Source organism: Parcubacteria group bacterium (genome assembly GCA_016204045.1).
In the GTDB taxonomy this organism is placed as follows: Bacteria; Patescibacteriota; Minisyncoccia; order Phycocordibacterales; family UBA2135; genus JACQLQ01.
In genome coordinates this window covers 57,672-112,716 of sequence record JACQLQ010000004.1, presented here as the reverse complement: position 1 = coordinate 112,716, position 55,045 = coordinate 57,672, and the positions used below count along the sequence as shown (strand labels likewise).

The window sequence follows — 55,045 nt, the reverse complement described above, 5'->3', positions numbered from 1 at the left end:
AGATTTGTTAACTCCGTCTTAGAGAAGCATTCGGACATACACACAGTTGTCGATATCGGCTGTGGCGACTGGCAGATTGGGCAAAATCTTGAGTTGGGGAATAAGGACTATGTGGGGTGTGATATCTCTCGGTTTATTCTCGAAAAAACTAAGCAGAAGTTTGCTTCTCCCAGGCGACGCTTCATACATCTCGATGCGGTAACGGACGAGCTTCCCCAAGGAGACCTTGTCATCGTGCGTGATGTGCTTCAGCATCTCTCGAACAAGGAAGTAGCACGCGTCTTGTCGAAGCTCGGGAAATACAAATATGCGATTATCCAGAACGATATCCGAAGTGGGGGTACTCGAAATAGAGATATTAGAACGGGCGATTTTCGCCAGCTCGATATTACCGCGCCGCCTTTTAATGCCACGAGGTACCACCTCTCATTTGTATACACGAGCGGGTGGCTTAACCTTGCGAATCCGCTACTCACGCTCGCCCGTGCACCCTTGTTTAAAAAAGGTATTTTCACAAACTTGCCGGAATATTTGTCGAAACAAAGAAGTTGACTCCAATTCATTTCAAATATAGTATCTTTGTGGGTATTATCGGCTGACAAAAACCGTCAGGCCGATATCTCGTCCCTTCACACGAAAGAGGAGACACATACGCCATGGTAAAGAGAAGGGCTCTTTTTGCTATTGCAGTAGCGGTTGCCTTGGGTGGTGTTGCTCTGCCCGCAGAGGCGCGTGACCAGATCCGTGTCGTCGGGTCTTCGACGGTATTTCCGTTTATGACCGCCGTCGCTGAGTCATTTGGGCGCGTAGCGGGGGCAAAAACACCCGTCGTCGAAAGCACTGGAACGGGCGGAGGTTTCCGCCTCTTCTGTGCCGGCGTTGGCGAGGCGCACCCCGATGTCACGGGCGCCTCCCGAGCCATCACCGCTTCCGAGAAAACGTCCTGCAAGAACAATGGAGTCACCGACGTGGTTGAGGTCAAGATTGGGTTCGACGGTATCGTCCTTGCAAACTCTCGCCAAGCACCCATGATGGCCGTGAGTATTCCGCAATTGTGGCTTGCGCTCGCGCGCGAAGTTCCCAATGCGGCTGGACAACTGGTACCCAATCCGCACCGTATGTGGTCCGACATCGACCGCTCGTTGCCGAACAAGCGTATCGAAGTTATGGGTCCGCCGCCGACATCGGGCACTCGTGATGCGTTCGTGGAGCTCGTGATGACACCCGGCTGTGCTGCGAATCCAGCAATGCGGGTCGTCCAGCAAGCTAATGCGGCGCGCTACATGGCCGCATGCGCAACCCTTCGCGAAGACGGCGCATGGATTGACGCGGGCGAGAACGATATCTTGATCGTCCGTCGACTCCAGGCGAACCGAGACGCCTTCGGTGTCTTCGGGTACAGCTTCTTGGCGCAGAACCTCGATCAGGTGCAGGGGAGTATCGTCGGAGGAGTCGCCCCGACGTTTGCGTCCATCGCTACGGGGGCGTATCCTGTCTCGCGGCCGCTCTACTTCTACGTGAAGAAGCAGCACGCGAACGGAATCGTTCCGGGTATCGAAGTGTTCGTCCGTGAATGGACCGAGGAGCGTACATGGGGGCCCGACGGTTACTTGGCCGACCGTGGCCTGATTCCGCTCCCCGATGCCGATCGAAATGCGGAGCGCACTTCCGCTCGCGCACTACGAACTATCGGTATGTAGGTGATATACGCAGCGCTCTTTTTAGGCCCCACCGGATTATCCGGTGGTTTTTTGTTGCGATAATTGGGGTTGACACCGGTTATCGCAAAGTGCTACAAGAATGGCAGATCATAGGGTAGGAGGCCAAAGCTCAATGAAAGCAAAGACGAAGGCCGACGCACGGATAGTCATCACGGCGCTTGATCTAAGCTCCTATATTGCTAAAGCAAAACGCCATGGCACGTTGGTCGAAGTCGATGTCGGTCCGGCCATCGATGAGTATCGCCAATTTCTGCTGCTCGTGTGGATCAACAAGACTGCAGGCAATAAGGAGTTTGTTGTACCCACGGAACGTGCCGATGCGATTTGGCACGAGCATATCCTCGACAGCTCCAAGTATCGCACGTTCTGCATGAACCTTGTCGGTGAGTATATTGATCATTTCCCCGGACTCACGAAGGGTTCCCCGGCATTCATGCGTGCTATGGAGCACACGAAGCAGGTGCACCGCAATGATGGCATGGATGGATTCCTCGTCGTGTATCTCGGTATGAGCCTCATCGGTGACTCGACTGCGGAGCGCCTTCAGGCTTATCGGGAACGTGATCCGGAGTTCCAGGAATCGATTGGAGCTGTGGCAGCGGCGGAGGGTAGAGCGGCTGGTGCAGACCCCGCCGAAGGTGTGCGTATAAGCACAAGTAAAGGCAATGTTGGTCGCAAGACGCGTCCGGAGGACGTTGATGAAGCCGTGACCGATGTTGCAGGAAAAGTGGCAGATGCGATTGGTGGAGATACTGATGTCGGCTCGGGTGGAGGCGGCGGAGGTCATGACAGCGGTGGCGGAGGTGGTGGAGGCGGCAGCAGCTGCGGCGGCGGTTGCGGTGGAGGTTGTGGCGGTTAATCAAACAATGTGAAGCGACCCAGCGATGACATCAACGGGTTTTTTGTTTGCAGAACCGGAAATTGACTTTTCTTATATAAAATGTACAATGTTTTTGGAACGAACTCTGAGAAAGAGGGGAACAGGCCATGCCGTTCTTCATTGAACGTCCAAGAGACCAACACGGTAATCGTGGGTATACCAATTCTAAGCCTCGTGTCATAGAGGCTGATCGTCCAAATGGTCGCGATGGAGGCACGCTTCGTGTTCTTACTCCAGCCGACTTCCTTTGGCCGACCGTAGACGAGCACTACTTTATCGAGGTCAACGGACCAGCTCGTGAGCTGTCCGAAGGGGAATGGGCAACGCTTGTTCAAGCAAGAGGAAATGCCCAAGACTCTGCCGCAGCGAAGGCGCGCCTAGGATGAAGACCCAGACCAGGAGAAGCTGAACTATGCGAAAGCGGACATTAGCCGACGCAATTGCGCTTTGTGTACGACTTCACGGTAATCAGAAAGACAAAGCGGGGGACATTTATTATTTGCACCCCCTACGAGTGATGTTGAATCCTCTCTTAAAGACAAAGAAGGAACGCATGACCGCGGCGCTTCACGACACGTGGGAAGATTGTGGTCTCACTGCGGAGTTGATGCGTGGTCTGGGCTATGACGAAGACGTGATAGAAGCGCTTGAGTACCTAACGAAGCGCCCTGAAGAAAAGGGCAGCGACGAGGGGTATTTCGCCTTCATTGAAAGAATTCGGAAAGGTCCGATCCTTGCCCGGAAGGTCAAGATTGCGGACTTGGAAGACAATTCAGATCTTTCGAGGTTCACCAATCCGACTGAAGAAGATATTACGCGCCGTCTCAAGTACCATCGCGCGCGGCGGATCCTCAAGGATTCATTGCCAGCTTAGCTATAGTGCGCCGCAGGTTCCTCCTGCGGCTTTTTAATTAAAAAACTGCTCCAATTTCGGAGCAGTTATGATGTTGCGTCCTCACTGTGATTGTTATCCTTGGGAGCAGCTTTGTTCTGAAGTTTTGTATACGCAATAATTGCAAGCGCATGTGCCCACGCAAGGGGCACATGGTCGTTTGGGGTATCGTCCGTGTACAGCTTGGGAATACCCGCGGGCGTTATTTGCGCCGCGCCGCGCTCAAACCATAGACGCGCGTCCTTCGTGTCGCCGAGTTCACTTTTGATTATGGAAAGCCAGAAGAAGCCGAGTGGCCATTGGGCAGAGATGCCGGTTGCTCTAGAGCGATAGTATTCGTCTCCGAAGTAACGATTTAGACCATGTTTCTCTACCAATTTTTTCGACACTTTGGAGAGAATTTCATTACGGACAGCAGGGGTGACGATATCATACGGCCAAATAAGCGAAAGTTGTGCTAGTCCGGGAGGCTCTTCCAAAACAAGAGCGTCAAGCGCGGTTATCCCATTTGCAATAAGCGGATTCCGAACTTTTACAAGTTTTGCTGCCTTCAACTCCACAAGGCCAGAGAGAACGGCCCCGACAGAAGACGAATGGAGCGCCATCTCCCCCTGCCACATACCGTTATCTCCACGTTTGCAATACTCTACTGCGCGGACATAGAGCACCAGGAGATTAAGCATTGCCTTGTCCGCATTTTTCCTGACGAGAGGAAGACCATTTTGCTCCGCGAAACCAACAATAAAGAGAAAAAGCCCTAACGCATCTAACTGGTGATGTCCAAAAAACGGCTCAATCTCCCCAAGTGTTTCTGGATCATATTTCGCATGGAGGAATTCATGTCCATTTTTGGGAGGGTGTTCTATAATCCGCTTAATCCTTTGGCGGTGTTTATGAAAGATGTCAAAGGTGAGCCACATGCCTTGCCTAAACTTGTCATGCTCCTCAAGGAAGAAGTATGCAAAGGTAGCGTACAGATGGTCTCGAAGATAGCATGTGTGGTAATCCTTGTGCAGCGCGGCAATGAACGCGCCGTTCTCACCACGAAGTGCCTCAAATGGTTCTTTGAGACGCGCAAGCATGCCGACCCTCCTTATGAGGAAGAACGCGGTCTTTTCTATTTAAAAGTATACGCTTCTAGCGCGTACTTTTGGAGTGGACAGCGAGCCGAGAAAGTTTTTGTGTTATACTGGCACCATCTGGTTATGTATATACACGTGACGGTTACGTCAAATGCAAGAAGAGAGGAAATCAAAGAAGTAAAGAAGCTTCATTTTACTGTTAAGGTCAAGGAGCCAGCAGAAGAGAACCAGGCAAATATACGCGTCCGTGAACTCGTTGCCGCGCATCTGGGAGTGCCACGCGCGAAAATCAGAATCGTAAATGGTCACCACCGTTCTAAAAAAGTACTAAGTATTATCAATAGCAATTAACACGTACCCATGTCTTCGACATACAAAATCAACTATCTTGTTACCGGCATTGATGATACCCCAGCACTTCGCGCTTATGTTGATACGAAAATAGCAATGCTCGAGAAATACTTGACGCATTATGCGGGGGAGACAAAAGAAATGCTTTTTGACGTCGAGGTGGGGAAGACCACCGATCATCACCGGAAGGGAATGGTCTATCGTGCTGAAATTAATTTTACTGCTGGATCAGTGCACTTACGGTCCGAGTCTGTGCAAGACGCTTTGTTTCCCGCCATTGACGAAGCGAAGGATGAAATGGACCACGAACTACGAAAGACAAAAACAAAAAGTATTGATACTGCCCGCCGCGGTGCGCGCAAGCTCAAAGATAATCTGCGAAATTAAAACCACCCGGTATGGGTGGTTCGTCGTATCTATATATTAGAGAATGATACCGAAGCCTTTTAGGACATCAGTAGTGCCCTTGGCATGCTCATGCTTGCTAATAAGCCCGAATTTCTCCGTGACCAATTGCTTGACTGCGGGAGTAGCGTTGGCTGGGCATCCGATACGTCCAGCAACGCGAAGCGCCGGCAAGTCGCCACCCGAGTCGCCGATTGCGACGATACTCTTTGGAGAAATACCCAGGTGCTCGCAAAGGAAAAGAACACCCGCACCCTTGTCGATGCCCTTCGGTGTAATGTCCACCGCCGAGTTGCTGTGGGCGATAAAAATGTCATTCTCAAAATCTCCCATTTTGGTCCAAACTCGTTCGAACAGACTCTCTACAGAAACTCCATTTGGAGGACCAAGCGATAGGCAAAGTTCCTTGCCCGGCTCAATCCGTGCTTCAGGGAAGTGTTCCTCGAGGAATTCCCTTATGCCTCTGAATGTGCGTCGAACCCCAGCGTCTATCTTTGGGTGGGGGATGAGGCGGTCAGTCTTCGGGTCGTAGAGAAAGCAACCATTTTCAACAATCGAAGGCACGTGGAATGCTTTATCGCCGAGAAGCTGAATCATGCATTCGGCATAAGGTTGTGATCTTCCTGTGCAAAGTGCGAGCGGAACAAACGGAATTGAATCGATGAGGTACCAAAGCCAGTCAAGAGGGATGGGCACCCCTTTCTTGACCGTGAGGCATCCCTCAATATCAAGCAGGGCAACTTCAGTGCCAATACCCCCGAGTGTAAGAAGAGCCCCGTCGCCCGGAGCGAGTCTCATTGTTCGGAACCTCTGTCGACAGCGGCCTTACTCAAGAGTACACACAATAAGAGGTGCGTCAAGGTTCCTACTGGATTGATTCGAGGAGTGAGTACTGTTATTCTCTGTACAGATTTGTTGTCGGTGCCCCTAATGTCAGCTCCCAATGAGCATCTCGAAAGAGAACTCTTGGCGCTGACAGATGCCAAGAGTGTGCCTGGAGCCCTCGTTACACTTGGGTTGCTACCATCTACTGAGACACCTTACCATTTTGATTCTGTATCCGAGTGGGCACGTGGCGGAGCTGAAACATACGTTCTCTATTTCTCCCTTTGCATTGGCGATCAACCGCCACGCGGGCTCCTTTTCAAGGCGTGCGCACCTTTTGCCATGCGTCCCATCTCGGAAATTTTCGTCGAGTGGCTTCGGCGCCGAGAGATTCTCTCTCGCGCAGGCGTTTCAACGCCCAAGCTATACGGGAGCGGGCCAGCCGTTCTTCTTGAGGAGTATATTCCACTCACTTTCACTGAGGCGCTTCAGAATGAAGAATTGCGCCCCACGCTCATGGAGAGATATGGGGCATATGCTGCTGGGCTCGTAGTGCTTGGCTTTAAACCAATATCTGTCCACGATCTGCGTTCCCGCGGTGCCGACGTAGTCGCGATCGATTTTGGTGAGGATTTGGGTGGAGAAAGAAATCATCTTTGGCGTCCACAAGAAGACGGACCCAAGATGTTGTTCGTAAGGTTGCTCGAAGATCTTGGGGTGTTAGTTACCCCCGAGGATAAAGATGCTCTTTACACAGGGTTTAGTAATTTCATGGCCGCTCACACATAAGCGGCTTTTTCTTTAGAGTATGTCGACGTGATCATGTTGACGTAAGGCAATTCGCATGCTACAGTCCCTGCAGAATTGAGAACGGAAGGTATTGCTGTGACCGAGCGCACACTGGTTATCTTGAAGCCTGATGCAGTGCAACGGAAACTCGAATATGAAATCTTGAAGCGATTTGCGCGCAAAGGTCTCGCGGTTGTCGTCTCAAAGAGACTTATGGCAAAGGAGGACCATCTTGATCGTCATTTCCCAAACACGGAAGAATGGATGATGAATATGGGAGAGCGAGCGGTAGGGCGCTGGCGAGCGCAGGGTGAAGATCCCAAAAAGATTTATGGAGCAGACGATCCGCTCGAGATTGGGAAAATGATCGCGGCGGAGTGCCGCCTCTATTATCAAGAAGGGCCGCTTGAGGCCGTTGTGCTGGAGGGTGAAAATGCTATCGCGCTCGTACGGAAGATGCTCGGCAGTCCACTACCGTCTCAAGCGGCAAAGGAGACGATTCGCGGTTATTTTGCCGCGCCCCCAGGCCCACGAGATCACCTTGCGGCGAGAAATCTCATCCACGCGTCGGATTCCCCGAAAGAGGCAGAACGTGAAATGGCCGTTTGGTTCACTCCCGAGGAAATGGCCAAGGGTGGGCGCATAGTTGCTGAGTAAGTTTTTGTAAACGCCGTGATATACCACGGCTTTTTTATTGGGGCAATGGGAGCGCGAGAAACGTGCATGGTACACTGCGGACAGATGAGTCTGTGAGGGTGCTCAATGACTAGGGAATCTGCAGAATCTGTTCCTGAATACGTTGTGGTTACCACTACCGTAGTGCTTCGTAGAGACTCCGATGGCGTTTTGGAGTCGTTGGTGTTTAGGCGAAGGGATGAGGATGCCGAAGGCCCAGGTTTGTGGACAATTGCCGGCGGCAAAATGTCCAGAAAAGACTGGGGTCGTCAGAGGAAGACCAAAAGTCATCCGATTTGGGAAGGTGGCCTCCGTCGTGCGGCGGCTCGAGAAATCAAAGAAGAGGGCGGATTTGATGTTCCACCCGATACCCTTCGTTTGCTTGAAGATGGCGATGTTATCTTCATCCGCAAGAGCGGTACACCTACCCTCGTCCTGACGTATTGGACGCTTCTCGCCGCAGAATCAACCGTTCAGTTGGGGAGAGAGATGACCGACTATGCATGGCTCAAGGAGAAAGATTTGGGCAAGTACGCCTTCATCGGAGATGTTGCCGATCATGTGAGAAGGGCGATGAGCGCCTGCGATGAGGAGTTGAGGGTTAATTCAGAGAAAGCCGAAGCGCATATGGCCAGAGCTCGCTAGCTCTGGCTTTTTTATTTCGTCGAGCGAGTGGGCAAAATGAAAATGTTTCAATTTTCATTTTCTTCGGGGGAAGACGAAATATAGTCCTCTGCGGCAAGCTGCGGGGGACTATATTATGAAGTACGGAGGAAATCGTCATAGGACATTTCCCGTTTTCCTTCAGGAGTAACGTGCCTTACGACGAACACTCCATCTTCGAGCACCGCGTCGGTGATTTTGACTCGAGTGTCTCCAGAGAAAAAATATGTTCCTGGCCAGGGATTGTACGCAAGAAATTTTCTGTAGTTTGTTTCTGAATCATCAGTAAGACGTATAAGGCCGTCTTCCTTTGTAAGCAGTTTCGTATACGTCGCGTTTGTGTGGTCTTGTTCTCGTGGTTCTATGTTTCCAAGCGTCCATTCGGGAAGTACTTCGGTAAGCAATGTGCCAGCGAGTGCCGAGAGCTCCCTTCGCAAGTCTTTGTATTGTATGTAGGGCGTTTCCAAGGTGTATTCTTTTTTCCCAACGATTGGCCCATGGTCCATTTTGTTATCGGCGAGAATAATCGTCACGCCCGTCTTTGTGACTCCGTCCAATATTTGTGACTGTTCAGGGGATGGCCCACGATATGCCGGCAAAAGTGAGGGGTGCACGTTCAAGGTTCCGCGTTTCGGAATGTCTAAAGCTTCTTGAGGAAGAATCTTTCCATAGAAAGCGATAACAAAAAGCTCGCAACCCCCATCCTTAAGTTTTTGAAGCACCGATGTATCGAATGTTTCTGGTTGGAGGAGAGGAATCTTGTTTTTCTCGGCCCACACTTTAGCGGGTGGGGGAGTAAGCTTCATGCCGCGGCCAGCTCTTCGATCGGGGGCCGTGACGATAAGTGAGGGCACGAAACCGGCCTTCGTAAGCTTGTCTAAAATAATGACCGAAAAATTGTCGGTACCAAAGAAGGCAAAAGGAATGTTTGTGTCGCGTTCCGTATCCATAGTATACTCTCTACATTAGTAGACAACGCGCTTTTTCGCAATCAACATGGACTTCTTCACACTCGCTTTTCTCCTCGGCCGCCTTTTTCTCGGCGGGTACTTTCTTTTCAACGGAGTCATGCACTTTGTGCAGATTAAGCAGATGATTGGGTATGCCGCATCTAAAAGTGTTCCGATCGCACCAGTATCTGTTCCTCTCGCATCATTCCTTATTGTGGTGGGCGGAGCGGGAGTTCTCCTCGGGGTGTACCCGGAGTGGTCGCTCCTTGCGCTCGCTGTCTTCATGATTCCAGTGACGTTGTATATGCACCCATTTTGGAAGGTTACCGATCCGAACGAACGGCGCATTTCGCGCATACAATTCCTGAAGAACGTGGCTCTTCTCGGTGCAATCTTGATGCTCCTCTCGGTTCCGGCACCTTGGTCATTTTCGCTTCTTCCATAACAAAAAACGACTCCGTACACCGGAGTCTTTTTGTTATGGGCTACTTCTCTTCTGTTGGCGGGAGGTCACGCACACTATGTGCCTTGTCGATAAAGAGAATGCCGTCCAAGTGGTCTATTTCGTGTTGAAAGATTTGCGCAAGCAAGCCTGATGCGCCCCGGGTGAATTTCTCACCCTTTTCATCGTAGGCTTCGACAGTAATCTTGTCCGCTCGCTTCACGAAACCGTACTTCCATCGGACCGAAAGACAGCCTTCTTCGAGCTCTTGCTGTTTGCGCGAGCGCTTCTTGACCTTGGGGTTCACGAAGACTTTGTCGTACTGGCGGACGAGTGCCCCATCCTCTCGTTCTTCAACCTCTGTGAACATCTTGCCCGAGACGACAAAGAGTCGAAGCGGAACACCAATCTGTGGCGCCGCAATCGCGATTGCGTCTTCTTCCTTATGCATGGCGTCTTGCATGTCGGAAATCACCCCCATCATTTTCTTGCTACCAATGTCGGCAAGGGGCACGTTTTCGGCGGTCCCGCGTAGTATAGGATGTTCCTTTTGTAGAATCTTAGCCATAACATTAACCTACCACTGAATATAAAAAATCTAAAGGATTGATTCTGGATTGACTTGGATTTTAAATCCGGGCGGGAGCGCCCCGAGCATGGAGACAAGATGCCGGTCCGGCCAGTTTTCTCTTGGCATGCGAATCAACATATGTAGAATATGCTTTCCTTTTACTTTGGCAATAAATCCGGGGAAAATCGTCGGTTCATACAGTGAGAACAACTCCTTGAGCTTCTCCGCGTTTCGCTCCATGGCATCCTTTGTGCCTAGAGAAGAGACCTTGATGAGAACCGTAAATGGAGGGAGGTTAAACTCTTTTCGGTCCGCAAGCTCCTCGCGGTAGAACTCGAGGAAGTTTCCCAGAAGCACATGACGGAAGAGGGGGGTGTCGGGGAGTCTTGTTTGTATGAGGAAGCGTCTACTCGTCCGCGCGTTAAGCACCGCGAGCATGCGGAAGACGCGCTCGTTTATCTTGAAGTCAGGAAGTGTAAACAACGAATCAATAGATACCACTGCCACATTACTAAGTTCTTCTCGAAGATAGGGTATGACCATCTGTGTCGCAACAAGTACGGCACTCGGAGCGCTAAAAAATTGCTTCATAATCTCTCGCGCCTTCTTCTTTGTTGATGCCGAATCCTTGCTCAAGAGAAGAACCGACGCATCTCCCGCGTGTTTCTTCGCCTCTTCGAAGACATTCTCGGCGCCTATGCCAATAGGGACCAAGCGCCAACTTGCGCAGGTAGGGCAACGGTCTTGCGCCTTTACACTTTTCCCACATGAGTGGCATACATGGTAACGCTCTTTCTCGCCCTTGCCCTGTGTGTGCAGAACGAGGGGGGCTTCGCAGTGCTGGCACTCGACAACAGTGTTGCAGTCGGAGCATGTAGTTATCGGATATAGTCCGCGCCGAGAGACAAAGAGGAGTAGTCGCTCGTTCTTCTCTCGTAGTCGCCCAAGAAGGTGCAGTACTTCGTCGCTTAAGATTCTGAATTTCTCTCCTCCCGCCTCGGTTTGGTAGCGGTTCATGTCAATTAATGTATTCTCGGCCCGAGAGACGGAACGGAATTTGAGCGGGGCAAACGCTTCAAGCACACCCTCCTCTTTTTTGTAAATAGTCTCGGTTTGTAAGAGCATGTCGCCCAGGATTAATTTTGCTCCCGATGCTTCGGCCAAAAACTCTGCGACCGTGCGAATATCGACATATGGTCGTGTCAAAAGCTTATACGCTGATGAGCTCTCTTTTTCGAGCACAATGACTTTTACGTCTTCTCTGGGGAGTGAGAGGAAAAGGCCGGTGGCGATAATCAGTACCGGGTGCTTTTCCCGAAGAGTCGCCTGCCAGCGGGCGATTGTTTCCTTCTTTGACAATTCTCCATGAAGTACAAACGTGTATTGTTCTATTCCTCGTTCTAGAGTTGCGCGACTTCCTTCTATGTCTTCAATCGTTGGGAGACAAAAGAAGACAGATTGATTTTTTGCAAATGATTCGCGAATCAGACTCTTGTATGCGGCAAAACGCTCGTCGTCTGCCGCCTGGAAAGCGAGCTTTTCGTATTTTCGAGGCGCGGCAACAGATGTTGGTTCGCCGGTTCTGTGGCCAAGGGCTCTAGGGGCAATACCGAACACCTCTGGGTTCTGAAGCGCAACCTTCGGCACAAATGCGCTTAATACCGATCCGGGAGTCGAAGCAAAATAGGTGGCACTACGGTGTGCCGCTTCTAAAAAAGAGGGGAGAAAGAGCGCCGATTCCCCAACACTCGTGAGCTTCTTCAGGCCATATGTTGCACTTTTCAAGTCACCCTTTGTTAGAGCGACCTCTGTTGAAGAAATGACAAGAGCGGGGATTAGTTGGTTGCGAAGGGGAATCGTTACCAGGGCGCCGGGTTCTACGAGTTTTGTCGTGTAATACGTGAGGGAGTTCCTATATATGCTCCGTGTTATGGGTATTACCTCGACGGTCCTCATGATATTTCCATTGTCGCAGAAGGCACAGGGGTTTGTCGAGAAAGCAAAAAACCCGTACTATGGGATTAATGACAAAAGGCGGTAGGTTTCTTATAAAGGGCTTGGCGGGCAAACGCGTCCTTGAGGGTACGCTTAATGTTCGCGGGGCGAAAAATGCGGCGCCCAAAGCGGCTGCGGCAGCTCTTTTGTTCAGCGACACCCTTCACATCACCAACACACCCGATATTGAAGATTTCCATAGATTGCTCGAACTTCTCCTAAAGATTGGCGTGCGCGTTAAGAAGACAGGGTCCGATTCGTTTTCGCTTTTAGCAAAGGGTAAGATCAAGACATCTTTGCCGCGAGCGCTCGCGAAGCGAATGCGAATGTCAGTCATTTTGACGGGTCCACTCCTCGCGCGTTTTGGACGCGTCTCGCTTCCTCACCCCGGGGGTTGTCTTATTGGGGCTCGCCCGATAGACCTTTTTCTCGATGGATTTAAAAAAATGGGAGCGGTAGTAAAAATGAAAGAGGAAGGGTATGAACTCTCTGCCCCCAGAGAAGGGCTTCATGGCGCAGAAATATTTTTCCCAACGATAAGTGTCACGGGTACTGAGACGTTGATGATGGCGGCAGTCCTCGCGCGAGGTACCACGATTCTCCGAAATGCGGCGCTTGAACCAGAAATACCTGCTCTCGCAAAGTTTCTCAACACGTGTGGCGCCGACATTAGAGGAGCGGGGACATCCACGATTACTATCAAGGGAGGAAAGCTGCTCGTATCTAAAGGGAAACCCTATGTGACACCACCAGACCGAATTGAGGCGGGGAGTTTCCTTATTCTCGCGGCACTCCTTGCGCGTGATGTGACCATTGCGTCGTGTGAACCTTCCCACCTTGAGTCGCTTATCACACTCCTCACACGTGCGGGAGTACATATAGATGTCGGCAAGCATTCGGTCCGAGTAAGGGGCGACCACAAACTCCCATATCATTCTTTTGGCCTCAAAACCCACGAGTACCCTGGTTTCCCGACAGACTTGCAGGCACCGATGGCCGTTTTCCTCACCCAAGCTCTTGGCGAAGCATTGGTATTTGAGACCATTTTTGAGAGCAGGCTCCGTTATGTTGACGAGCTCGTGCGCATGGGAGCGGATATTATGCTTCTGGATCCACACCGCTTATTGGTGCGCGGACCAAGGCCGCTTCGCGGCAAGGAACTCGAAAGCCCAGACCTTCGTGCGGGGTTGGCATACATTATCGCCGCTCTTGTTGCGGAAGGAAACTCCATCATCCATAATGTCTACATTATTGATAGGGGGTATGAGAGGATAGAGGAGCGACTGAAAGGTGTGGGGGCGGACATCCGACGAGCGTAAATTCTAACTGTAATAAATGGGTATCTTTTCAAAAAAGCTGGGAATTGATCTTGGCACTGCAAATACGCTTGTGTACGTACCTCGAAAAGGGGTGGTCTTGAACGAGCCGTCTGTCGTTGCTGTTGCCATACCCGAGAACAAAATCCTTGCCGTAGGGCTTGAGGCAAAGAGCATGGTAGGCAAGACTCCCGAAAACATTATCGCGTATCGCCCCATGAAGGACGGCGTTATCGCAGACTATCGCGTTACAGAAGCGATGCTTCGATATTTCATCAATAAAGCACTTGGGCCGTGGAGTGTGTTCAAGCCAGAAGTGTTGGTATCCGTACCTGCGGGTGTTTCTTCGACCGAACGCCGCGCAGTTGTCGAAGCGGCTATTAAGGCTGGGGCAAAGGCGGCGTATATCGTCAAAGAACCCGTTCTCGCCGCCATCGGGGCGGGGATTCCAATTCATGAAGCGCGTGGGCACATGGTCGTCGACATCGGCGGCGGCACTACTGACATCGCGGTTATTTCTTTGGGCGGCATTGTCGCGTCGAAATCAGTGAAATGTGCCGGCGACAAACTCGATAATGCGATTATCGATTATGTAAAGAAGACGTTCAATCTTGCTGTGGGTGACAAGACGGCGGAAGAAATCAAAGTGAAGGTCGCTTCAGCAATTCCTCTCGAGGAAGAACTTGTGATCACGGTGAAGGGGCGCGATTTTGTCGCGGGACTCCCAAGATCTGTTCAAGTCACGACAAACGAGATAGTGAAAGCAATCGAACCCCAGCTCCGAGAGATCATCAAAGCGATAAAAGACGTTCTTCAGGAAACACCCCCAGAGTTGGCCGCCGACATTATTGATCATGGGATTACCATGACCGGGGGCTCATCGCTTCTGCGCAACCTTCCAGAGCTTGTGTATCGTCGAACCGGGGTTAGGGCGTATCTCGCCGAAGATCCTCTCTTTTGTGTGGCAAAGGGGACGGGTATTGCCTTAGAGCACCTCGAGACATACAAAAAGAGCATCATCGCGAAACGGTAAACTGGAATCTAGAATTTTGAATGTAGCGACGACAAATCGTCTTTATATGTCCAAACAAATTCTAAATTCTAACAATTTGCACCACGCCTACTGTCTCACAGGAGAACGTACAGCCGTGTGCCAGGACGTATTTCGTTTTTTGGAGGAAGAGCTCAAGTTTCCGACGCACGGGAATCCCAATTTTTGGTACGAAGAATCCGATACATTCGGAATCGAAGAGAGCAGACGCCTGAAGGATATGCAGTCACGGACTGCAGCGGGTGGGGGGTACAAGCTTTTCGTCATTGCGACGAATGTCGTGACGCGCGAAGCACAGAATGCGCTTCTCAAAGTTTTTGAAGAGCCGACAGCTGGAACGCATTTTTTTCTCATCCTACCGAGTGCCGCAACGTTACTTCCCACACTTCGCTCGCGACTCCATATTGTCGACATGAATACATACGGAGAGGGCGAAGACGGTGTAGCCAAGCAATTCCTTGCGGCGTCATTTCCGGAACGTGTAGCGCTCTTGAAAGACATCATTGAGGAGAAAGACAAGTTTAGAGCCCTAACGTTTTTGAACCACCTTGAAGAGGTCATCCATAAACAAACTAAGGAGCGTGCATTTGAGGAGGTGCTTACAGAAATAGAGAAATGTCGCCGATATCTAGACAGCCGCTCGCCGTCTGTCAAAATGATTTTGGAGCATTTGGCCCTCGCGATTAACAGACAACCTTAATGTAAAAGAAAGTGATATAATAGAAACGCATATGGCCTACGACTTTTCTAAACTAAAGAGTGACGTTAAAAAAACCGAGGAATGGCTTGCTCGCGAGCTTTCGACGATCCGTACGGGTCGCGCAACCTCGGCCATACTCGACAGTGTTCGTATCGAGTCTTTTGGTACAAAAGTGCCTATAAACCACGTTGCTGGAGTTTCGACGGAAGATGCGCGGACGATTCGAGTCACGCCATGGGACAAGGGACAGATTGGGGACATACGCAAGGGAATCGAGGATGCGAATCTAGGCCTCTCGCTTGCCGCGGATGACCAGGGGCTTCGTGTCATTTTTCCTGATCTTACTGTTGAGCGGAGAGAAGCTTTGAAGCGGCTCGTAAACACCAAACTCGAGGAAGCGCGTGTTACGCTTCGCGGTCACCGCGACGAGGCATGGGGTGACATTCAGGAGAAGGAAAAGGTTAAGGCTATTTCAAAAGATGTGAAATTCCGTCTGAAGGAGGAAATGGAAAAAGTCGTTAAAGACGGGAATGAGGCATTGGAGGCGATGGTAGAGAAGAAGGAAAAAGAGATATCTCAGTAACATAGCAATATCACACTCATCGCATGTCCATTGTACTCTTTATCGCGATACTGATCGTTTTAATTCTCGTTCACGAGTTCGGGCATTTTGTTGTTGCCAAACGCGCGGGTATTCGTGTCGATGAATTTGGTATCGGATTTCCGCCCAAGCTTTTTGGCAAGAAATACGGAGAGACGGAATACACGGTGAACGCCCTCCCCTTTGGAGGTTTTGTGCGCATCTTTGGAGAAAATCCTGATGAAGAGTCACTTCATGGAGAAGATAAAGGACGAAGCTTCGTCAATAAACCAAAGTGGATACAGGCTGTTGTTATCACCGCAGGTGTTTTCTCCAACGTCCTTTTGGCTTGGGTGCTCATCTCCTTTGGCCTTATGGCGGGGCTCCCGGTCTCAGAAGGTACCATTCCGCGCGGGGGAGTCTTAGAAAATGCGCAGCTAACAGTTATCTCCGTGTTAGACAATTCTCCTGCGGCCAAAGCGGGTCTTTTGCCGGGCGATCGCATTCTTTCCCTCATCGTCGGCGGAGAGACCGTCACCAAGCCGGATGCGAAGACAATGCAGTCGTTTATTCAGGCACACGATAGTGCCCCGATTACTGTTGCGTATGTGCGAAACGGAGATATTTCTCTAGAGGCACTCGTGACACCCGAGCGTGGTGTCGTAGGCGATCTTCCCGGAGTCGGCATAACTATGGATGTGATAGGCACCGTACACCTCCCGTTTCTCCAGGCGCTGTGGGAGGGGGCAAGGATGACTGGCATGCTTCTTCTCGCAATTGTGACTTCTTTTGCCAGCCTCATCGCTTCTATGTTTAACGGCACCGCAGACTTCTCGGGCCTCGCGGGGCCAGTCGGCATAGCGGGCATCGTTGGAGATGCCGCGGATTTTGGTTTCGTCTATCTCCTCTCACTTACGGCCTTCATCTCATTAAACCTCGCAGTCATTAACCTAGTCCCTTTTCCGGCTCTCGACGGTGGGCGGCTCTTCTTTCTTGGAATCGAAGCGCTTAAAGGTTCACCAATCTCGCCCCGTATCACAAACGTCGCGCATTTCTTTGGGTTCGTCATTCTCATAGGACTTATGCTCGCGGTAACCTACAACGATCTCGTCAGATTGTTCTCCTAAAGATCGCCGGAATATATTTGTGCACAGACATTTTATGGGCTATGATACTACCATGCGGTTTTCTCAATTGTTCACAAAAACAAGGCACGAAGCCCCCAAAGACGAAGTCTCCAAAAACGCTGAATTGCTTTTGCGCGCAGGGTTTATTCACAAAGAAATGGCGGGTGTCTACTCGTACCTCCCGCTCGGTTTTCGGGTTTTGAAAAACATCGAGCGTATCATCCGACGAGAGATGAATGCCATCGGGGCGAGTGAGCTTATTTTGACAGCACTGCAGGCGGAGTCCGTGTGGCAGAAAACGGGACGGTGGGACGATGAGGCGGTTCAAGTATGGTTCAAATCGAGACTCAAGAATGATGTCGAGGTTGGTCTAGGATTTACCCATGATGAGCAGTTGGTCAATCTGCTGACGGAGTACGTTCATTCGTACCGCGATCTACCGCTCTATCTGTATCAAATTCAGACCAAATTCAGGAACGAGCTTCGGGCAAAAAGCGGCATCATGCGCGGTCGCGAGTTTGTCATGAAAGATCTATACTCCTTCAATCGAACCGAAGAGGAGCAGGATGAGTATTACGCGAAAGTACAGGAGGCCTATTGGAATATTTTTGAGGCCTGCGGCATAGCGGACAAGACGTATCTCACCTTTGCGAGCGGCGGGACGTTTTCGAAATATTCTCATGAGTTTCAGGCGCTTTCGGAAGCGGGCGAAGACACTATTTACATTGACGAAGAACGTGGTATTGCGGTAAACAAGGAAGTGTACACCGACGAAGTACTTTCCGACTTAGGGCTTACGGGAAAAGATTTAGTCGAGAAAAAAGCAATAGAAGTCGCGAACATATTTAAACAAGGCACGAAGTTTACCGATCCGTATGGCATGTCGTTCATCGACGAGCAGGGGAGCAAGAGATCCGTCATTATGGGTGGGTACGGCATCGGTGTAACGCGACTCATGGGAACAGTAGTTGAGCTTCTGTCTGATGATCAAGGTATCGTCTGGCCGGAAGAGATAGCCCCGTTCCGATACCACCTACTTTCATTGGGGAGGAATGAAGAAGTGAAGAAGAGAGCGGAGAAGGTCTATCAACTGCTTGAAGGTGCGGGGGTAGAGGTGTTGTATGACGACCGCGACGAGAGCACAGGAGTAAAGTTTGCCGACGCCGACCTTATAGGAATCCCAAACCACGTCATCGTTGGAGAAAGGGCACTTGAAGGTGGAGAGGGGATTGTCGAGTTGAAAGATCGACGCACCAGAGAGGGTGGGTATATACACGTAGATGAGCTTTTGAAAGTTTAAGAAGGGGGGTCACATTGATTTCACTATGTCATTTCGTTCATATCACGAACGCCTTTATCGTTTGTTGTCAAACGATGTCGGCATAGATCTTGGCACAGCAAACACGCTTCTCACCGTGCGCGGATTTGGTATTGTCATCAACGAGCCATCAGTTGTTGCGGTAAACGAAAAGACAGGGCAGGTTGTCGCAATCGGTTCTCAGGCAAAACAAATGCTTGGGCGCACTCCCGCCCACATCACCGCAGTGCGACCATTGGTAGACGGTGTGGTTTCCAATTTTGAAGTTACCGAAGAAATGCTCTCGTACTTTTTGAACCGAGTCCAAAAACTTTCCCCCAAGTTTATTCGACCTCGTGTTGTCGTCGGCGTACCTTCGGGAATTACTAACGTAGAGACTCGCGCAGTACGAGACGCCGCACTGAATGCTGGAGCACGCGAAGTGTATATTATAGAAGAACCCATGGCCGCCGCCATCGGTGTTGGCTTGCCCGTAAAGGATCCGATTGGCACCATGATTATCGATATCGGTGGCGGGACTACCGACATCGCCGTCATTTCCCTCGGAGGCATTGTTCGAGCAAAGAACCTCCATATTGCGGGAGATAGATTCAACGAAGACATCATTTCCTACATACGAAACGAGTTTAAGATTCTTATTGGCGACCGAACGGCAGAAAACATTAAAATTGTTATTGGGTCGGTCATCCCCGGGGCGGCTCCTGTTGAAGCGGAGGTACGAGGACGAGACCTTGTGACTGGCCTCCCACGCGAAGTAGTCATTACCGACTCCGATATTCGAGAGGCCATCTCGGCTTCCCTCGCCGTATTGATCGAATCGGTCAAAGAAGTTCTCGAATCGACTCCGCCCGAGGTTCTTTCTGATGTTATGGTGCGAGGCATCGTCTTGGTTGGTGGCGGTGCCGCCATTAGCGGGCTTGCCGATTTGCTAAATGAAGAGCTCTCGCTCCCCATCCACGTGGCGCACGATCCGATGACGGCGGTTGTGCGCGGAACAGGCGTCGTCTTGGAAGACATGGATTCATTTCAGGAAATGCTTTTAACACAAGAAGAAGCATTCCCCCCAACAGAGTAAAAGAATTGGCTCGCTGTTTCTGCCCTCCCGCGGGAGACCAGAAACAGCGATTGCCAAACTTTTACCAGAGCACATAAAATCAAGGATTTTATGTGCTCGGTGCGCAAATTTTGTACTCGTTTTCACTCGTTAAAATTTGGCATGCCAAAATCCTTTCTCATCACCGTTCTAGTACTCGTCGCTCTTGTTGGAGCTTTTGCGTCTTTTTCTGTGTTGAAAGATCAGTTTTCTCGGGTTGCGTATGCCGTTGCAGTTCCTCTGTGGAAAGGGGAGGGCATGTTTACAGCAAAGGCGAAGAGTATCCTCTCTGTTGTGCAAAGCAAGCAACTTCTCCTCAAAGAAAATGCACGCCTAGAAGACGAGATGCGCCGCCTAAAGGCAGAAATGCTCTCGCTCTTTCTGCTCAAGAAGGAAAATGACGAACTGCGCCACTATCTCGGGGCCACAAAGGTAGATGCTACCGCCATACTCGCGTTTGTACTTGTGCGCCCGAACCGTTCTCCGTATGACACCCTCATTGTTGATCGGGGGGGAGAAGATGGGCTTCACGTCGGTGATCTCGTAAGCGCACCGGGAGGTGTTGCGATTGGTACCGTTACTTTCGTTTCAGGAAAGACGGCGAAGGTCACGCTCTTTTCTTCTCCGGGGGAAAAAGCTGTCGTTGAGATTGGCGCGTCGGCCTTGAGGGTCGATGCGGTGGGCCAAGGGGGTGGCAACTTCGAAGCAAAATTGCCGCGCGGCATTGAGGTCAAAAAGGGTGATCTCGTTTCGCTTATAGAGAAGAGAAGAATTGTACTCGGCATAGTCGAGAGTATTAAGGCTGAACCGGCCGACTCATTCCAGATCCTCCTTTTTAAACTACCAGTAAACATATATGAACTCGAGTGGGTGGAGATCACAAAAAAACAGTCTCTCGATTAATTCCGGGGGTCTGCAACAGCCTCTCTTTCGTTTTGCGACAAGCGCAGGGCTTTTTGCGGCTGTCCTTTTTGCCCCCTGGTGGGTTAGTGCCATTCTGGGGATTATTGCCACGCTCTACTTCCCAAAGTTTTACGAAGCCGTCGCCATGGCCCTTCTCTTTGACATACTGTACGGGACGAGTATCGAATGGCTCAATGGTTTTCAATTTATTTTTTCCGCAGTAGTAATTGTCATTCTTGTTATAAGCGAGTGGGCCAGGGGGTATCTTCGGTGGTATTAAACTCGAGAACGTAGCGATATGAACTACAATAAACGAGCCAAAGCAATAATTGAAAACGTGATGTATGCGACCGTCGCAAGTGTTTCTGCAGAAGGAATGCCGTGGAATTCTCCTGTCTTTGCCGCATACGACGAGCACTTTAACTTTTATTGGGGCACATATCGCCACAGCCAAAAAGCAGAAAATATTAGGGCGAACGGTAATGTTTTTCTTGTTATTTATGATTCGACGGTGCCTCCTGGGGTGGGAGAGGGGGTCTATATTAAAGCCACGGCAAAGGAGTTGGAAAATCCCGAGGAAATAGCGTTTGCCCACAAGCTGTTGTGGGATCGGCGTCATGTCTATTGGAAATTAGAACATGTACAGGGCAATGCGCCCATACGGCTCTATAAGGCGGTTCCGGAAAAGATTTGGATGAACGGGGAGGGGGAAGAAGGCGGAATGTATATTGATACGAGAGTGGAGGTGTATTTGAAGGATTAGCGTTATCAAATTCGTCATTTTGCAATGGTTTGGAACCAAAGAAAATACAAGGACCACGAAATTCATCCAGATGAGATTTTTTTGGATTCCCACAATCTCCCGGAATTCGATCAACATCAATTTGAGGGCAGGTTTGAGCAGGCAATCTCGAAAAAGACGCTCTTTGCGCTTGGGGGTTTTTTCTTCCTCATCCTCTTTATTTTTCTGGGACGTGTCGCATTTTTAGAGATCGGACGCGGAGATCATTACGCAGCAGTTTCGGAAAACAATCATCTACGACACACGCCGCTTTTTGCCGAACGAGGCGTCATCTTCGACAGGAATGGAGTAGAGCTTGTTTGGAACGAGCCCTTCGAAGATGCCGAGAGTACTTTTGTAGAGCGTAACTATATTAAAAAAAACGGCTTCGCTCACATCTTGGGATTCGTGCGGTATCCTCTGAAAGATAAGTCCGGGTTTTATTATAGTGAAGCGATTGAGGGTAAAGATGGTGTGGAAAAGGCATACGATAAGGCGCTTCGTGGGGAGAACGGCCTCGTCATTGTGGAGGTCAATGCCCAAGGAGAACGCTCGTCAGAGAGCACGGCCCGTGCGCCCAAGGACGGTGAGAGTTTAACCCTCTCAATCGATTCACGGTTACAAGAAAGGCTCTACCAAGAGATTGCACTTAGAGCGAGCGAAGCGGGATTTACGGGCGGCGCGGGGGTCCTTATGGATGTACGTTCCGGGGAGCTTCTCGCCGTAACAAGCTTTCCAGAATACAACTCACAAGTGCTTTCTTTGGGGGGCAACAACGGAGCAATTGGGCAGTTTATTAAAGATCCAAGAAAGCCCTTCTTAAACCGTGCCGTCTCCGGTCTCTACACGCCCGGCTCCATTGTGAAGCCATTTGTCGCATTGGCCGCATTGGTTGAAGACATTATTGCGCCAGAGAAAGAGATTTTAAGCACGGGTTCAATCGCAATCCAAAACCCGTATTCTCCGGATGAACGCTCTGTCTTCACCGACTGGAAGGCGCATGGATGGGTCTCTATGCGGGATGCCATAGCCGTCTCATCAAACGTATATTTCTATACAATCGCTGGCGGTTTCGAGAGTCAAAAGGGGTTGGGCATTGAACGCTTAGCGAACTATATGGGGCTATTCGGGTTTGGAAAGAAAACGGGGTTCTCGCTTCTAGGCGAGGAGTCAGGGATTGTACCGACGCCCGCGTGGAAAGAAAAAACATTCGGTGATCCTTGGAGAATCGGAGATACGTATAACACGGCGATTGGGCAGTATGGCTTTCAGCTCACCCCGCTTCAGGCAGTACGAGCGACTGCTGCATTAGCAAGTGATGGGATCTTGCAGACGCCGCAATTACTCAAAGAAGGCGAGCAGGCTAATGGACCATGGGGGGCAGATCGAGAGGTCACAATGCTCGGATTTTCTCCTGAATACTTCCACATTGTGAGAGAAGGAATGAAACAGGCTGTCAGCGAGGGAACAGGAAGCGGGCTCTCCCTTCCCCAAGTTTCTGTTGCCGCAAAGACGGGCACAGCGGAGGTCGGCGTACAAAAGCATTTTGTGAATTCGTGGGTTATTGGTTTTTTCCCATATGAAAAGCCCAGATTTGCTTTTGCGGTGGTCATGGAACATGGTCCCAAGGAGAACACTGTGGGTGCGCTGTACGTTATGCGTCAACTGCTTTTATGGATGGCCGAACATACGCCGGAGTATCTTGCTCCAAAACCCGCGATTGACACCCAATGATAATTCTGGTTAATTTAGGAGAGCAGATGAGGAGGACAATGATGGGAACAATTGGGAGCGGTCGCTTGGACGAGATGGGGGAGCTCTTTGAAGACCAACTAAAGACACTACAAGCGCAAGGCACAACTCGAACGATTCTCGCGACTCTTCGCGCAAAGAAAGAGTGGGTGCTTCAGGAGGCGTTGCGCATCTGGGGTCGCTGGCATAATCGCTCACTTAAGGAGTTGAGGGACGAGGGTGTCTACCTATTTGTGCCAGTCATTCCGCTTACGCGTGAGAACATCGGGGATCTCATGGAAATGGTGTGCCACGGTGGAGAGCGGGGGATTGTCCGCACCGAGCCAAGTGCATTTTCGCAAACAGAGTGGACCCCAGGTATCCCGTACTATATCTTGGGGGTCGAGGATGGTAGGACAACCCTCGGCATGACTCCCACGGATGCCCGAAATGAAATAGTGGACGTCAAACGTGCCCATCCACATGTACTTGCAGAAGATATCGCGCTTGCGGTGCATACTCCCGTGCTCAATCATCACGGATTGTGGTCGGTGGGTTCTTGGAGACGCCAAGTGAGTGGTGCTGTGCCGTTCACTACCCTTGACGGCGAGGGGAGGCCAGTCCTTAACTTGGGCGACAAGAACACAGTAAGCAGCAACTTGGGTTCGGCGTTTTGCCGCGGTAGGCACTAATGCCCAGGGGAGCCGAAGCGCTTGCATCATTTTTGATTGCATTGCGCTTTTTTCATTTTTCTAGTAAAGTAATACGTATCATTTCACACAACAGTCATTATTTATGGAAGACAAAAACTATCTCACAAAAGAAAAATACGAAGAGCTTGAGAAAGAGCTCTTGGAGTTAAAGACTGTACGTCGAAAAGAGATTGCCGAAAAACTTGAATACGCAAAGTCACTCGGTGATCTTTCGGAGAACTCTGAATATCAGGAAGCACGTGAATCGCAAAATGCGACCGAAGAACGAATCGCGGTTCTTGAGAATCTCCTTAAGTCCGCAGAAATTGTTTCGACCCACGCGGGAGACACCATTGGCATTGGAAGTACGATTTCCATCAGAAAGAACGGCAGTGAGCAAACCTTTACACTTGTTGGTGCAGAAGAAGCAAATATACGAGAAGGCAAGATTTCCAACCGTTCCCCCTTGGGCGATGCATTGTTAGGAAAGAAAAAGGGCGATGTTGTAGTGTACGAGGCGCCGAGCGGGACAATGGAGTGTGTGGTGTTGAGCGTGAAGTAATATGCCCCTAGACGACATACGAAACGAGCGTCTTAAGAAATTGCATCTTCTCAAAGAGCGCGGGTTCAATCCATACCCGATATCTACGCGAAGGAATCTTTCTGTCGAAAAGGCGACGAGCGATTTTGACCGTTTGACGGGGGGAAAAGAGGTCGTCATGGCCGGGCGCGTTTACTCCATACGCGGGCAAGGCGGACTCCTCTTTTTGCATTTTGATGACGGCACGGGCCGCTTCCAGGGCGCAATAAAAAAAGATGAAGTTGGCGAAGCGCCCTTTTCACTTTTTACTGACACCGTAGACGTTGGTGACTTCATTGAAATTCGAGGCCTGCTGTCGAAGACAATGCGTGGCGAGAAGACGCTCTTTGTACGGGAGTGGAAGATGCTCGCAAAAAGTCTGCGCCCCTTGCCGGAGAAGTGGCACGGCCTCAAAGACAGTGAAGAGCGCTTTAGGCGGCGGTATCTCGATCTCGTAGCAAACGAAGAATCCGGCGCACGCTTCAAGGCGAGGACAAGGGTCGTCAGCGCCATTCGGTCATTTTTAGACAAGAGCGGGTATTTGGAAGTCGAAACGCCGATTTTGCAAACACTCTACGGAGGTGCTTCCGCGGAGCCGTTTATAACACATCACGACGCGCTTGATGTTGACCTGTATCTCCGTATCTCGGACGAACTCTATCTCAAGCGTCTTCTCATCGGAGGCTTCCCTAAGGTATACGAAGTCAGCAAGAACTTTCGGAACGAGGGAATTGACGTAACGCACTATCCCGAGTTCACCATGCTCGAGTTTTATGAAGCGTACTCGGATGCAAAAAAGCAAATGGCATTTACCGAGAAGCTTTTAAAGATGCTGGTAAAGAAAGTAACCGGGGGGACGACACTGCCATTCGGAGAAGCATCCATAGACTTTTCAAAAAAGTTTAAACGCGAGACATACGCAGATGTGTTGGCGCGCCATGCTCTCATTACCAATGTCTTCAAACGCTCCCTCGAAGACCTTAAAGAGAAAGGTAGGGCGCTTGGGGCGAATATTGAGGAGGGCGACAACAAGGCGAAAATCCTCGATAAGATTTTTAAACGTTCGTGTCGCCCAAAACTCATTGAGCCGACCTTTGTAACGGACTATCCGGCAGAGAACTTGCCGCTTGCAAAAAGGAATCCAAAAGACGAAACAAAAGTCGATGCATTTCAGCTGTATGGAGGTGGTATTGAGTTGGTAAAGGCGTTTTCTGAACTGAACGATCCCTTGGATCAAGATCAGCGCCTTAGGGCGCAAGAGGAATTCAGGAAAGAGGGAGACGAAGAGGCCCAACCACTCGACCTCGACTTTATTGAAGCGATGGAGTACGGCATGCCGCCCGCGGGTGGTGTGGGAATCGGCATTGATCGGCTCGTTATGTTTTTGACTAATACGACAAACATCAAAGAAACGATTCTCTTCCCGACAATGAGGCCCAAAAAATAATACCTTGACGAAGGGTTCTTTGTATCTTAAAATCAACCCTAGCTTTGCATAGACCGGGCATGTCCCGGTTTTAAAGACAAAAAGAAAGGAGAGGGCTGTGGACCGGGTCGAGGCTTCAGAAGAAGCAAGGAAGAAATTAATTGAAGCGCTGACCGATGCTGAGCTCCTAACAATTCATCGTTGGGTGTGTAGTGAACAAAGTTTTCTCTTTCCCATTCGTCGCACCCTGCACAAGAAACAAGTAAGAGCGTATTTTGAGAATCGCGTGGGAGAAAAGACTCTCACTGGCGTCCTGTCCTTTCTCTTTTTTAGAATATTTGGGGACCACGAGTGGACAGAGGTTTATGAAAAAATTCTCGTCTTCCTGCCGCGGTTTAAAGAAGCACTCCGCTCAAGTTCCCATTTCAAAGAAATTGAGACGGACACAGCAATAGAAGACACAAGTGAGCCCGTAGCCAGGGCGTCTGAAGCTCCTTCGGATTTACCCGCACTAAGTGCGTGGAATGTAACGTGCGGTGTTGTTTTTATTAGCAAGCACGCCCTCGAGCGATTTAATGAGCGAGTGTGCGGGAAGTCCGAACCCCTTTCTAATCCGATTCCGGATCGGCTTCTCCGCTCATTCAAGAGGGCATTTGAAAGAGCAGTCCCTGTTACCCTCGATTCTCGCTGGAATACGGCTCGAATCATCAATAATAACCTTCGTAGAGCAAGCTATTTAGTGGACCGGAGTTCGGGAATTCGCTTTGTTCTCCCGGAGGTGAGCGGAAGGAGAAAACCCTTTATTGCAACCGCAGAACGACCGAAATAATCGGTCGTTTTTGTTAGCTCTGTAAGGATGCTTAGGGGCTGTATCCCTTGGGTTTTTAGTCTTGAGTACGAAGGGTGTGGATAACGGGTTTTGGAGAGTGGGATGAAATGGTATAAAATGTGAGATAAGTGGTATGAAGTGGAAAATATGCTTATTGGCGAATACCGACACTCAATAGACGCAAAAAAACGGTTATCCGTGCCGGTAAAGTTTCGCAAGGAACTGGGAAAAAAAATCATCGTCACTCGCGGCTTTGACGCATGCCTCTATGTATATCCGGAAAAAGAATGGCAGGGAGTGCTCAACAAGCTTCGCACACTTTCGATGGGGCAGAGGGATCAACGGGGAGTGAACCGATTTATGTTAGGTGGCGCGGTAGATGTTGAAGTGGATACACTTGGACGCGTTCTGGTTCCCGATTTCCTGAAAGAATTTGCGCGGCTTCAGAGTAAGGTTGTTTTGGTGGGCGTGAACGACCACGTTGAAATCTGGGACGAAAAGACGTGGGATACCTACCGCAAGGGCATTGAGAAGAAAGCCGACGAATTGGCAGAGAAGTTGGGTGAGATAGGGGCCATTTAGACCTATGGCACACGTTCCTGTTCTTTTACAAGAAAGTTTAGAAGGTCTTGCCCTCAAGGTTGGCGACGTTGTCCTAGACGCGACTGTCGGCAATGGTGGCCACGCTCGAGAGATATGTGCGCGGATCGGAAGCGAAGGGACACTCGTCGGACTTGATCTTGATGAGGCGGCACTCCGAGAAGCGGAGAAGCATCTTGCTCGCACCAAGACGAAGGTCATCTTAAGGAAATCAAACTACAGAAATCTCGACTCCGTGCTCCGTGAACTTGGCTTGAGCGCAATCGACAAGGTTCTCTTCGACCTCGGGATACGCCTCGAAGAGTTCACAGAATCAGGCAGAGGATTTTCCTTCATGAAAGATGAGCCGCTCCTCATGACCTATGACGCAGACCCGCCGAGAGAGGCGGAAACAGCCGCCGCGATAGTGAATACATGGGCAGAAGAAGAGATTGCGTACATCCTTGCCGAATATGGTGACGAAAAATTTGCTAAGAGAATCGCACGTCGAATCGTCGAGCGTCGAAGAGAAAAGCATATCCTCGGCACATACGAGCTCGTCTCGATCATCGAAGACAGCATCCCCGCGCACTTTCGGAAGGGGAAGATACACCCGGCGACCAAGACCTTCCAGGCGCTCCGCATTGCGGTTAACGACGAGTTTGGAGCGATTGAGGAGGGGCTTCAAAAGGCTCTTCGCATGCTCACCCCCGGAGGACGCATTGCCGTTATCAGTTTCCACAGCGGTGAAGACCGAATCGTTAAACACATTTTCCGTGATTTACCGACATCAGAGTTTCAAATCATAACCAAAAAACCGATTGAGGGGACCCCTGAGGAGGTGCGAAAGAACCCGCGTGCGCGAAGCGCAAAGTTGCGGATTATACAAAAGATCAATGCTTAATTTCACACGACAAGTAAATACATTTGAGAAACGGCTCTTCTGGGTGCTTCTCTTTTCATGCGCACTCGTCGTCGTGTCGTATGCATTTTTGGTCAACGCGCGCACGTTTGCGCTGGTGGAATACAAGGTAGTCAAAGATACGATTGATGAGCGTCAAGCCCTGTTGGCGGGGCTCGAAAAGGAGTATAATACGCTCAAAAATACCTTACATCAGGATACAGCGCGCACGCTCGGCTTCGTAGAACCAACTACTAAAGTCTTCGTCACCGAACGACAGCTTGTGGGTCTTACTTTGGGAGGGGAATAGTAGCTTCCTAGGGTGGGTGTACTCTTGTCGTTTTGGAAGGTGATTCATATGATAACAGCACCCGCGACCCGAATTAATCTCATTTATATCTTTGCTTGTCTGCTCGCATTCCTACTTTTGGGGAAGCTTTTTTTAATTCAAATTATCTATGGCGAGGAATATACTGAACGTGCCCATGCGCAATATGTCTCTCCTGTTGCCGATGCTTTTGCGCGCGGATCCATCTACTTCACAAGAAAAGACGGCACACTGTTCTCGGCGGCCACCCTTGCGCGCGGATTCACTCTCGCGATAAATCCCAAAGAGTTAGGCGAACCCGTACAGGTATTCCAAGAACTCTCCTCCGTCATTCCCGGACTTAATCTCGATGTGTTTCTCGTCAAAGCCGCCAAGAAAAATGACCCGTACGAAGAAATTAAGACGCGCATATCGGAGGAGTTGGCGCTACGTGTGCGTGAGCTTAAACTCACCGGCGTGGGTGTGTACGAGGAAAAGTGGCGCTTCTACCCCAGCGCGGGACTCGGGGCGCACGTCTTGGGCTTTGTCGGATATGAGGGAGAGAGATTGCGCGGAAGATATGGCGTCGAACGATACTACGAAGATACGCTCTCAAGGATAGAGGAGGAAGTCCGTATCAACTTTTTTGCTGACGCCTTTGCCGGACTAAGGGAGACTCTTTTCTATGAGAGTGCTCCGCGCGAAGGAGATTTGGTGCTCACCCTCGAACCAGAAGTCGAACGTTTTCTCGAACACTCACTCAGTACCCTCGTGGACGAATGGCACGCTGACTCGGGTGGTGCGCTCGTTATCAATCCGAAAAATGGAGAAATATATGCCATGGCGGCCCGACCGACATTTGACCCCAATAATTTCAGTGAGGTGTCTTCGTACACAGTGTTCTCAAATCCATTAGTCGAGGACGTTTACGAACTCGGTTCTATTATGAAGCCGCTTACCATGGCGGCTGGCATTGATGCCGGTGTCGTTTCTTCAAAGGAGACATATAATGACAAGGGCTACGTCGTTATGAACCAGGCCCGTATCGAAAATCACGATGGCAAGGCGCACGGAGAGGTCTCCATGCAAGAAGTATTGAACCAGTCTCTTAACACTGGTGCCGTGTATGTAATGCAACAGCTCGGCAGAGAACGATTTAGTACGTATATGAAGTCTTTTGGGCTAGGGGAGGAGACAGGCATTGATCTTCCCAATGAAACACATGGCCTTGTCGATAACCTAGATAGTCCCCGTGATATTGAACACGCCACAGCATCGTTCGGACAAGGTATCGCCATCTCGCCGGTCGCTATGGTGCGGGCGCTCTCTGCTCTTGCGAATGGAGGCGTTCTGGTAACTCCTCATGTGGCCTCACGCATTAATCACAAATTCGGGACGTACAACATTTCTTATGGTGGGGAAGAGCGGGTGCTTAGCGAAGAGACCTCTGAAGAGATTACCCGCATGCTTGTTCGCGTTGTGGACGAGGCGCTCGCGGGGGGGAAAGTGTTTCTTCCTCACTGGAGTATTGCCGCAAAAACAGGAACGGCACAGATGGCGGAAGCAACAAGTGGGGGGTATTATGAAGATCGTTTCCTTCACTCTTTTTTCGGCTACTTTCCCGCCTTTGATCCCCAGTTTCTTGTTTTTTACTACATCGTGAACCCCAAAGGAGTGCGCTATGCCTCCGAAACATTAACGCATCCGTTTTTGGAAACAGCTAAATTCCTGATACAGTACTACGAAATACCCCCCGACCGCTAACAGTCATTGGCCACCAGGGTTTAGGGTCCAGCACTCAAAATGTTTAAGCAAATTCTTAAAAAAGCAGTAGTCTCTATCCTCACCCTCGAGGCTCGTTTGGTGCTCGGGAAATACAAGCCTAAGATTATCGCGGTGACCGGGAGCGTCGGCAAGACGGGAACCAAAGATGCGATTCGCGCGGTGCTTGAGCAAAGCTTTTTTATTCGAGGGTCTAAAAAAAGTTACAACTCAGAGATTGGTGTTCCGCTCACAATCTTAGGAGCAGAAAATGCATGGGGAAGCCCTTTCTTGTGGCTTAAAGTTTTTTTCGAAGGGCTGCTGCTCATCCTTCTCAAGAACCATTACCCAGACTGGCTTATACTCGAAGTTGGAGTGGATCATCCAGGAGACATGCGTCGGGTCACACAATGGCTCGTCCCGGATGTGGTAGTCCTCACACGTTTTAGCGAAGTCCCGGTCCATCTCGAATTTTTTCCGTCACGCGAGGCCCTCGTGGGTGAGAAAAAAATACTTGCGCGTGCACTCAAAGCAGACGGAGTTTTGATCGTTAATGCTGACGATGCAGAAGTGCAAGCGCTTCGCCAAGGACATCAAGGGACGTCGTTTTCTTTTGGCTTTGGGGAAAGTGCCGACATCAGGGGGACATCAGAGCGTCTTGCTTACGACCAAACTGGCATGCCAAACGGCATGACGGTTGAAATACAGCAGGGGGGAAGCAAGGAAGAAGTAAGCATAAAAAACGTTTTGGGTCGTCCTGTTTTGTATTCTGTACTCGCCGCCTCCGCGGTGGGGATTGCTTTGGGTATTCCACTCAAAAACATTGCGAAGGCATCCGCATCTCTCTCTACGGCCCCCGGGCGGATGAGGACGATTAGGGGAGTTCAGGGTTCCCTCATCATCGACGACTCATACAACTCCTCGCCCGGGGCGGCACGCGAGGCGCTTGAGACACTGCAGGAGATTGGAATAAAGACAAGTGAGACGGATCCTGCTAGCGGAGGAAGAAAGATCGCGCTTTTGGGAGATATGCTTGAACTCGGCAAGGAAAGTGCGGCAGAGCATAAAAAGATAGGCGCGCTTGCAAAGGAAATCTGCAATGTCTTAGTCACGGTGGGTGTTCGCTCATCATGGTTTGAGGAAGGGGCTCGTGCGAAAAAAATGAAGAAGGCTGACATCTTTCATTTTGGGAATGCGACAGAAGCAGGGGAATTTCTGCGAGGGTTTCTCAGGGAGGGGGATGTTATTTTGGTGAAGGGTTCGCAGAGTGGAATTCGCCTTGAAAGGGCAGTGAAGCTCATTATGGCCGAACCGAATCGTGCTCGCGAGCTTCTCGTTCGACAAGAAGATGAGTGGGGGAGGCGATAACAACTAACGGGTGGCCTCTATTGGCAGTGGGGCCATACTGGCGTACACTATTTTTAGCTGCAGGGCTTTAAGAGGAAGCCGATGAGACCGATACGACACCTTTTCGTTGTGTTGTTCACGACAGCAATTATGTGTTTTTGCTCAGTTGCTTCACAAGCCCAAGGACAGGTTGTGGCGAGCCCCAAAGCTCCGATTCATGCGTGCGATACGCTCGCTGGTAACCCGATTGATCCGCAAAAGGTTGGTGTTGGTGTTGCCACTGCATTATTGCGAACCGAACCAGCCATTCGTGCATGCGAGGAAGCAGTACGACTCTACCCGAATGAATTACGGTTTCAGTTTCAATTGGGGCGTGCGTATAAGCAGGCAAACCGTCTGGAAGAGGCCTTTCGATTGTATAAACAGTCCGCAGATAAGGGCTACGCCGGTGCGCAAAACAGCTTGGGTGTCATGTACGCCCGTGGGGAGAGTGTTCCCAAAGACTGCAATAAGGCGGCGCACTATTTTCAACTCGCGGCAGACCAGGGACTTCAGGCCGCTGGCGACAATTTGCGTCTTCTCGCGTGTGTCCAACAAGTGTGAATGGGTTACTACAAAACCCGCTCCGGCAATAGTCGGAGCGGGTTTTTCCAACTCAATCCTAAAGTTTAGTTGGCGCGTATCCTTCCGGTGCTTTTGCAAACCATGCTTCAAGCTCGTCTAAGGAGAGGAGGCCTTTTTGCGCGCCGATGAATTGCACGACCGACATTGAGTTGATGGGAGCGAGTTTGAGCGCGTCGGGCACAGATTTGCCGAGCGCGAGAAGGGAGGTAAAGGTAGAAGCGAATGCGTCACCAGCGCCAGTTCTGTTTACCGGGGGTTTTGGATCAGGGTACATCGGGATATACCACACCTCTTCGCCGTCGTATGTGTAGGCACCGTTCGGTCCGTCGGTTATGACGACGATCCTTGGTCCAAGTTCACGTACCCTGGAGAGGAGTTTCTTAATGTCCTTCTCTTCCGTCTTCAAAATACGCTGCGACTCTTCCAGATTGCAGAAAAAAAGTTCGGTAACGGCGTAAATATTTTTGAGCGCTTCGTAGCCCAAGCGAATCTGGAATGTGCCGGGCTGGAAGGTGAGTTTTGTTGATGGGTGGTCCTTAATGTATGCGGCGATTGCTTCGTGAAAGGGGAGGGAGTGTTCTCCCAAGGAAGAGAGGTACACCCATTGTGGAGTTCCGATGTCTGGTAGCAGATAAGGATACTGGTGGTGCTTTACCAAGATAGTGCGCTCTGCTCCGTACCAGAGCACGAAATGGTAATTGCTCTCCGTTCCTTTGTGTATCCGCACAAAATCTGTTGCAACCCCCTCCTTTTTTAGTTGAGCAAGTTGGGTTTCGCCATGGTAGTCGTCGCCCATGTTCGTGGCGATTGCAGAAGAGAGACCTAGCCTCTTTGCAGAGACAGCCGCATTGGGACTGTTCCCAACTGCTGCGACTTCAACGAGATCATCATATTCAATTTTGTCACCAAAGATAAGGCAAATCCTCTTCATCTTCCCGTCTTTTGTCTCGACCGTCGCGTCATCTCCGGAGAGGCGGATAAATGCGTCGGTCGTTATGTCGCCAATTGCGACGAAATCAAATTCTTTTGCCATATGTGTCCCTCCATTGTATCACAGGCGCATCCGCATGTGATAGAATACGTGTATTACGATTATCAGAATTGTGACTTCTCTATGCCGCGTATCTATATAACAAGGAAAATTCCAGGCGCTGGGGTGCGAATGCTTCAGGAAAAGGGCTATGAAGTGGATGTATCTCCCAAAAATGGCGCTCTCACAAGAGAGGAGTTTTTGGGTGTCCTCCGAGGTAAAGAGTATGATGCGGTGCTATGCACACTGCTCGACCGTATAGACGGAGAAGCGCTTGACGCGGCACCAACGGTAAAGATTTTTGCGAACTATGCTGTTGGTTTTGATAACATTGACCTTGCCGCAGTAAAGGAGCGTAGCGTTATCGTCTCAAACACACCGGGTGTTTTGACGAATACTGTTGCGGAACACACCTTCGCACTCATGCTCGCCATTGCTCACCGCATTGTCGAGGCAGATGGCTTTACCAGGGAGGGGAAATACAAAGAGTGGGCTCCGGAATTACTCCTTGGGAACGATCTCTTCGGAAAGACATTGGGTATTGTCGGTGCGGGGCGCATTGGCGCGCGGGTTGCGTATCATGGCGCACGCGGTTTTGACATGAAAATCATCTATACCGATGTAAAACCAAACGCAGATATCGAGAAAGAGGCGGGGGCGGAGTACAGGGAGAAACTCGAAGATCTTTTGGCAGAGGCGGATTTTGTCTCCATTCATGTGCCGCTTCTTCCATCCACACGACATCTCATTAACACAGAGCGTTTCTCGCAAATGAAGTCCACTGCATATCTCGTGAACACCTCACGCGGGCCAGTTGTGGACGAGGTAGCGCTCGTCGAAGCGCTTCGTAACAAGACCATTCGTGGCGCCGCTCTCGATGTCTTTGAGAACGAACCCGCGCTTGCACCCGGTCTCGCGGGGCTTGCCAATGTCATCATCACACCGCACATTGCTTCGGGTACGGAAGAAACTCGCGCAGCAATGGCAGAACTTGCCGCAAAGAACATTATCGCGGTACTCGAAGGAGGAGAAGCACCCACCGCCATTAAGGGGTAGGGGAACAGAATAGCTTGTAGGGGTTGCTTTTTATCGGAAGGGAGGTATAGTAGAGAACATGCAAACGCTAGAACTCAAGGCCGAAAAGCGCGATATTCTCGGCAGAAAGGTCAATAAACTTCGAAAAACGGGTAAAATCCCGGCTGTTTTTTACGGACGCAAAGAGAAGTCCACCCCTGTCTTTATAGAAGCAACCGACTTTGGGCGCGTGTTGAACATGGACGGCGAGTCTTCGATTATCCGCCTCGTATTCAATGACGGAGGGAATAAGGATGTTCTCATTCAAGATATTTCACGCGACCCTGTACGTGGCCAGCCGACGCACGTTGATTTTTATGCTATTGAGGCAGACCGCGCTGTTGAAGTGAAGGTCCCGATCGAATTTACGGGAGAATCGGTAGCCGTTAAAGAGTTGGGAGGCACACTTGTTAAAGTGCTCTACGAACTCGAAGTTCGCGGTCTTCCAAAAGATCTTCCGCAAGAAATTGTCGTCGACATTGCTCCACTCGCAACACTTGAAAGCCGTATTGCCGCAAGAGATATCGCATTGCCGGCCGGTATTGAGCTTGTGACAGGCCCTGAAGAGATTATTGCCGCAATTGCCGTGGCGAAAGAAGAAGAGGTAGCACCGGCAGAGTTCGACGCATCGAAGATTGAAGTAGAAGAGAAGGGCAAGAAAGAAGAGGAGGAAATCCCCGGCGAAGAAGCTCCTAAAGAAAAGAAGCAAGAGAAGAAATAATAGCAGTGTTACGGTGTGGTACAATGGTAACATTGTCTCCTTTCTCCAAACTTATAGTCTCGTCATTTATTGTTGTGCTCACCGCAGGGTGGGCTTTGCCCGTATTGGGGCAAGCAACAGGGGCGGACGTCCTCGAGCGCAGAGCGGAACTAGAGAGCGAGCTCGTGAAGCTCGAAGCAGAGATTGAGCGCCAGCGCGAGATCTTGCGAGAACAACAACGCAAGACCGTTTCTCTCGAACGAGATGTTGCCATTTTGGATGCGCAGATTGAGGCCGCCGAGCTTTCCATACGGCAACGAGATCTCGTAATTCGCCGTCTCTCGAGCGACATCAATGGCAAGGAAGCAACGATAGGGGATTTGTCTGCCAAGTTAGAACGCGAAAAGGACTCGCTCGCCGAACTTATCAGGAAGACTCACGAACTCGATTCGGTGACCGTGGTTGAAGTGGTCTTTGCAAACCAAAATGTTTCCGATTTTTTCCATGACCTTGACGCGTTTGCTTCGATTAATCGCTCCCTCCACGCCTCCTTTCAGGAAATAGAATCTACCAAACAAACAACCAAGCGCGAACGCGATACCCTCGCCGAAAAGCGCACCGAAGAGCAAGAGCTCCGGCAAATCCAGGAACTGCAGAAGCGTCGTATCGTTGAGGGTAAGGCGGAGAAGAAGCGCCTTCTCGACATAACTAAAGGGCATGAGGAGATATATGCCCGCGTTGTCGCGGCAACAGAGAGGGATGCGGCCGTAATCCGAAGCGAACTCTTCCAACTCCGTGGTTCGGACGCAATTCCCTTTGAACGGGCACTCGAACTTGCCAACTTCGCATCTCAAAAGACGGGCATTCGCACAGCACTCATTCTCGGTGTCATCGCCGAAGAGTCTAATCTTGGTGAAAACGTTGGCACGGGAAACTGGAAGACCGATATGCACCCGACTCGTGACAGACCGATCTTCGAGGAGATAACTCGACGTCTTGGCTTTGACCCAGACAGGATGCCCGTATCCGCGAAGCCCTGGTATGGATGGGGCGGGGCAATGGGTCCGGCGCAATTCATTCCTTCGACATGGGTCCTTGTGGAAAAACAAGTTGCCTCTATTGCCGGTGTCGAAATCGCAAATCCGTGGGATCCGAAACACGCATTCCTTGCTGCCGCTCTTCTCTTAAAGGACAACGGTGCCGGAAAGGGGACATATGACGCAGAGCGATTGGCAGCACTCCGCTACTTTGCCGGATGGAACAACGCCAAGAAAGCCGCTTATGCGTTTTACGGTGATGACGTTATGGGCCTCGCGACGAAGTACCAAAAACAAATAGATATTTTGGCGGGGTCTTGAAAAAATAACTAGCATCTGGTATATCATAATATCTACTATGAAGAAGGAAATTCACCCCCAATATTATCCTGGTGCCAAAGCAACCTGCGTTTGCGGTAACTCTTTCGCAGTGGGCTCAACCAAGGAAAAGATTGATGTCGAAATTTGCTCGGAATGTCACCCGTTTTATACCGGCCAAGAGAAGATTCTCGACACCGCCGGCCGTGTAGAAAAGTTCAGGGCAAAGAGACGCTCTGCAGAGGAAAAGAAGCAGACAACCAAACCAAAAGCAAAGAAGACAAAAGCCGCGTAGGACCAACCCTCGCGGTTTTTGTTATCCCATTAGAAGTCGCGGGAATCAAAAGTTGGTTGCAATTAAGATGTTCATGATTCCCTACTTCTAACGGGATTGGTACAATCAGAGAATGCAGAAGGCCCCTAGTATTGAAGAGATATCCAAATGGCTCCGCTCAAACGACCCTCTGGGTTCATTTGCAAAAGGTGAGTTTCGTATTACGGACATCGACCCCAAGCCCTATTCGGGACACTTCAACTTTTTGCTTGAAGTGGGGGTGGAGCGGATGGTGCTCCGTTTCAAGGGTCCGGAATGGGGTGACCAGAAACGTGGTACTAGGACTGAATATGAAGTGCTCACGTATGTCGAGCCGTACACCGTCGCTCCTCGGCCGCTCTACTCGACCGGTGACTTCTTTGGAGAAAGCGCGCTTCTCGAGGAGTATGTGAAAGGGGAAAGTATCGGCAATATCTATGACGATGCGGCATCAATCGCGCGGTTCTTCTCGAACATTGCCCGCATCCCAGTTAAAAAGGGCGCCGCATTTTTTGAGGAACCGATGAAGAGCTACGAGAGAAATCGCAAAACGTGGAAAGCGCGACTTCTCGTCGCCGCAGAGGAATCGCGGGCAGCGGTGTGGAGTACACGTATTGCGGATGAATTGTTGCCGCAAGCAGAGAGAATGCTTGATGCGTTTGAACCACGCCTGGAGAAAACAATAAACAATTATGGAGAGACGTTTATCTTTGAAAGCGCGCATATTGGACACCTCCTGAAAACCTCTGACGGTTTCCGTTTTCTTAATTGGGAGCAGGTCTCATACGGCGACCCCGCTTTTATGCTCGCTGTGTTCCTCACGTCGATTAAGAGTAGGAACGATTTCGAAGTCATAAAAGGAAAAATGCTTGAGGCATATCCAATAAAAATGCCGCGCGAAGAGTTTGAGACGCTTGTTGGGGAGCGCATGAAAGAGCGCGCCGTCTCGAACCTCATCTGGGGACTTTGGACGCACGCGAGAAAGGGGGAGCTTGATTCGCAAAGTGTCGGTAAGGAGTTTGACGAAGTAATGGAGATACTATCTACTTATTAATTATGGATCTTGAAGGATACAAGAAAAACCAAAAAACCCGATATCTCGCAGAGATGTACGAAAAGCTCGATGAGGAAGAGGCAAACCTCGTCCACATGGCGGAAGACGATCCGTCCATGAAGGAATTGGCCGAAGATGAACGCACACGAATTGCCGGACAGAAGAGCGCTCTCTCAAAGCAAATGGAAGAGATACTCGCATCAGACAAAGAAGAAGAGGCATCCCCAAGGGAGGTCATTTTGGAAGTGCGTGCTGGCGCAGGAGGCGACGAGGCGTCGCTCTTTGCGTTTGAGCTTGCAGAGATGTACGGACGATATGCCACGAAGAAAGGTTGGAGCTTCACGAAAATTGATGAATCACAGTCTGAACTCGGGGGTTACAAAGAGGCGTCTTTTGAAATAAAGGGGCTAGGAGTATATGACGCACTTAAATTTGAGACAGGCGTACACCGCGTACAGCGTATTCCGGACACCGAGAAACAGGGGCGTATCCACACCTCGACTGCTTCGGTTGCTGTTCTCCCGATTCGAAAGACGTCCGATGTTCAAATCAATCCAGCCGATATTGAGGTGACTTTTTCGCGGGCGGGTGGCCCTGGGGGGCAGAATGTGAACAAGGTAGAAACCGCAGTCCGTGTCCTCCACAAACCCTCCGGCGTTGTTGTACGCGCAACCGCAGAGCGGAGCCAACAGAAGAACCGTGAGCGTGCCATGAGTGTTCTTGCGGCGAAAATAGCGGAAGCTGAAGAGGAAAAGGCGGCAACAGCGATGGCACAAACTCGAAAAGAACAGATCGGCCGCGCAGATCGTTCGGAAAAGATCAGGACGTACAACTTCCCCCAGGATCGTGTCACTGACCACCGCATCAAAGAGTCCTGGCACGGGATTGAGCGGATTATGGCGGGTGAGATTGATGACATTGTGAATGCGTTTGGGAAAGAGGCTACAAACGAACTCTAAAAAAACCGCTGTCATGGCGGTTTTTGTCTACTCTGCTCCCTTCTCCGTTTTAATCTTAGTTACTTGAGTCATCTCTACGGCTGCGAGAAGCACATCTGCGATAGCCTCTTCATTGTCGAGTAGCCTGATGAGATAGGTGGGATCCGGCTTAGCCTCAACCGCCTCTTCCGGTTTGATGTCGTCTTCATGGCTCAAAAGCTCTAGGGCAGTCCCCATCACCTCCGAACCCATTTGATGAAGTGCCTCCTCTGAAAATTGGCTATCAAGCGGCAGTTTCTTCCTGAACTCTGCGGCTGCCCGCATTATTGCGCTTCGGGGCAACGACTGCACCCGCTTAAGCTTTTTGAATCGCGAGAGCATTCCGAGGTAAATAATGATGGTCTCAGTCTTTTCATGGGGCGGTACGCCGACTTCAAATACGTCGCCATCATACGCTTCGATTTCAGACATCGTGCGAAACCCCGCAGCACACATCTCCAGTCTCTATAGCACCTCCTCAATAACCAGTCAATTTTCCACAAATATAAAACGCGAACAAGGTCTGTCCATGCTACAATACCAACATGGGAATCTTCTCCTCCTGGGGTAGCAAGACAGAAAGACTCGCTGTCATTATAGATGTGGGGAGCGCTTCTATCGGAGTCGCGCTTGCACTCTTGCGCAAAGACGGGAAACCAACCATCTTTTACACAAAAAGAAAGGAGATGCCGTTTCAGAGCACGCTCCACTTTGAGAAATTTTTTGCCGGGATGGGGACAACGCTTACGGCCGTACTGCAGGATACTGCCACACAGGGGATGCTCCGTGTGCCCAGAGAATATGCGCGGACCATACCCGACGAGGTGGTTTGTGTTCTCGGAGCGCCCTGGCATGCGATCGCCACCAAGACGATTACGATAAAACGTGACCAGCCCTTTACTGTTACTGATGAAATAATGGAGCAATCTCTCGACAAAGAGGCAGAGAGCTTTCGTGAAAAAGCTTTTGGGAAGGAAAGTGTCACGCTGCTCGAGAAACATGTTATGCGCGCAGCCGTCAACGGATATCCCGTTGTATCACCAAAAGGAAAGCGCGGGACAGAACTTTCGCTCTCACTCTACCTTTCTCTCGCTCCAGAGTATGTCGTCCGCATTATCCGCGAAGGGTACGCGCACGTTTTTCATAACGCCCCGATAACGTTTCATTCCCACCTGTTTGCCCTCTTTGCGGGAGTGCGCGATTTGTGGCCCCAAGTGGACGATTCTCTCCTTGTACGCATGAGCGGTGAGGTGGTGGAGATCGGACTCGTCGCAGACGGGGCGCTCCGTGACGTGCTTTCATTTCCGATGGGCACCAATATCTTTGTGCGCGACGTCATGAAAGCAAAGAACATCTCTGCGACTGAGGCAAGATCACTGCTTTCCCTCGTACTCACCGGTAAAAGCTCTCGAGATGTTTCTTCTGGGATCTTAACGTTGGTCAAAAACCGAGAGGACGTGCTGTTACGTGCGATACGGAAGGCGCTTGCCTCTATTTCACCCGTACCCTTTCTCCTGCAGGGGATATTTGTCTCTGCGGATCCAGCATTTGCTGGATGGCTCAAGACAATCTTGGCTAAGGAGGCACTTTTGGGGACGGTGTTTGCTGATAGTGGCGTACCTGTCCATGTTCTTTCCGGGGAAGTACTTGCACCACACATTGAACTTACTAATCCCCGTGAAGATGACACCTTCCTAACCACCGAAACCATCTTTGCAGATCGAGCCGTCTTCCTCGTGTAATTGAGAGCGGGGGTTGATCCCGTACGAAGTAGAACGCGAACGGAGGCAGATACTTGGCAAAAGGGGTGCGTTCCTAACAAAAACCCGCGGACTTCATTGACTTGAACGGGGGCGTTCGCGACTTCGTACGGGATTGACACACGAAAAATATGGTATACTTAGGATATCTCTATCCTCACGTATGCCGCGAAAAAAGATAAATGACATCCGCATCAAAGAACCATCCGGGAGCCTACCCGCCCGAGATAGCTTTCTAACCAAAAAGAAGTCAAAATTATTCGCAAGATTTGAACGTTCACCCAAAAACACGACAGAGGGGGAACTGAAATCGACTACCGTATTGGGAAAGTCTGAAGAGCATCGAGCTTCTGCGGAGGTAAAAGCTCCGGAGGCGCGAAAGGAAACTCCAAAAGTAGCGGAAGCGGGACTCCACCCCGGGTTTTCCATGAAAGTACCTGGCGCGCCACGTCGGTACTCAAGAGGCGTGTTGTGGGGGGCGGCATCTCTCTCGGTCCTCTTTCTCATTCTTTCTGTTGCGACGCTTTTTGAGAGCGCAACGGTCATCATCACCCCACGCACAAAGAGTATGGCACTCAATGCCGTCTTTGCCGCAGAGCGCGGTCTTAAGCCAGGAGAAAAAGGCGCGCTTGCGTTTGAGGTGATGCAGCTCTCTTTGGCACTCGAACGACAGGTCAATGCAACAGAAATGAAAAACATCGAGCGCCGCGCGTCGGGGAAAATCACCATTTTCAACAACTACAGCAGTGCTGAACAGCGACTGATACGCAACACCCGTTTTGAAGCCGCGGGCGGGCTTGTGTATCGGATTTACGAATCCGTCGTCGTGCCAGGTCAAAGCAAGGTCGATGGAACATTGGTGCCAGGTAGCGTGGAAGTAACAGTGCACGCGGATTTGCCGGGGGAACGATACAATATTGAGAAAACCGAGTTTACCGTTCCCGGCTTTAAGGGGACGCCTAGGTATACCGCATTTTATGCGCGATCATCGACTGCGCTTGAGGGTGGCTTTAGTGGCGCGGTAAAGACGATTGCGGAGGATGAAGAAACAAAGATACGAGAAGAGCTTCGCAGTGCGCTCAAAAAGCAATTAGTAGAAAAAGCGATTGCCGAGAAACCCGCGGACTTTATTCTTTTTGACGAAGGAGTACTGATCAAATTTTCTCCCTCGTTAAAGAGCGCAGAATCTGAAGTAAGCGAACGCACTGTTGTTGTGCGCGAAGAAGGAAAACTCTACGGCATCCTTTTCCCTCGGGAGGCATTTTTCTCCTACCTCGGCGGTAAACTACTCCCGCAATTAACGGAAGAGGAGGATATTGAAATTGCGAACGTAGCGACACTTGCGTTTGCCATAGCAAACAAAGATACTTTCAATCCTGCGGAAGACACACATCTTACGTTCTCGCTTAAGGGTGAACCAGAATTTGTCTGGAAATTCGATAGCGAGAAGATTAAGGAAGCGCTTACTGGCCGTTCAAAAGACAGCCTGAAAAACGCCATGGGTCAGTTTTCGGGCGTTATAAAGGCCGAAGTTATGGTCAGGCCCTTCTGGAAGGGGGAGTTTCCAGAAAACCCCCAAGACATAGATGTTAAAAGCACGCTTGACTATTAGCCCCCCCCTTTGTTATTATAAAACGTCGCACAAACCCTACCCTCCGGGTGGGGTAGTACGTATTAAATGAAAGCTAAGAATGTCCCAAAGGCGATGGGGGTAATCACAGAAGCCCTTCCTAATGCGTTTTTTCGCGTTGCTTTGGATGCTTCACCAGGTGCCACACCAGGAGGAGAAGGCGGAGAAATACTCGCGTATCTTGCCGGCAAAATGCGAATGTATCGGATTAAAGTCCTTGTTGGCGACCGAGTTGAGTTAGAGCTCGACCCATACGGGGGGAAGGGACGGATTACGAGACGGCTGTAGACCGCATGAATCCCGTGCGAAATCACGGACACTTCCGAAAACAAAATGAAAGTTAAAGCATCAATCAAAACGATTTGTTCAAACTGCAAGATTGTACGTCGGAAACGCCGGCTGTATGTTATTTGCAAGAATCCGAAGCATAAACAGCGTCAAGGGTAATATTTTTTATACAGCATACAATTGCATCCATTTATAATCGAAGTACTGAGCTATGCGTATCGCAGGAATCAACATCCCAGAAAAAAAACAACTTGAGATCGGACTCACCGCCGTCTATGGAGTTGGGCGTGCTCAAGCAAGGCGCATTTTGGGTGAGGCAAAAGTTTCCCTAAACGCGAAGCCAACAGAGTTAACAGCGGACCAGGAGAACAAAATCCGTCAGCTGATCGAAGGAATGACCGTCGAAGGTGAACTTCGGCGTCTCGTTGGTGCAAATATAAAACGGCTCAAGGATATCAAGAGTTACCGAGGTATACGTCACATGCGCCGCCTTCCTGTCCACGGTCAACGTACCAAAGTGAACTCGAGAACTGTGCGCGGGAACGTCCGCAAGACCATGAGCTCTGGTAAGCGCAAGTTGGAGAAGAAATAAAGCGAATTGGCTCGCCATTTGTGCCCCTCTTTTGGGAGGTAGAAATGGCGACTGCCAAACCTTTACCCAGCACTTATTTTGCACCGAACCATTGTGCGAAGCGCGAGCGGCGGACAGCCGCATCCCTCAAGGGGCGCAGCGCTTCGCGCAAAGAGGGGTCTGCCTATTCGGCAGCCGCACCGCGCGGGATAGTTGGAGGCAAAATAAGTGCTGGGTGCTCAAAAATTTTAGTCATTCATTACAACATTCATTCCTTAATTTTTGGCATGGGAAAAAAGCGTACAGCACAAAAAGGCGGAGCGGGATACAACGCAGAGATGCGGGCCCGTTCTCTTGCTAGGGGGAGCAAACGGAAGGTTCCGCACGGCATCCTCCATATTCAGGCAACGTATAACAACACGAAGCTTCTTGTTACAGACAAGGACGGGCGCGCTGTTCTGTGGTCATCGAGTGGAAGCCTTGGCTTCGGTGGAACCAGGAAGGGGACACCCTACGCCGCGGCAAAGGTTGGTGAGCTCGTCGGGGAGCAAGCGCAATTGTTGGGTATGCAAAGCGCGGATGTGGTTGTGCGCGGTGTTGGTGCCGGCCGCGAAGCGGCGTTGCGCGCCTTTTCGGGTAAGGGCATTGAACTCCACTCAATTCGCGACGAAACACCGCGGCCCTTTAATGGCCCTCGTGCACCTAAACCAAGAAGGGTATAGTCATTTACATCATGCCTAAACTCAAACAATTCAAAATCGCAAGGAGGCTCGGTGCTCGCGTCTTCCCAAAAACGGAAAATCCGAAGTTTGTTATTACTCCAAAGATGAGGACCAGGAAGCACCGCACCCAGCCGCTCACAGAGTTTGGTACGCAACTTTTGGAAAAACAAAAGGCGCGCTATTATTATGGTGTTCGAGAGCGACAGTTTGGGAATTATGTAAAGAAGGCGTCAGCCAAGAAAGGGTCAAACCCAGCGCAAGAATTGTATCGCTTGCTCGAAAGCCGTTTGGATAATACGGTCTTCCGACTCGGATTTGCACAGAGTCGTGCTCTTGGGCGACAGCTTGTGTCGCATGGGCACATTATGGTTAACGATCGAAAGGTTTCGATCCCTTCGTACAGCGTGCGGCCGGGAGACAGGATTGCTATCCGGCTTCAAAGTCGTGACAAGAGCCTCTTTTTGACCCTTGCTGAACGAATCAAGGATCACACCCCACCTCAATGGCTTTCCCGTACAGAAACATTCGGGGCGGTCGTTAAGGGAGCACCAGCAATTGACAAACAGCAAGAAATGGTATTTAATATAACTTCGATTATCGAATTTTATAGTCGTTAATTTTAATTTAAGCGGTTAGCGTCTAGCAATTAGGCATGAACAACAGGTCCTAAGAGCTAAACGCTTAACGCTAAACGCTTATGGAGATCATCCTCCCAACAAAACCAAAGGTAGTGAAAGAAGAGGGCGCGCACGGTGTTTATGAGATTGAGGGGCTTTACCCTGGTTATGGGCACACCCTCGGGAACTCACTCCGTCGCATAGTATTGTCGTCACTCGTCGGCACAGCAATTACTTCTCTGAAGATTGAGGGTGTTGCGCACGAGTTTTCAACGATATCAGGAGTAAAGGAGGACGTCATTGCGCTACTCTTAAACATACGCAAAGTGAACTTCAGAATGGCGACCGATGAATCGCAAGAGGTGCGGATTAAGGTGAAGGGCGCTAAGGTGGTAACTGCCGCCGATATTGAGGCGCCCGGCCAGGTAGAGGTTCTAAACCCAGAAGCGTATATTGCCGAGATTACCAACAAGAGCACTACACTTGAAGTTACTATCCGCCTCGAAAAAGGATTGGGCTACGTTCCCAAAGAAGTACATCAAAAAGAAAAAGTAGAGCGCGGCACTATCGCACTTGATGCCGTGTTCTCTCCGATACGTCGCGTTAACTATGAAGTAGAAAACATGCGTGTCGGTGAACGAACAGACTATAATCGTCTTCGTATTTCGATTGAAACAGACGGGAGTATTTCTCCGCGCGAGGCCTTAGAGGCATCGATTTCCATCATGATTAAGCAGTTGAAGGCCATCGTCGGTTTCCAGGAAGAAGAGTCCAAGGCGGAGGTGGCAAAAGAAGATGGCGAGGAAGGCGAGGGGGGGGTTGAGGTGAAGCGGGCGGAGGAGGAAAAAGAGTTTTTGAAAACACGCATCGACACGCTTGGTTTCGGTACTCGGACGGTAAACGCACTCACTAAGGCAAATATTCGCACAGTGGGAGGTCTCGCGAGAAAGACCGAAAAGGATCTCCTGGAACTCGATGGGCTTGGTGAGAAGGGGGTGCAAGAAGTGAAGCGAACCTTGTCTAATTTTGGAATTACTTTAAAATAGTCGAGAAGCGATTGTAACCGTGAGACACCACAACAAAAACAGAAAATTCGGAAGAGAAAGAAACCAAAGGCGCGCTCTTTTGCGCTCGCTCGCTTCTTCCCTTATCAAAAAGGGCAAGATTCGCACAACTGAAGCGCGCGCAAAAGAATTAAGGCCTTTTGTAGAGAAGTTGGTTACGCAAGGGAAACATGGTACGCTCGCTCAAAGCCGCCTCATCATTTCACGCCTTGGAGGCGACAAGGTGAGCGGTGGGAAGCTTTTTAAAGAAATTGCCCCCAAATACACTGATCGCAAAGGTGGTTACACAAGGATTACCAAACTGCCTCGTCGTCTCGGAGACGGGAGTGCAATGGCGGTAATTGAGTTCATCTAAGCGGTACTTGTATACCCTAAACGCTATGAAATACACCATAGATGCAAAAGGAAAGAAAATCGGTCGTGTCGCTTCGGCGGCAGCGGCTTTGCTCATTGGGAAGTCGCGAGTCGACTTTGTCAAAAACCGCGTTCTTGATGTGGAAGTTGAGATCATCAATGCAAATGCCCTCTTTATCCCTCTTACAAAGCAGAAAGGAAAAATCTATAAACACTACACGGGTTACCACGGAGGCTTGAAGGAACGGCCGCTTGAGAAGGTCATTGAGCGTCATGGTATCGAAGAGCCGATTAGGCACGCGGTATATGGTATGTTGCCAGCAAACCGTCTTCGCAACGAACGGATGAAAAGGCTCAAGGTGGTAGAATAATCCCAAAAGAAGTACACTATTTGGAATCACATTTATATTATGGTTACGACCGAACAACAGAATACCGAAGTCGCCTCGATCCCAAAATTGCCTAAGGGGCGATACATTGAGACAGTAGGCCGTCGCAAGACTGCCACTGCTCGTGTGCGTATCTTTGAAGGTGTTGGCGCAAAGCGCGTTTTCAGTGTTAATAACAAAGACGCTGTTGCTTACTTTCAGACAGAAGAAATGCAGCAGATCATCAACGAAGCATTTCAGAAGGTTAAGGTAGTAGGCAAATTTGATGTCAGCGCTCACGTTTCGGGCGGTGGTATTCATGCCCAGGCGGAAGCGCTTCGTCACGGATTATCTCGCGCTCTTGTGGAATATGACAGCGAATGGCGCGGCAAGCTCAAGAAGTCAAAATTCCTTTCTCGCGATCAGCGCGAGAAAGAGCGCAGGAAGTTTGGTTTGAAGAAAGCAAGAAAGGCGCCGCAGTGGAGCAAGCGTTAATCATTTATGAGCACTAGATAAGTCAACTCCGCTTATTAAATTGTAGAAGCAAAAATATGTCATTTGAATCAGCTTCGCCGGGAGAGGAAGAGGGATCAGACGCACACGAAAGCCCAGAAAACAAATTAGACCTGTTTGTGGGCCAAACGATTTCAGATATCAAACTTGAAGGACTAGGAGATGAGCTAGTCATTACTACAGGCGATGGCAGAAAATTCAAAATTGACCTCAATGACATCGAATATGGGACTGGGATGCAGTTTGCAGAAAAAGGCGGACAAGCAGAGCTGTTGACGCAAGGTGATCAAATTGAGAAAAAACTGTCTCCGCTGGTGGGTCAAACAATTACCGCTGTCGATATTTTCGGTAGTATGAAAATTACCACAAGTGACGGCACAAAACTTAGATTTGAATTAGACGACGCGGAGGGAGGGGGACCCGCTAAGGTGAGAATTGTGGAAAAAGACGGGAAAGAGGAAGACGTAACCTAATCAATGTCTTGAAACAGTCCGCCGTAATCGGAAGTGGCACACCAACCCTCATTTCTCAAAACCCCCGCGGGGGTTTTTGGTATCGGGGTTTGACGTTTTTTAAACTTATCATATAATATTCTCATCCCGTACGAAATCACGGACACTTTCAAAAAACACCGACACGGCATCGCCATCTATTGTTAATAGAGATAACAATTGTGGATTGAAGTCAGCACGTGTCCGTGTCCTATTTCGTACGGGACTCATCTATGCCTGACAACAGAGACACAAACGCCGATGATATCCAGCTTGAAGAAACCAACGACGAAGGTGAGAGTTCTTTTCGTGATAAAGAAAAGAAGCTTCGTGAAAAGCTTCTCGAGTGCGAAAAGGAACGACAAGAGTACCTCGACGGCTGGCAGAGGGCAAAAGCCGACTTCATCAATGCACGCAAAGCTGAAGAGGAATCGCGCAAGACACTCCGGGAGTTTGTAAAAGAAGACATCCTCTCGCAAATACTCCCAGTTGTAGACAGTTTTGAACTTGCTTTTCGGAACAAAGAGGCTTGGGAAAAGGCAGATAAGGGCTGGCGAGCGGGCGTCGAATACATTTATACGCAACTCATCGGTGTTTTGAAGAGTAATAGTATACTAGAGATACATCCCGAAGGTGCACACTTTGATCCCACGAGACACGAGTCGATTGAGACCGTTCAAACCAACAACGAAGAGGATGATGGAAAGATAGTGGAAGTGACGCAAAGAGGGTATACACTCCATGGTCGCGTCCTCCGCCCCGCACGGGTCAAGGTAGCAAAATACAAAGCAAGCTAAATTTCAAAATTCTAATCTATATGCCAAAAATACTCGGAATTGATCTCGGTACCACAAACTCAGCGATGGCTATCGTCGAGGGTGGTACACCAAAAATTATAGAGAATGCTGAAGGCGGGCGGACAACCCCGTCTGTTGTTGCTGTCGCAAAGAACGGTGAGCGGCTTGTCGGCCTTGTCGCAAAAAGGCAATCAGTAACAAACCCGCAAAACACAGTTACGGGTATTAAGCGGTTTATGGGGCACCGCTTCCTAGACCCTACTATCCAAAAAGAAAAAGGGGAAGTCTCCTTTGAGGTAATCAAAGGGGATGCGGAAGGCGTCAAAGTTACAATGGGTGACAAGCGTCACACCCCGGAAGAAATCTCTGCGGTCATCTTGCAGAAGCTTAAGCGTGACGCGGAAGCAAAACTCGGCGAGAAGATAACCGAGGTGGTCATCACCGTGCCCGCCTATTTCGATGACTCACAGCGCAAGGCGACTAAAGTTGCCGGAGAGATCGCTGGTTTCAATGTGCGGCGTATCTTAAACGAGCCAACAGCGGCGGCCCTTGCTTATGGTTTTCAAAAAAAGAAAAACGAAAAGATCGCAGTGTATGATTTTGGTGGAGGAACCTTTGATATTACCGTCCTTGAGGTGGGGGACGAAGTCATAGAGGTTAAGGCGACTGATGGGGATAGTCACATGGGTGGAGAAGATATTGACCGTGAGATAGTACGCCATCTCGCAGGGGAGTTTAAAAAGGAAAACGGTATTGATATCTCAAAGGACCCATTGGCACTCCAGCGCCTTAAAGAAGCGGCAGAGAAGGCGAAACACGAGCTTTCAGAAGTGATGGAAGCTGAGATCAACCTTCCGTTTATCACCTCGGACCAGAATGGACCTAAGCACCTCGTGACCAAGCTATCACGGGCCAAGCTCGAAGCGCTTGCCGAATCCTACATCTCAAAGTCTATTGAGATAACGAAGCGTGCCATGGAGGTATCAAAGTTTACGTACGCCGAAATCGAGGAAGTGATTTTGGTGGGTGGTCAAACCCGCATGCCGGCGATTGTTCGTGCGGTTAAGGAGTTATTTGGAAAAGAGCCAAACAAGAGCATTAACCCGGACGAAGTGGTTGCCGCCGGTGCCGCAATTCAGGCTGGCATTCTCCAGGGCGACGTAAAAGACATCCTGCTTTTGGATGTGACCCCGCTCTCACTTGGGATTGAGACGCTTGGAGGTGTTGCAACTAAGGTTATAGAGCGCAACACCACTATTCCAACGGAGCGGAAGCAAACATTCTCAACAGCCGCTGACAACCAGACATCAGTAGAGGTGCATGTGGTGCAGGGTGAGCGTCCGATGGCTGCTGATAACAAGACCCTCGGTAAGTTTATTCTGGACGGCATTCCGCCATCTCCGCGCGGTATCCCCCAAGTCGAGGTAATCTTTGATATCAATGCGAACGGGATTTTGACGGTGAAGGCCCGCGACAAAGCAAGCGGCAAGGAACAATCGATTCGTATTGAGGCGAGCGCCAATATTAAAGATGAAGATGTGGAGCGGATGAAGAAAGAGGCGGAGGCTCATGCTTCTGAAGATGAGAAGAAGCGCTTGCTTGCAGAAGTGCGAAATGCCGCGGAAACATTGGTATACACTGCCGAAAAAGCAATCAGGGATTATGGCGACAAAGTTCCAGCGGAGGTTAAGACGGATGTCGAGAGCAAGATCGGTGACGTGAAAAAGGCCCTTGAAGGGGACAACACCGAGACGCTCAAGAAGGCCGTCGAAGATCTGAACACCTCACTCCAGAAAATCGGCGAATCTATGGCGGGTAATGGCTCTACCAAGGGTCCCCAGGCTGCTCCCGAAGATGGCACTCGCGACGCAGAGTACGACGCTGGCGAAGGAGGTGAAGGTGGCAGTGAAGGGGGCGACACGAACAAAAAAGAGTAATGTGTCAAACCCGTTGCACTCTTTTAGAGGCTTGCTACAATCAAAAGTGATACTATACTACCTCTATGCCAAAAGACTATTACCAAGTTCTCGGTGTTTCGAAGGGCGCCACAAAGGAGAATATCAAAAAAGCGTACCACCAACTTGCGCGCAAGTTTCATCCTGACAACAAAGAGACAGGGGATGAAAGTAAGTTCAAAGAAATTAGCGAAGCATATTACACACTTTCGGATGACAAGCGCCGCGCGGAGTACGACGCGTACGGAAGTGTTTTCAGTGGAGCCCAAGGGGGGGGCGCCAACCGAGGCGGATTCCCCTTTGGTTCGGGAGGATTCGGTAGCGCGGGATTCGACTTGGGAGATATCTTCGAAGATTTTTTTGGCGGTGTTGCCGGATCCGGAAACTGGCGAGGCGGTTTTCGAAGCGGGACACCTCGAGGGAGAGACATTTCAATAGATATCGACGTCTCTTTTGCCGAAGGAGCGTATGGTGTAGAGCGCACAGTATTGCTCGCCAAGACGACAAAGTGCACCGTATGCAGTGGCACTGGTGGGGAACCGGGTACGGGAACCAAGACTTGCGTACCATGTAACGGACAAGGACGGTTCCACGAAACACGCTCGACGGTGCTCGGCACCATTACGAGCGTTCGGGAATGTGATGAATGCAAAGGAGAAGGCAAAGTACCTAACGAAACATGTCACGAGTGTCGCGGTATGGGCGTACTCCGAAGACAAGAAGAAATCACTATCCGTATTCCTGCTGGTATTGAGGACGGTAGCGTGATTCGCGAACCCGGAACAGGTGAAGCTGTGCTCAAAGGGACACCAGGCGACTTGTATGTTCGGGTTCATGTTGCGCGGCATCCGTATTTCCGTAGAGATGGCAATGACCTCGTTATGAATTTGAACATCAAGTTAACTGACGCGCTCCTCGGCGCCACATACCCAGTGCACGCGCTTGATGGCTCTGTACTCAAGGTAAAGATTCCTGCCGGAGTCGGCTTAAACGAAAAACTTCGAGTAAAAGGAAAGGGTGTGCCTTTGGAAGGGGGGCGCAAGGGTGACCTCCTTGTAAAGTTAAACGTCAATCTCCCGTCAAATCTTTCCGAGCGCACCAAAGAGCTCATCGAGAAGCTTAGAAAAGAGGGGATCTAAAGCAACTTCCAAATTTTTAATATTGTTGTTTCCAACACAGCCGCCTAAGGGCGGCTGTGTTAATTATTGACTTTTTGTCTATTTATGATATAATCCAGTCATAATCGGCTTAAGGGCCGATACCTTCTGTGGCATCCTGCCGCAGAAAAGTACCTTGTTGGAGGAACAGGATGAGGGCACAAATAACGTGGTTTGACGTCGTCTCGCGTGGGAATAACCCCCAGATGAAATTCGGTGACGTCCAAGTCATGCGTAGGGACGGCAGTGTCCTCCGTGGACCTGTGAAGGGGGTTCGTCGCGAGGGCAGGGAGAACATCATCGAAGTCATCTGGGTGGCGGAGAAAAAGACCCCGCAGAGCGAATGGGTTCGACAGACCCCAGATCCGATTGTGATCACCTTCTTCGAAGGTCAACCCTTCTTAGACGGCAACACCATCGAGGCGACGATTCCCGAGTTGGGGGAATTGAAGCTCTTCAGGAAGGGTGAGGCGAGTTACCTTGATCCGAGCGTGGTCACTGGTCTCCAAGGCAATGAGGTGCGGCAGTATCGCGCATGGTTGTACGACATTCCGCTCGACTCGAACTGGGAGCGGATCGTCAACCGCGTTGTGCACGACCTCGGTGCTGGCGGGCTTGCGAGCGAGTATGAGCAGATGCAAGTCCAGGACGAGGCCGCCGCATTCAAGGGGCAGACCACCTCGGCGGCAAGCTGACAGTCGAGACGTTGCGTTGTATCGAAGCCGCTGGGAAACCGGCGGCTTCATTTTTTAATTGTACAGACCAACCTTTGAGTTTGACACAGACCTTTTCATATATTACTCTAGGATCAGTTCTGGTACGTGGAGGAACTCTGATGACGAAACCGGCGGGAAAGCATTGGTTGCTCTATCCCAATCCTATTGTTGATCGAGGATTTCTTCGTGGCTTTGCTCGCGGTCTTGTCGAGGGTTCGACACTCATCGCGAATTGTGGCAGAGGCAGCCCGACAGCCATGCGGGCGCTCCTCGTTGGCTTCTGGCCGTTTGTGTACGAATTTGAGAAAGCAATTGATGCGCAGTCGAAGAGGCTGCCCCTCCGTAGGCTTCTCAAGGGCCGCTTTAGCACCGAGATTGCACAACAGTACTTTGTTTCCGCCGCTCACGTCCTTCGTCAGATGCACGAAGAAGAGGGTGAGCACGCTCGCACATGGCATGACGATGCTTCCAAGATGGGGCTCAATCTGACCACACTCGGGGTGGCTCGAGAGAGAGTGCATTGCATTCAGGCGCTTATCGATAAGGCGTATACAGACGATCCTTTCAAGTTCTTCTGTGCGCTTGCCGCAACCGAATACATCGCGGAAGAGCTCTCCGCCTTTCTCTGTGGTTCGCGTCCATTCACGGAACAGCTCGACGGTCAGTTTGCCTGGGGGGAGTTGCACATTGCGCACCACGATGGGCCATCACACCTCGAGATCGATGAAGATCTGGCTCGCGCAGTGCATCCGTCTGAGGATTCTATCGTCGTTGCAGAAGACATGAAGCGTGAGACTAAGGCAGTCGAGTTGCTTTTTAGCCAAGCGGCCGAAGAGGTACTCGAGCGGGCACGTGTTGATGCGCTAGATATTACGTAATGTTTTTGAGCCGCTCTCGAGCGGCTTTTTATATGTTTCTCTCCACATAGGTATATTGCCCTGTGGTAGTATAAAGATTGAAAGATCACACTATGCTCTACGGCAACGTCTTAGGAGTATTTCTCATCATCTTCGCCGTTATTAACCTCGCCTTTGCTGGCTTGGTGTATTTTCATAGTACGCGCACAAGAAGCGTCCTCTTTTATGTGCTCATATCAGTCTTTGCAAGCTTGTGGTCGATTGCGACCCTGCTCACGCTCGTCGATGTCTTCCCCTTCGAAGTCTTTGCGGCGGCGGCAAACCTCCATTACATCTTCGGCTACATCGCCTATCTCTCCTTCTTTTGGTTTGCGCTGTATTACCCAGTTCCATCACGGGTTCCGTTCTTTATCCCATCTCTGGTTTCTGTCGTCACCATTGGGCTTCTTCTTTCTATACCGACCACCGACTTAGTGCTCAAAGCAATTCTTGGAGGAGAAAGTGTAGGTGACCGGATCATTTTTAATCTGCCTGGGTACATTGCTTTTATCGCAATGCTAACAGCAGTGTTCTTGGCGGGTATCGCTGTTTTTTGGGCAAAACTCCGTTCGCCAGAGAAGGCTCTCGTAAGTGCGAGGCAACAAATACGCTTTGCACTTCTCGCAAATTTTGCCGCAGGCACACTTGGTATTGTTTTTAACCTCGTCTTCCCACTCTTCGGGAACTTTTCTTTGTTCTATATCAATCCTATTTTGGTCACGACCGCTCTCACCGGCATTGGGCTCTACAACCTCATGAGATACAACTTCTTTAACCTCAAGGTTATCTTCGCGGAGGTGCTTACCGTGGGTATTTGGGTTATTTTGCTTGCCCGGACGATTGCCTCGAGTGACACAGGGGATCGCATCATCAACGTCGTCCTTCTCCTTGTTACTATTGTTTTCGGCATCCTCCTCATTCGAAGCGTGCTCCAGGAGGTGAAGGCGCGCGAGGAGGTTGAGCGTCTGGCGGGAGAGCTTGCCGCGGCTAACGAGAAGTTGAAAGAGCTTGACCAGCGGAAGTCCGAGTTTCTCTCGCTTGCTTCGCATCAGCTTCGGAGCCCCCTCACCGCTATCAAGGGCTACGTTTCCATGCTTATCGAGGGATCGTTTGGAGAATTCCCCCCCAAGGCGCGAGAGGCCCTGGACCGAGTGTTTGTCTCCAGCGATCGGCTCGTCAAGGTGGTGGAAGACTTCCTCACCATTTCCCGTATCGAGCAGAACCGGCTCAAATATGAATTTCAGACAATAGACCTTTGCGAGCGTGTGCGCGATATTGTGAAGGAGTTTCGTCCGACGATAGAGAAGAAGGGGCTTGTTCTCAAAATGCGTGTCGGAGAAGAAGACGCATGCAGTATCATCGGCGACTCCGGTAAGCTAAGCCAAGTTATCGAAAACATTATTGATAATGCCGTCAAATATACCAAAGAAGGGGGGATTACTATTTCGACCGCACTTGTTCCCGGCAAGAACCTTGTGCGACTTGCGGTTGCTGACACGGGCGTTGGTGTTGGGAAGGAGGATGCCGAAAAACTCTTCCAGAAGTTTTCTCGAGCTGACGGCGCCTTTAAGGTAAATACAGGAGGTACTGGGCTCGGACTCTATATCGCAAAACAGATAGTCGATGCGCATCATGGAAGGATTTGGGTTGAATCAGAGGGTAAGGGTAAGGGATCGACGTTCTATATTGAGTTGCCGACGGGGAAATAGAGGTTTCTTCGCTCGATAAAACAAAAAAACCAAAAGCCTAGGCTTTTGGTTTTGACACCACTCTTGGTGCGCGCGCTTTTGTCTTAACGTGGTCAGGCGAAGCTTTGTTCGTCGCTACGGCAAGACGTACGCTCTCCTCAGAGTCTGAAGTCATCTCCTCAAGGACATCAATGGGTGTGTTTTGATTTGCCCCAACAGCTACCCGCACGCTCGAGTCTGCGTCTTTTGCCAGAGTGCGCAATGCTTCGGTCTGGGTCGACAACCTCGTCGCTGTCTCGCGCCGGATAATTGGACCCTCGTCGTTCACAAAACGGACCAGAAGCTCCTCGGGCGTCTTACGATTCATTACGATAGCAAGGCGCACATCAGCACCGTCGTGTGTTGCGAGCTTGCTTAACACAGTGACGGGAGTATCTTCGTTTCTGGCAATTGCCCACAAAGTGCCCCACTCACTTTGCTCATCCTCACGTCTCTGCGCAGCTTCTACGAACGCGAGAGAAAGTCCGAGCTCTCGAGCCAATCGGGTCACGAGCGGCGGAACTGAAGTCCCTGTGTGTGTCACAACTTTGCTCCTACGTCAAGGACACTAGGCTCACAATACTACACTTCCATGGCGGTTGTAAATCATTCCCGTATTCGCATGTCTCGGCCGGCAATATAACCAATGTTTACGTTGCTTGTTCCGTTTTTTGCTGTTAGGATATGGGGATGAAAGAGAGGAAGAAAATGCTCTCCGGCATCAAGCCGACGGGGCTTCTCCATATCGGCAACTATTTCGGCATGATGAAGCAGTCAGTGGAGCTTCAGAGTGAATACGAGAGCACTTTTTTCATCCCAGACTATCACGCGCTGACGACACTCCACGATCCAAAACTACTTAAGAGTTTTGTCAGAGAAGTTATTCTCGGCTATCTCTCGGTCGGGCTCGATCCCAAGAAAGTACTTCTTTTTCGCCAATCCGACGTTCCCGAACACACTGAACTTGCTTGGATTTTTAACTGCATCACGACCGTCTCCTATCTCTCGCGTGGACACGCGTACAAGGAT

64 protein-coding genes (2 of these 64 only partly in view) are annotated in these 55,045 nt (G+C 50.3%); 56 read left to right on the top strand and 8 right to left on the bottom strand.

What is annotated here, in order from left to right:
- The 5 genes from HY455_03040 to HY455_03020 all read left to right on the top strand — a co-directional run.
- A protein-coding gene (locus HY455_03040; protein MBI4118482.1) for a class I SAM-dependent methyltransferase crosses the window boundary here: on the top strand, window positions 1–552 show its 3' portion. The gene continues 177 nt to the left of window position 1, outside the view; the window shows 552 of its 729 coding nt (coding positions 178–729); its start codon lies beyond the left edge, outside the window; it ends in the stop codon at window positions 550–552.
- Between the two features lie 104 nt (window positions 553–656).
- Complete coding sequence (locus tag HY455_03035; protein MBI4118481.1) at window positions 657–1,700, top strand: substrate-binding domain-containing protein; 1,044 nt, start codon at window positions 657–659, stop codon at window positions 1,698–1,700.
- A 133-nt stretch (window positions 1,701–1,833) separates the two neighbouring features.
- Complete coding sequence (locus HY455_03030; protein ID MBI4118480.1) at window positions 1,834–2,580, top strand: hypothetical protein; 747 nt, start codon at window positions 1,834–1,836, stop codon at window positions 2,578–2,580.
- Between the two features lie 128 nt (window positions 2,581–2,708).
- Window positions 2,709–2,987, top strand: a complete 279-nt coding sequence (locus tag HY455_03025) for a hypothetical protein (GenBank protein MBI4118479.1) — start codon at window positions 2,709–2,711, stop codon at window positions 2,985–2,987.
- Between the two features lie 26 nt (window positions 2,988–3,013).
- Window positions 3,014–3,475: a GTP pyrophosphokinase gene (locus HY455_03020; protein ID MBI4118478.1), complete on the top strand. Its 462-nt coding sequence runs from the start codon at window positions 3,014–3,016 to the stop codon at window positions 3,473–3,475.
- 65 nt (window positions 3,476–3,540) lie between these two features.
- Here the strand turns inward: HY455_03020 and HY455_03015 are convergent, their stop codons facing one another.
- The gene (locus HY455_03015) at window positions 3,541–4,575 is read right to left on the bottom strand and encodes a hypothetical protein (protein MBI4118477.1); all 1,035 of its coding nucleotides are present in this window, start codon (window positions 4,573–4,575) and stop codon (window positions 3,541–3,543) included.
- A 123-nt stretch (window positions 4,576–4,698) separates the two neighbouring features.
- Between HY455_03015 and HY455_03010 the strand changes: the two genes are divergently transcribed.
- Together HY455_03010 and raiA are read left to right on the top strand one after the other, a co-directional pair.
- A complete protein-coding gene (locus HY455_03010; GenBank protein MBI4118476.1) occupies window positions 4,699–4,926 on the top strand; it encodes a DUF167 domain-containing protein in 228 nt (75 codons plus the stop codon).
- 9 nt (window positions 4,927–4,935) lie between these two features.
- On the top strand, window positions 4,936–5,313 hold the full coding sequence (gene raiA / locus HY455_03005; GenBank protein MBI4118475.1) for a ribosome-associated translation inhibitor RaiA: 378 nt from the start codon (window positions 4,936–4,938) through the stop codon (window positions 5,311–5,313).
- Between the two features lie 36 nt (window positions 5,314–5,349).
- Here raiA and HY455_03000 read toward each other — a convergent pair whose 3' ends face one another.
- Window positions 5,350–6,129: an HAD hydrolase family protein gene (locus HY455_03000; GenBank protein MBI4118474.1), complete on the bottom strand. Its 780-nt coding sequence runs from the start codon at window positions 6,127–6,129 to the stop codon at window positions 5,350–5,352.
- Between the two features lie 132 nt (window positions 6,130–6,261).
- Here HY455_03000 and HY455_02995 point away from each other — a divergent pair, with 132 nt between their 5' ends.
- The 3 genes from HY455_02995 (at window position 6,262) to HY455_02985 (ending at window position 8,265) form a co-directional block, all read left to right on the top strand.
- Window positions 6,262–6,945, top strand: a complete 684-nt coding sequence (locus tag HY455_02995) for a hypothetical protein (protein ID MBI4118473.1) — start codon at window positions 6,262–6,264, stop codon at window positions 6,943–6,945.
- A 96-nt stretch (window positions 6,946–7,041) separates the two neighbouring features.
- Window positions 7,042–7,602, top strand: a complete 561-nt coding sequence (locus HY455_02990) for a nucleoside-diphosphate kinase (GenBank protein ID MBI4118472.1) — start codon at window positions 7,042–7,044, stop codon at window positions 7,600–7,602.
- A 105-nt stretch (window positions 7,603–7,707) separates the two neighbouring features.
- On the top strand, window positions 7,708–8,265 hold the full coding sequence (locus HY455_02985; protein MBI4118471.1) for an NUDIX domain-containing protein: 558 nt from the start codon (window positions 7,708–7,710) through the stop codon (window positions 8,263–8,265).
- A 113-nt stretch (window positions 8,266–8,378) separates the two neighbouring features.
- On the opposite strand, the gene HY455_02980 is transcribed toward HY455_02985, so the two are convergent.
- Window positions 8,379–9,233 (bottom strand): methionyl-tRNA formyltransferase, encoded by an 855-nt coding sequence (locus tag HY455_02980; protein ID MBI4118470.1) that lies wholly within the window; start codon window positions 9,231–9,233, stop codon window positions 8,379–8,381.
- A 46-nt stretch (window positions 9,234–9,279) separates the two neighbouring features.
- Here HY455_02980 and HY455_02975 point away from each other — a divergent pair, with 46 nt between their 5' ends.
- Window positions 9,280–9,678, top strand: coding sequence for a DoxX family protein (locus HY455_02975; protein ID MBI4118469.1), 399 nt, complete (start codon window positions 9,280–9,282; stop codon window positions 9,676–9,678).
- A gap of 40 nt (window positions 9,679–9,718) precedes the next feature.
- On the opposite strand, the gene def is transcribed toward HY455_02975, so the two are convergent.
- Window positions 9,719–10,243, bottom strand: coding sequence for a peptide deformylase (gene def / locus HY455_02970; GenBank protein MBI4118468.1), 525 nt, complete (start codon window positions 10,241–10,243; stop codon window positions 9,719–9,721).
- Between the two features lie 30 nt (window positions 10,244–10,273).
- Window positions 10,274–12,202, bottom strand: a complete 1,929-nt coding sequence (locus HY455_02965) for a hypothetical protein (protein ID MBI4118467.1) — start codon at window positions 12,200–12,202, stop codon at window positions 10,274–10,276.
- A gap of 59 nt (window positions 12,203–12,261) precedes the next feature.
- Between HY455_02965 and murA the strand changes: the two genes are divergently transcribed.
- The 20 genes from murA to HY455_02865 all read left to right on the top strand — a co-directional run bounded on the left by murA (window position 12,262) and on the right by HY455_02865 (window position 31,866).
- The gene (gene murA, locus HY455_02960) at window positions 12,262–13,560 is read left to right on the top strand and encodes a UDP-N-acetylglucosamine 1-carboxyvinyltransferase (GenBank protein ID MBI4118466.1); all 1,299 of its coding nucleotides are present in this window, start codon (window positions 12,262–12,264) and stop codon (window positions 13,558–13,560) included.
- 16 nt (window positions 13,561–13,576) lie between these two features.
- A complete protein-coding gene (locus HY455_02955) occupies window positions 13,577–14,590 on the top strand; it encodes a rod shape-determining protein (GenBank protein MBI4118465.1) in 1,014 nt (337 codons plus the stop codon).
- A gap of 46 nt (window positions 14,591–14,636) precedes the next feature.
- Window positions 14,637–15,308 carry a hypothetical protein gene (locus tag HY455_02950; protein MBI4118464.1) on the top strand — a complete coding sequence of 224 codons (672 nt, stop codon included), beginning with the start codon at window positions 14,637–14,639 and terminating at the stop codon, window positions 15,306–15,308.
- 31 nt (window positions 15,309–15,339) lie between these two features.
- Window positions 15,340–15,891 carry a ribosome recycling factor gene (gene frr / locus HY455_02945; protein ID MBI4118463.1) on the top strand — a complete coding sequence of 184 codons (552 nt, stop codon included), beginning with the start codon at window positions 15,340–15,342 and terminating at the stop codon, window positions 15,889–15,891.
- A 23-nt stretch (window positions 15,892–15,914) separates the two neighbouring features.
- The gene (rseP, locus tag HY455_02940) at window positions 15,915–17,015 is read left to right on the top strand and encodes an RIP metalloprotease RseP (protein MBI4118462.1); all 1,101 of its coding nucleotides are present in this window, start codon (window positions 15,915–15,917) and stop codon (window positions 17,013–17,015) included.
- Window positions 17,016–17,067: 52 nt separating this feature from the next.
- Window positions 17,068–18,315: a prolyl-tRNA synthetase gene (locus HY455_02935; protein MBI4118461.1), complete on the top strand. Its 1,248-nt coding sequence runs from the start codon at window positions 17,068–17,070 to the stop codon at window positions 18,313–18,315.
- Window positions 18,316–18,340: 25 nt separating this feature from the next.
- The gene (locus HY455_02930; protein MBI4118460.1) at window positions 18,341–19,408 is read left to right on the top strand and encodes a rod shape-determining protein; all 1,068 of its coding nucleotides are present in this window, start codon (window positions 18,341–18,343) and stop codon (window positions 19,406–19,408) included.
- Between the two features lie 141 nt (window positions 19,409–19,549).
- On the top strand, window positions 19,550–20,329 hold the full coding sequence (locus tag HY455_02925) for a rod shape-determining protein MreC (protein ID MBI4118459.1): 780 nt from the start codon (window positions 19,550–19,552) through the stop codon (window positions 20,327–20,329).
- Between the two features lie 298 nt (window positions 20,330–20,627).
- The gene (locus tag HY455_02920) at window positions 20,628–21,092 is read left to right on the top strand and encodes a pyridoxamine 5'-phosphate oxidase family protein (protein ID MBI4118458.1); all 465 of its coding nucleotides are present in this window, start codon (window positions 20,628–20,630) and stop codon (window positions 21,090–21,092) included.
- Window positions 21,093–21,116: 24 nt separating this feature from the next.
- Window positions 21,117–22,844, top strand: coding sequence for a hypothetical protein (locus tag HY455_02915; protein ID MBI4118457.1), 1,728 nt, complete (start codon window positions 21,117–21,119; stop codon window positions 22,842–22,844).
- A gap of 38 nt (window positions 22,845–22,882) precedes the next feature.
- Window positions 22,883–23,533: a hypothetical protein gene (locus tag HY455_02910; protein MBI4118456.1), complete on the top strand. Its 651-nt coding sequence runs from the start codon at window positions 22,883–22,885 to the stop codon at window positions 23,531–23,533.
- A gap of 103 nt (window positions 23,534–23,636) precedes the next feature.
- Window positions 23,637–24,095 (top strand): transcription elongation factor GreA, encoded by a 459-nt coding sequence (gene greA / locus HY455_02905; protein MBI4118455.1) that lies wholly within the window; start codon window positions 23,637–23,639, stop codon window positions 24,093–24,095.
- A gap of 1 nt (window position 24,096) precedes the next feature.
- The gene (gene lysS / locus HY455_02900; protein ID MBI4118454.1) at window positions 24,097–25,560 is read left to right on the top strand and encodes a lysine--tRNA ligase; all 1,464 of its coding nucleotides are present in this window, start codon (window positions 24,097–24,099) and stop codon (window positions 25,558–25,560) included.
- 97 nt (window positions 25,561–25,657) lie between these two features.
- The gene (locus HY455_02895) at window positions 25,658–26,368 is read left to right on the top strand and encodes a hypothetical protein (protein ID MBI4118453.1); all 711 of its coding nucleotides are present in this window, start codon (window positions 25,658–25,660) and stop codon (window positions 26,366–26,368) included.
- A 147-nt stretch (window positions 26,369–26,515) separates the two neighbouring features.
- The gene (gene mraZ, locus HY455_02890) at window positions 26,516–26,950 is read left to right on the top strand and encodes a division/cell wall cluster transcriptional repressor MraZ (protein MBI4118452.1); all 435 of its coding nucleotides are present in this window, start codon (window positions 26,516–26,518) and stop codon (window positions 26,948–26,950) included.
- A 4-nt stretch (window positions 26,951–26,954) separates the two neighbouring features.
- Complete coding sequence (gene rsmH, locus HY455_02885; protein ID MBI4118451.1) at window positions 26,955–27,851, top strand: 16S rRNA (cytosine(1402)-N(4))-methyltransferase RsmH; 897 nt, start codon at window positions 26,955–26,957, stop codon at window positions 27,849–27,851.
- The gene (locus HY455_02880) at window positions 27,844–28,158 is read left to right on the top strand and encodes a hypothetical protein (GenBank protein MBI4118450.1); all 315 of its coding nucleotides are present in this window, start codon (window positions 27,844–27,846) and stop codon (window positions 28,156–28,158) included. Before rsmH ends, HY455_02880 begins: the two co-directional genes overlap by 8 nt.
- Before the next feature lie 48 nt (window positions 28,159–28,206).
- Window positions 28,207–29,919 carry a penicillin-binding protein 2 gene (locus HY455_02875; GenBank protein MBI4118449.1) on the top strand — a complete coding sequence of 571 codons (1,713 nt, stop codon included), beginning with the start codon at window positions 28,207–28,209 and terminating at the stop codon, window positions 29,917–29,919.
- 39 nt (window positions 29,920–29,958) lie between these two features.
- Window positions 29,959–31,284 carry a UDP-N-acetylmuramoyl-tripeptide--D-alanyl-D-alanine ligase gene (locus HY455_02870; protein ID MBI4118448.1) on the top strand — a complete coding sequence of 442 codons (1,326 nt, stop codon included), beginning with the start codon at window positions 29,959–29,961 and terminating at the stop codon, window positions 31,282–31,284.
- An 81-nt stretch (window positions 31,285–31,365) separates the two neighbouring features.
- Window positions 31,366–31,866, top strand: a complete 501-nt coding sequence (locus HY455_02865) for a sel1 repeat family protein (protein ID MBI4118447.1) — start codon at window positions 31,366–31,368, stop codon at window positions 31,864–31,866.
- Window positions 31,867–31,924: 58 nt separating this feature from the next.
- Here the strand turns inward: HY455_02865 and HY455_02860 are convergent, their stop codons facing one another.
- A complete protein-coding gene (locus HY455_02860; protein ID MBI4118446.1) occupies window positions 31,925–32,920 on the bottom strand; it encodes a carbohydrate kinase family protein in 996 nt (331 codons plus the stop codon).
- Window positions 32,921–33,001: 81 nt separating this feature from the next.
- Here HY455_02860 and HY455_02855 point away from each other — a divergent pair, with 81 nt between their 5' ends.
- The 6 genes from HY455_02855 to HY455_02830 all read left to right on the top strand — a co-directional run bounded on the left by HY455_02855 (window position 33,002) and on the right by HY455_02830 (window position 38,372).
- The gene (locus HY455_02855; GenBank protein MBI4118445.1) at window positions 33,002–33,973 is read left to right on the top strand and encodes a D-glycerate dehydrogenase; all 972 of its coding nucleotides are present in this window, start codon (window positions 33,002–33,004) and stop codon (window positions 33,971–33,973) included.
- 58 nt (window positions 33,974–34,031) lie between these two features.
- Entirely contained in the window at window positions 34,032–34,712 is a 681-nt protein-coding gene (locus HY455_02850) for a 50S ribosomal protein L25 (GenBank protein ID MBI4118444.1), read from the top strand.
- Between the two features lie 23 nt (window positions 34,713–34,735).
- Window positions 34,736–36,049 carry a hypothetical protein gene (locus HY455_02845; GenBank protein MBI4118443.1) on the top strand — a complete coding sequence of 438 codons (1,314 nt, stop codon included), beginning with the start codon at window positions 34,736–34,738 and terminating at the stop codon, window positions 36,047–36,049.
- Window positions 36,050–36,086: 37 nt separating this feature from the next.
- Window positions 36,087–36,341: a 50S ribosomal protein L31 gene (gene rpmE, locus HY455_02840; protein MBI4118442.1), complete on the top strand. Its 255-nt coding sequence runs from the start codon at window positions 36,087–36,089 to the stop codon at window positions 36,339–36,341.
- Between the two features lie 112 nt (window positions 36,342–36,453).
- Window positions 36,454–37,413, top strand: coding sequence for a phosphotransferase (locus HY455_02835; protein ID MBI4118441.1), 960 nt, complete (start codon window positions 36,454–36,456; stop codon window positions 37,411–37,413).
- 2 nt (window positions 37,414–37,415) lie between these two features.
- A complete protein-coding gene (locus tag HY455_02830; GenBank protein ID MBI4118440.1) occupies window positions 37,416–38,372 on the top strand; it encodes a PCRF domain-containing protein in 957 nt (318 codons plus the stop codon).
- 27 nt (window positions 38,373–38,399) lie between these two features.
- On the opposite strand, the gene HY455_02825 is transcribed toward HY455_02830, so the two are convergent.
- Complete coding sequence (locus tag HY455_02825; protein MBI4118439.1) at window positions 38,400–38,822, bottom strand: hypothetical protein; 423 nt, start codon at window positions 38,820–38,822, stop codon at window positions 38,400–38,402.
- A gap of 113 nt (window positions 38,823–38,935) precedes the next feature.
- Between HY455_02825 and HY455_02820 the strand changes: the two genes are divergently transcribed.
- The 18 genes from HY455_02820 to HY455_02735 all read left to right on the top strand — a co-directional run bounded on the left by HY455_02820 (window position 38,936) and on the right by HY455_02735 (window position 53,998).
- The gene (locus HY455_02820; GenBank protein MBI4118438.1) at window positions 38,936–40,132 is read left to right on the top strand and encodes a hypothetical protein; all 1,197 of its coding nucleotides are present in this window, start codon (window positions 38,936–38,938) and stop codon (window positions 40,130–40,132) included.
- Window positions 40,133–40,313: 181 nt separating this feature from the next.
- Complete coding sequence (locus HY455_02815; protein ID MBI4118437.1) at window positions 40,314–41,762, top strand: hypothetical protein; 1,449 nt, start codon at window positions 40,314–40,316, stop codon at window positions 41,760–41,762.
- Window positions 41,763–41,828: 66 nt separating this feature from the next.
- Window positions 41,829–42,068 carry a translation initiation factor IF-1 gene (gene infA / locus HY455_02810; protein ID MBI4118436.1) on the top strand — a complete coding sequence of 80 codons (240 nt, stop codon included), beginning with the start codon at window positions 41,829–41,831 and terminating at the stop codon, window positions 42,066–42,068.
- Between the two features lie 45 nt (window positions 42,069–42,113).
- On the top strand, window positions 42,114–42,227 hold the full coding sequence (gene rpmJ / locus HY455_02805; GenBank protein MBI4118435.1) for a 50S ribosomal protein L36: 114 nt from the start codon (window positions 42,114–42,116) through the stop codon (window positions 42,225–42,227).
- Between the two features lie 52 nt (window positions 42,228–42,279).
- Entirely contained in the window at window positions 42,280–42,660 is a 381-nt protein-coding gene (rpsM, locus tag HY455_02800; GenBank protein ID MBI4118434.1) for a 30S ribosomal protein S13, read from the top strand.
- A gap of 266 nt (window positions 42,661–42,926) precedes the next feature.
- Window positions 42,927–43,361: a 30S ribosomal protein S11 gene (gene rpsK, locus HY455_02795; GenBank protein MBI4118433.1), complete on the top strand. Its 435-nt coding sequence runs from the start codon at window positions 42,927–42,929 to the stop codon at window positions 43,359–43,361.
- A gap of 11 nt (window positions 43,362–43,372) precedes the next feature.
- Window positions 43,373–43,978, top strand: a complete 606-nt coding sequence (gene rpsD, locus HY455_02790) for a 30S ribosomal protein S4 (protein MBI4118432.1) — start codon at window positions 43,373–43,375, stop codon at window positions 43,976–43,978.
- A gap of 80 nt (window positions 43,979–44,058) precedes the next feature.
- Entirely contained in the window at window positions 44,059–45,024 is a 966-nt protein-coding gene (locus tag HY455_02785; GenBank protein MBI4118431.1) for a DNA-directed RNA polymerase subunit alpha, read from the top strand.
- Window positions 45,025–45,043: 19 nt separating this feature from the next.
- Window positions 45,044–45,397, top strand: a complete 354-nt coding sequence (gene rplQ, locus HY455_02780; protein ID MBI4118430.1) for a 50S ribosomal protein L17 — start codon at window positions 45,044–45,046, stop codon at window positions 45,395–45,397.
- A gap of 25 nt (window positions 45,398–45,422) precedes the next feature.
- Window positions 45,423–45,767: a 50S ribosomal protein L13 gene (rplM, locus tag HY455_02775; GenBank protein ID MBI4118429.1), complete on the top strand. Its 345-nt coding sequence runs from the start codon at window positions 45,423–45,425 to the stop codon at window positions 45,765–45,767.
- Between the two features lie 39 nt (window positions 45,768–45,806).
- A complete protein-coding gene (gene rpsI / locus HY455_02770) occupies window positions 45,807–46,259 on the top strand; it encodes a 30S ribosomal protein S9 (GenBank protein ID MBI4118428.1) in 453 nt (150 codons plus the stop codon).
- 56 nt (window positions 46,260–46,315) lie between these two features.
- Window positions 46,316–46,750 (top strand): hypothetical protein, encoded by a 435-nt coding sequence (locus HY455_02765; protein ID MBI4118427.1) that lies wholly within the window; start codon window positions 46,316–46,318, stop codon window positions 46,748–46,750.
- 251 nt (window positions 46,751–47,001) lie between these two features.
- Window positions 47,002–47,565 carry a nucleotide exchange factor GrpE gene (locus tag HY455_02760; GenBank protein ID MBI4118426.1) on the top strand — a complete coding sequence of 188 codons (564 nt, stop codon included), beginning with the start codon at window positions 47,002–47,004 and terminating at the stop codon, window positions 47,563–47,565.
- Window positions 47,566–47,585: 20 nt separating this feature from the next.
- Window positions 47,586–49,502, top strand: coding sequence for a molecular chaperone DnaK (gene dnaK, locus HY455_02755; GenBank protein ID MBI4118425.1), 1,917 nt, complete (start codon window positions 47,586–47,588; stop codon window positions 49,500–49,502).
- Window positions 49,503–49,567: 65 nt separating this feature from the next.
- Window positions 49,568–50,659, top strand: coding sequence for a DnaJ domain-containing protein (locus HY455_02750; GenBank protein ID MBI4118424.1), 1,092 nt, complete (start codon window positions 49,568–49,570; stop codon window positions 50,657–50,659).
- A 170-nt stretch (window positions 50,660–50,829) separates the two neighbouring features.
- Complete coding sequence (locus HY455_02745; GenBank protein ID MBI4118423.1) at window positions 50,830–51,372, top strand: hypothetical protein; 543 nt, start codon at window positions 50,830–50,832, stop codon at window positions 51,370–51,372.
- 140 nt (window positions 51,373–51,512) lie between these two features.
- Complete coding sequence (locus HY455_02740) at window positions 51,513–52,271, top strand: hypothetical protein (GenBank protein MBI4118422.1); 759 nt, start codon at window positions 51,513–51,515, stop codon at window positions 52,269–52,271.
- 92 nt (window positions 52,272–52,363) lie between these two features.
- Window positions 52,364–53,998, top strand: coding sequence for a hypothetical protein (locus HY455_02735; protein ID MBI4118421.1), 1,635 nt, complete (start codon window positions 52,364–52,366; stop codon window positions 53,996–53,998).
- 37 nt (window positions 53,999–54,035) lie between these two features.
- Here the strand turns inward: HY455_02735 and HY455_02730 are convergent, their stop codons facing one another.
- Window positions 54,036–54,560, bottom strand: coding sequence for a hypothetical protein (locus HY455_02730; protein MBI4118420.1), 525 nt, complete (start codon window positions 54,558–54,560; stop codon window positions 54,036–54,038).
- Window positions 54,561–54,706: 146 nt separating this feature from the next.
- Between HY455_02730 and trpS the strand changes: the two genes are divergently transcribed.
- Window positions 54,707–55,045, top strand: partial view of a tryptophan--tRNA ligase gene (trpS, locus tag HY455_02725; GenBank protein MBI4118419.1) — the beginning only. Its footprint extends 606 nt past the window's final position; 339 of the gene's 945 nt are visible here — the first part of the coding sequence; its start codon is at window positions 54,707–54,709; the stop codon falls past the right edge of the window.

What these genes read in the sequence shown, in the direction of transcription:
- HY455_02735 (MBI4118421.1), top strand. Translation starts at nt 52,364, where the DNA reads ATGCTCTACGGCAACGTCTTAGGAGTATTTCTCATCATCTTCGCCGTT.
- HY455_02855 (MBI4118445.1), top strand. Translation starts at nt 33,002, where the DNA reads ATGCCGCGTATCTATATAACAAGGAAAATTCCAGGCGCTGGGGTGCGA.
- HY455_02910 (MBI4118456.1), top strand. Translation starts at nt 22,883, where the DNA reads ATGATGGGAACAATTGGGAGCGGTCGCTTGGACGAGATGGGGGAGCTC.
- HY455_02980 (MBI4118470.1), bottom strand. Translation starts at nt 9,233, where the DNA reads ATGGATACGGAACGCGACACAAACATTCCTTTTGCCTTCTTTGGTACC.
- HY455_02930 (MBI4118460.1), top strand. Translation starts at nt 18,341, where the DNA reads ATGTCATTTCGTTCATATCACGAACGCCTTTATCGTTTGTTGTCAAAC.
- HY455_02985 (MBI4118471.1), top strand. Translation starts at nt 7,708, where the DNA reads ATGACTAGGGAATCTGCAGAATCTGTTCCTGAATACGTTGTGGTTACC.
- HY455_02760 (MBI4118426.1), top strand. Translation starts at nt 47,002, where the DNA reads ATGCCTGACAACAGAGACACAAACGCCGATGATATCCAGCTTGAAGAA.
- HY455_03020 (MBI4118478.1), top strand. Translation starts at nt 3,014, where the DNA reads ATGCGAAAGCGGACATTAGCCGACGCAATTGCGCTTTGTGTACGACTT.
- HY455_03025 (MBI4118479.1), top strand. Translation starts at nt 2,709, where the DNA reads ATGCCGTTCTTCATTGAACGTCCAAGAGACCAACACGGTAATCGTGGG.
- dnaK (MBI4118425.1), top strand. Translation starts at nt 47,586, where the DNA reads ATGCCAAAAATACTCGGAATTGATCTCGGTACCACAAACTCAGCGATG.
- HY455_02925 (MBI4118459.1), top strand. Translation starts at nt 19,550, where the DNA reads ATGCCAAAATCCTTTCTCATCACCGTTCTAGTACTCGTCGCTCTTGTT.
- def (MBI4118468.1), bottom strand. Translation starts at nt 10,243, where the DNA reads ATGGCTAAGATTCTACAAAAGGAACATCCTATACTACGCGGGACCGCC.
- murA (MBI4118466.1), top strand. Translation starts at nt 12,262, where the DNA reads ATGGGATTAATGACAAAAGGCGGTAGGTTTCTTATAAAGGGCTTGGCG.
- mraZ (MBI4118452.1), top strand. Translation starts at nt 26,516, where the DNA reads ATGCTTATTGGCGAATACCGACACTCAATAGACGCAAAAAAACGGTTA.
- HY455_02815 (MBI4118437.1), top strand. Translation starts at nt 40,314, where the DNA reads ATGCCGCGAAAAAAGATAAATGACATCCGCATCAAAGAACCATCCGGG.
- HY455_02875 (MBI4118449.1), top strand. Translation starts at nt 28,207, where the DNA reads ATGATAACAGCACCCGCGACCCGAATTAATCTCATTTATATCTTTGCT.
- HY455_02955 (MBI4118465.1), top strand. Translation starts at nt 13,577, where the DNA reads ATGGGTATCTTTTCAAAAAAGCTGGGAATTGATCTTGGCACTGCAAAT.
- HY455_02825 (MBI4118439.1), bottom strand. Translation starts at nt 38,822, where the DNA reads ATGTCTGAAATCGAAGCGTATGATGGCGACGTATTTGAAGTCGGCGTA.
- HY455_02765 (MBI4118427.1), top strand. Translation starts at nt 46,316, where the DNA reads ATGTCATTTGAATCAGCTTCGCCGGGAGAGGAAGAGGGATCAGACGCA.
- HY455_02865 (MBI4118447.1), top strand. Translation starts at nt 31,366, where the DNA reads ATGAGACCGATACGACACCTTTTCGTTGTGTTGTTCACGACAGCAATT.
- rseP (MBI4118462.1), top strand. Translation starts at nt 15,915, where the DNA reads ATGTCCATTGTACTCTTTATCGCGATACTGATCGTTTTAATTCTCGTT.
- HY455_02820 (MBI4118438.1), top strand. Translation starts at nt 38,936, where the DNA reads ATGGGAATCTTCTCCTCCTGGGGTAGCAAGACAGAAAGACTCGCTGTC.
- HY455_02830 (MBI4118440.1), top strand. Translation starts at nt 37,416, where the DNA reads ATGGATCTTGAAGGATACAAGAAAAACCAAAAAACCCGATATCTCGCA.
- greA (MBI4118455.1), top strand. Translation starts at nt 23,637, where the DNA reads ATGGAAGACAAAAACTATCTCACAAAAGAAAAATACGAAGAGCTTGAG.
- HY455_03015 (MBI4118477.1), bottom strand. Translation starts at nt 4,575, where the DNA reads ATGCTTGCGCGTCTCAAAGAACCATTTGAGGCACTTCGTGGTGAGAAC.
- rpsK (MBI4118433.1), top strand. Translation starts at nt 42,927, where the DNA reads ATGGGAAAAAAGCGTACAGCACAAAAAGGCGGAGCGGGATACAACGCA.
- HY455_02850 (MBI4118444.1), top strand. Translation starts at nt 34,032, where the DNA reads ATGCAAACGCTAGAACTCAAGGCCGAAAAGCGCGATATTCTCGGCAGA.
- HY455_03035 (MBI4118481.1), top strand. Translation starts at nt 657, where the DNA reads ATGGTAAAGAGAAGGGCTCTTTTTGCTATTGCAGTAGCGGTTGCCTTG.
- HY455_03000 (MBI4118474.1), bottom strand. Translation starts at nt 6,129, where the DNA reads ATGAGACTCGCTCCGGGCGACGGGGCTCTTCTTACACTCGGGGGTATT.
- rpmE (MBI4118442.1), top strand. Translation starts at nt 36,087, where the DNA reads ATGAAGAAGGAAATTCACCCCCAATATTATCCTGGTGCCAAAGCAACC.
- rsmH (MBI4118451.1), top strand. Translation starts at nt 26,955, where the DNA reads ATGGCACACGTTCCTGTTCTTTTACAAGAAAGTTTAGAAGGTCTTGCC.
- HY455_02785 (MBI4118431.1), top strand. Translation starts at nt 44,059, where the DNA reads ATGGAGATCATCCTCCCAACAAAACCAAAGGTAGTGAAAGAAGAGGGC.
- HY455_02995 (MBI4118473.1), top strand. Translation starts at nt 6,262, where the DNA reads ATGTCAGCTCCCAATGAGCATCTCGAAAGAGAACTCTTGGCGCTGACA.
- rpsI (MBI4118428.1), top strand. Translation starts at nt 45,807, where the DNA reads ATGGTTACGACCGAACAACAGAATACCGAAGTCGCCTCGATCCCAAAA.
- HY455_03010 (MBI4118476.1), top strand. Translation starts at nt 4,699, where the DNA reads ATGTATATACACGTGACGGTTACGTCAAATGCAAGAAGAGAGGAAATC.
- HY455_02860 (MBI4118446.1), bottom strand. Translation starts at nt 32,920, where the DNA reads ATGGCAAAAGAATTTGATTTCGTCGCAATTGGCGACATAACGACCGAC.
- rpmJ (MBI4118435.1), top strand. Translation starts at nt 42,114, where the DNA reads ATGAAAGTTAAAGCATCAATCAAAACGATTTGTTCAAACTGCAAGATT.
- HY455_02965 (MBI4118467.1), bottom strand. Translation starts at nt 12,202, where the DNA reads ATGAGGACCGTCGAGGTAATACCCATAACACGGAGCATATATAGGAAC.
- HY455_02845 (MBI4118443.1), top strand. Translation starts at nt 34,736, where the DNA reads ATGGTAACATTGTCTCCTTTCTCCAAACTTATAGTCTCGTCATTTATT.
- raiA (MBI4118475.1), top strand. Translation starts at nt 4,936, where the DNA reads ATGTCTTCGACATACAAAATCAACTATCTTGTTACCGGCATTGATGAT.
- lysS (MBI4118454.1), top strand. Translation starts at nt 24,097, where the DNA reads ATGCCCCTAGACGACATACGAAACGAGCGTCTTAAGAAATTGCATCTT.
- HY455_02740 (MBI4118422.1), top strand. Translation starts at nt 51,513, where the DNA reads ATGACGAAACCGGCGGGAAAGCATTGGTTGCTCTATCCCAATCCTATT.
- HY455_02880 (MBI4118450.1), top strand. Translation starts at nt 27,844, where the DNA reads ATGCTTAATTTCACACGACAAGTAAATACATTTGAGAAACGGCTCTTC.
- HY455_02935 (MBI4118461.1), top strand. Translation starts at nt 17,068, where the DNA reads ATGCGGTTTTCTCAATTGTTCACAAAAACAAGGCACGAAGCCCCCAAA.
- HY455_02745 (MBI4118423.1), top strand. Translation starts at nt 50,830, where the DNA reads ATGAGGGCACAAATAACGTGGTTTGACGTCGTCTCGCGTGGGAATAAC.
- HY455_02750 (MBI4118424.1), top strand. Translation starts at nt 49,568, where the DNA reads ATGCCAAAAGACTATTACCAAGTTCTCGGTGTTTCGAAGGGCGCCACA.
- rpsM (MBI4118434.1), top strand. Translation starts at nt 42,280, where the DNA reads ATGCGTATCGCAGGAATCAACATCCCAGAAAAAAAACAACTTGAGATC.
- HY455_02975 (MBI4118469.1), top strand. Translation starts at nt 9,280, where the DNA reads ATGGACTTCTTCACACTCGCTTTTCTCCTCGGCCGCCTTTTTCTCGGC.
- rplM (MBI4118429.1), top strand. Translation starts at nt 45,423, where the DNA reads ATGAAATACACCATAGATGCAAAAGGAAAGAAAATCGGTCGTGTCGCT.
- rpsD (MBI4118432.1), top strand. Translation starts at nt 43,373, where the DNA reads ATGCCTAAACTCAAACAATTCAAAATCGCAAGGAGGCTCGGTGCTCGC.
- HY455_02915 (MBI4118457.1), top strand. Translation starts at nt 21,117, where the DNA reads ATGGTTTGGAACCAAAGAAAATACAAGGACCACGAAATTCATCCAGAT.
- infA (MBI4118436.1), top strand. Translation starts at nt 41,829, where the DNA reads ATGAAAGCTAAGAATGTCCCAAAGGCGATGGGGGTAATCACAGAAGCC.
- HY455_02950 (MBI4118464.1), top strand. Translation starts at nt 14,637, where the DNA reads ATGTCCAAACAAATTCTAAATTCTAACAATTTGCACCACGCCTACTGT.
- HY455_03030 (MBI4118480.1), top strand. Translation starts at nt 1,834, where the DNA reads ATGAAAGCAAAGACGAAGGCCGACGCACGGATAGTCATCACGGCGCTT.
- HY455_02920 (MBI4118458.1), top strand. Translation starts at nt 20,628, where the DNA reads ATGAACTACAATAAACGAGCCAAAGCAATAATTGAAAACGTGATGTAT.
- frr (MBI4118463.1), top strand. Translation starts at nt 15,340, where the DNA reads ATGGCCTACGACTTTTCTAAACTAAAGAGTGACGTTAAAAAAACCGAG.
- HY455_02870 (MBI4118448.1), top strand. Translation starts at nt 29,959, where the DNA reads ATGTTTAAGCAAATTCTTAAAAAAGCAGTAGTCTCTATCCTCACCCTC.
- HY455_02835 (MBI4118441.1), top strand. Translation starts at nt 36,454, where the DNA reads ATGCAGAAGGCCCCTAGTATTGAAGAGATATCCAAATGGCTCCGCTCA.